At 70.1% G+C, this 55,617-nt stretch carries 50 protein-coding genes and 1 pseudogene (1 of these 51 only partly in view); 30 read left to right on the top strand and 21 right to left on the bottom strand.

The genetic code is table 11. From position 1 onward, the window contains the following. The 4 genes from ACFQ2D_RS00255 to ACFQ2D_RS00240 all read left to right on the top strand — a co-directional run. On the top strand, positions 1–2,789 hold the 3' portion of the coding sequence (locus tag ACFQ2D_RS00255; RefSeq protein ID WP_280941228.1) for a TonB-dependent receptor. 58 nt of this gene lie to the left of the window's left edge; only the last 2,789 of its 2,847 coding nucleotides appear in the window; its start codon lies off the left edge, out of view; it ends in the stop codon at positions 2,787–2,789. A 64-nt stretch (positions 2,790–2,853) separates the two neighbouring features. Next, positions 2,854–4,410 (top strand): alpha-N-arabinofuranosidase, encoded by a 1,557-nt coding sequence (locus ACFQ2D_RS00250; protein WP_386795499.1) that lies wholly within the window; start codon positions 2,854–2,856, stop codon positions 4,408–4,410. A gap of 129 nt (positions 4,411–4,539) precedes the next feature. Further along, complete coding sequence (locus tag ACFQ2D_RS00245; protein ID WP_280941229.1) at positions 4,540–5,580, top strand: Gfo/Idh/MocA family protein; 1,041 nt, start codon at positions 4,540–4,542, stop codon at positions 5,578–5,580. After that, a complete protein-coding gene (locus ACFQ2D_RS00240) occupies positions 5,577–6,734 on the top strand; it encodes an NAD-dependent epimerase/dehydratase family protein (protein ID WP_280941230.1) in 1,158 nt (385 codons plus the stop codon). Before ACFQ2D_RS00245 ends, ACFQ2D_RS00240 begins: the two co-directional genes overlap by 4 nt. A 26-nt stretch (positions 6,735–6,760) precedes the next feature. Here the strand turns inward: ACFQ2D_RS00240 and ACFQ2D_RS00235 are convergent, their stop codons facing one another. Continuing rightward, on the bottom strand, positions 6,761–7,711 hold the full coding sequence (locus tag ACFQ2D_RS00235) for a LysR family transcriptional regulator (RefSeq protein ID WP_280941231.1): 951 nt from the start codon (positions 7,709–7,711) through the stop codon (positions 6,761–6,763). Positions 7,712–7,840: 129 nt separating this feature from the next. On the opposite strand from ACFQ2D_RS00235, the gene ACFQ2D_RS00230 reads away from it, so the two are divergent. Then, a complete protein-coding gene (locus ACFQ2D_RS00230) occupies positions 7,841–8,233 on the top strand; it encodes a RidA family protein (RefSeq protein ID WP_280941232.1) in 393 nt (130 codons plus the stop codon). A 15-nt stretch (positions 8,234–8,248) separates the two neighbouring features. On the opposite strand, the gene arsC is transcribed toward ACFQ2D_RS00230, so the two are convergent. From arsC to ACFQ2D_RS00205, 5 genes are all read right to left on the bottom strand, one after another. Continuing rightward, entirely contained in the window at positions 8,249–8,617 is a 369-nt protein-coding gene (gene arsC / locus ACFQ2D_RS00225) for an arsenate reductase (glutaredoxin) (RefSeq protein WP_280941233.1), read from the bottom strand. 134 nt (positions 8,618–8,751) lie between these two features. Then, the gene (locus ACFQ2D_RS00220; RefSeq protein ID WP_280941234.1) at positions 8,752–9,507 is read right to left on the bottom strand and encodes an SDR family NAD(P)-dependent oxidoreductase; all 756 of its coding nucleotides are present in this window, start codon (positions 9,505–9,507) and stop codon (positions 8,752–8,754) included. Then, positions 9,491–10,111, bottom strand: coding sequence for a 2-hydroxychromene-2-carboxylate isomerase (locus ACFQ2D_RS00215; protein WP_280941235.1), 621 nt, complete (start codon positions 10,109–10,111; stop codon positions 9,491–9,493). Before ACFQ2D_RS00215 ends, ACFQ2D_RS00220 begins: the two co-directional genes overlap by 17 nt. Before the next feature lie 10 nt (positions 10,112–10,121). Continuing rightward, positions 10,122–10,271, bottom strand: coding sequence for a hypothetical protein (locus ACFQ2D_RS00210; protein WP_280941236.1), 150 nt, complete (start codon positions 10,269–10,271; stop codon positions 10,122–10,124). Next, positions 10,268–11,485 (bottom strand): MFS transporter, encoded by a 1,218-nt coding sequence (locus ACFQ2D_RS00205; RefSeq protein WP_280941237.1) that lies wholly within the window; start codon positions 11,483–11,485, stop codon positions 10,268–10,270. Before ACFQ2D_RS00205 ends, ACFQ2D_RS00210 begins: the two co-directional genes overlap by 4 nt. Positions 11,486–11,626: 141 nt before the next feature. On the opposite strand from ACFQ2D_RS00205, the gene ACFQ2D_RS00200 reads away from it, so the two are divergent. The 4 genes from ACFQ2D_RS00200 to ACFQ2D_RS00185 all read left to right on the top strand — a co-directional run bounded on the left by ACFQ2D_RS00200 (position 11,627) and on the right by ACFQ2D_RS00185 (position 14,349). Next, complete coding sequence (locus ACFQ2D_RS00200; RefSeq protein WP_280941238.1) at positions 11,627–12,541, top strand: LysR substrate-binding domain-containing protein; 915 nt, start codon at positions 11,627–11,629, stop codon at positions 12,539–12,541. Positions 12,542–12,747: 206 nt separating this feature from the next. Continuing rightward, a complete protein-coding gene (locus ACFQ2D_RS00195; RefSeq protein WP_280941239.1) occupies positions 12,748–13,149 on the top strand; it encodes an RcnB family protein in 402 nt (133 codons plus the stop codon). Positions 13,150–13,281: 132 nt separating this feature from the next. Further along, a complete protein-coding gene (locus ACFQ2D_RS00190; protein ID WP_280941240.1) occupies positions 13,282–13,650 on the top strand; it encodes a DUF2946 family protein in 369 nt (122 codons plus the stop codon). A 153-nt stretch (positions 13,651–13,803) separates the two neighbouring features. Next, the gene (locus ACFQ2D_RS00185; RefSeq protein WP_280941242.1) at positions 13,804–14,349 is read left to right on the top strand and encodes a copper chaperone PCu(A)C; all 546 of its coding nucleotides are present in this window, start codon (positions 13,804–13,806) and stop codon (positions 14,347–14,349) included. A 78-nt stretch (positions 14,350–14,427) separates the two neighbouring features. On the opposite strand, the gene ACFQ2D_RS00180 is transcribed toward ACFQ2D_RS00185, so the two are convergent. The 3 genes from ACFQ2D_RS00180 to ACFQ2D_RS00170 are packed head-to-tail and all read right to left on the bottom strand — an operon-like array spanning position 14,428 to position 17,814. After that, on the bottom strand, positions 14,428–15,483 hold the full coding sequence (locus ACFQ2D_RS00180) for an arabinan endo-1,5-alpha-L-arabinosidase (protein WP_280941243.1): 1,056 nt from the start codon (positions 15,481–15,483) through the stop codon (positions 14,428–14,430). Then, positions 15,480–16,445, bottom strand: a complete 966-nt coding sequence (locus tag ACFQ2D_RS00175; RefSeq protein WP_280941244.1) for a glycoside hydrolase family 43 protein — start codon at positions 16,443–16,445, stop codon at positions 15,480–15,482. The genes ACFQ2D_RS00180 and ACFQ2D_RS00175 overlap by 4 nt, the downstream gene beginning before the upstream one ends. Before the next feature lie 19 nt (positions 16,446–16,464). Continuing rightward, on the bottom strand, positions 16,465–17,814 hold the full coding sequence (locus ACFQ2D_RS00170; RefSeq protein ID WP_280941245.1) for an MFS transporter: 1,350 nt from the start codon (positions 17,812–17,814) through the stop codon (positions 16,465–16,467). A gap of 217 nt (positions 17,815–18,031) precedes the next feature. Here ACFQ2D_RS00170 and ACFQ2D_RS00165 point away from each other — a divergent pair, with 217 nt between their 5' ends. The 3 genes from ACFQ2D_RS00165 (at position 18,032) to ACFQ2D_RS00155 (ending at position 23,421) form a co-directional block, all read left to right on the top strand. Then, positions 18,032–18,934 carry a LysR family transcriptional regulator gene (locus ACFQ2D_RS00165; protein WP_280941279.1) on the top strand — a complete coding sequence of 301 codons (903 nt, stop codon included), beginning with the start codon at positions 18,032–18,034 and terminating at the stop codon, positions 18,932–18,934. Between the two features lie 268 nt (positions 18,935–19,202). Continuing rightward, positions 19,203–20,927, top strand: coding sequence for an IlvD/Edd family dehydratase (locus ACFQ2D_RS00160; RefSeq protein ID WP_280941246.1), 1,725 nt, complete (start codon positions 19,203–19,205; stop codon positions 20,925–20,927). Positions 20,928–20,988: 61 nt separating this feature from the next. After that, a complete protein-coding gene (locus tag ACFQ2D_RS00155) occupies positions 20,989–23,421 on the top strand; it encodes a glycoside hydrolase family 127 protein (protein ID WP_280941247.1) in 2,433 nt (810 codons plus the stop codon). A 10-nt stretch (positions 23,422–23,431) separates the two neighbouring features. Here ACFQ2D_RS00155 and hutG read toward each other — a convergent pair whose 3' ends face one another. Further along, positions 23,432–24,214 carry an N-formylglutamate deformylase gene (gene hutG, locus ACFQ2D_RS00150; RefSeq protein ID WP_280941248.1) on the bottom strand — a complete coding sequence of 261 codons (783 nt, stop codon included), beginning with the start codon at positions 24,212–24,214 and terminating at the stop codon, positions 23,432–23,434. 134 nt (positions 24,215–24,348) lie between these two features. On the opposite strand from hutG, the gene ACFQ2D_RS00145 reads away from it, so the two are divergent. Then, complete coding sequence (locus ACFQ2D_RS00145) at positions 24,349–25,338, top strand: glycoside hydrolase family 43 protein (protein WP_280941249.1); 990 nt, start codon at positions 24,349–24,351, stop codon at positions 25,336–25,338. A 46-nt stretch (positions 25,339–25,384) separates the two neighbouring features. Here ACFQ2D_RS00145 and gorA read toward each other — a convergent pair whose 3' ends face one another. The 4 genes from gorA to ACFQ2D_RS00125 form a co-directional block, all read right to left on the bottom strand. Next, positions 25,385–26,749, bottom strand: coding sequence for a glutathione-disulfide reductase (gene gorA, locus ACFQ2D_RS00140; protein ID WP_280941250.1), 1,365 nt, complete (start codon positions 26,747–26,749; stop codon positions 25,385–25,387). Beyond that, on the bottom strand, positions 26,746–28,002 hold the full coding sequence (locus tag ACFQ2D_RS00135) for an NAD(P)/FAD-dependent oxidoreductase (RefSeq protein ID WP_280941251.1): 1,257 nt from the start codon (positions 28,000–28,002) through the stop codon (positions 26,746–26,748). Before ACFQ2D_RS00135 ends, gorA begins: the two co-directional genes overlap by 4 nt. Positions 28,003–28,038: 36 nt before the next feature. Further along, complete coding sequence (locus ACFQ2D_RS00130) at positions 28,039–29,292, bottom strand: DUF418 domain-containing protein (RefSeq protein WP_280941252.1); 1,254 nt, start codon at positions 29,290–29,292, stop codon at positions 28,039–28,041. Positions 29,293–29,430: 138 nt separating this feature from the next. Further along, positions 29,431–29,913 carry an FKBP-type peptidyl-prolyl cis-trans isomerase gene (locus ACFQ2D_RS00125; RefSeq protein ID WP_280941253.1) on the bottom strand — a complete coding sequence of 161 codons (483 nt, stop codon included), beginning with the start codon at positions 29,911–29,913 and terminating at the stop codon, positions 29,431–29,433. A 71-nt stretch (positions 29,914–29,984) separates the two neighbouring features. Here ACFQ2D_RS00125 and ACFQ2D_RS00120 point away from each other — a divergent pair, with 71 nt between their 5' ends. The 4 genes from ACFQ2D_RS00120 to ACFQ2D_RS00105 all read left to right on the top strand — a co-directional run bounded on the left by ACFQ2D_RS00120 (position 29,985) and on the right by ACFQ2D_RS00105 (position 33,374). Continuing rightward, entirely contained in the window at positions 29,985–30,575 is a 591-nt protein-coding gene (locus ACFQ2D_RS00120) for a C40 family peptidase (protein ID WP_280941254.1), read from the top strand. A gap of 156 nt (positions 30,576–30,731) precedes the next feature. Continuing rightward, positions 30,732–31,391 (top strand): C40 family peptidase, encoded by a 660-nt coding sequence (locus ACFQ2D_RS00115; RefSeq protein ID WP_386795539.1) that lies wholly within the window; start codon positions 30,732–30,734, stop codon positions 31,389–31,391. A gap of 316 nt (positions 31,392–31,707) precedes the next feature. Continuing rightward, positions 31,708–32,523 carry a bifunctional hydroxymethylpyrimidine kinase/phosphomethylpyrimidine kinase gene (thiD, locus tag ACFQ2D_RS00110; RefSeq protein ID WP_280941256.1) on the top strand — a complete coding sequence of 272 codons (816 nt, stop codon included), beginning with the start codon at positions 31,708–31,710 and terminating at the stop codon, positions 32,521–32,523. Further along, a complete protein-coding gene (locus tag ACFQ2D_RS00105) occupies positions 32,520–33,374 on the top strand; it encodes an alpha/beta hydrolase family protein (RefSeq protein WP_280941257.1) in 855 nt (284 codons plus the stop codon). The genes thiD and ACFQ2D_RS00105 overlap by 4 nt, the downstream gene beginning before the upstream one ends. Here the strand turns inward: ACFQ2D_RS00105 and galE are convergent. Next, positions 33,362–34,375 (bottom strand): UDP-glucose 4-epimerase GalE, encoded by a 1,014-nt coding sequence (galE, locus tag ACFQ2D_RS00100; RefSeq protein WP_280941258.1) that lies wholly within the window; start codon positions 34,373–34,375, stop codon positions 33,362–33,364. The genes ACFQ2D_RS00105 and galE overlap by 13 nt on opposite strands. Positions 34,376–34,543: 168 nt before the next feature. Here galE and ACFQ2D_RS00095 point away from each other — a divergent pair, with 168 nt between their 5' ends. The 11 genes from ACFQ2D_RS00095 to ACFQ2D_RS00045 all read left to right on the top strand — a co-directional run bounded on the left by ACFQ2D_RS00095 (position 34,544) and on the right by ACFQ2D_RS00045 (position 48,804). Beyond that, positions 34,544–35,833 (top strand): nucleotide sugar dehydrogenase, encoded by a 1,290-nt coding sequence (locus tag ACFQ2D_RS00095; RefSeq protein WP_280941259.1) that lies wholly within the window; start codon positions 34,544–34,546, stop codon positions 35,831–35,833. Positions 35,834–35,853: 20 nt separating this feature from the next. After that, positions 35,854–36,861, top strand: coding sequence for an NAD-dependent epimerase (locus ACFQ2D_RS00090; protein WP_280941260.1), 1,008 nt, complete (start codon positions 35,854–35,856; stop codon positions 36,859–36,861). Between the two features lie 82 nt (positions 36,862–36,943). After that, entirely contained in the window at positions 36,944–37,561 is a 618-nt protein-coding gene (locus ACFQ2D_RS00085; protein WP_280941261.1) for an XrtA/PEP-CTERM system exopolysaccharide export protein, read from the top strand. Then, complete coding sequence (locus ACFQ2D_RS00080) at positions 37,561–39,150, top strand: XrtA system polysaccharide chain length determinant (protein ID WP_280941262.1); 1,590 nt, start codon at positions 37,561–37,563, stop codon at positions 39,148–39,150. Before ACFQ2D_RS00085 ends, ACFQ2D_RS00080 begins: the two co-directional genes overlap by 1 nt. Positions 39,151–39,186: 36 nt before the next feature. After that, positions 39,187–39,927 (top strand): polysaccharide biosynthesis protein, encoded by a 741-nt coding sequence (locus ACFQ2D_RS00075; protein WP_280941263.1) that lies wholly within the window; start codon positions 39,187–39,189, stop codon positions 39,925–39,927. 28 nt (positions 39,928–39,955) lie between these two features. Then, a complete protein-coding gene (locus ACFQ2D_RS00070) occupies positions 39,956–41,254 on the top strand; it encodes a hypothetical protein (RefSeq protein WP_280941264.1) in 1,299 nt (432 codons plus the stop codon). Positions 41,255–41,560: 306 nt separating this feature from the next. Further along, positions 41,561–43,840, top strand: a complete 2,280-nt coding sequence (locus tag ACFQ2D_RS00065) for an HzsA-related protein (RefSeq protein WP_280941265.1) — start codon at positions 41,561–41,563, stop codon at positions 43,838–43,840. A 343-nt stretch (positions 43,841–44,183) separates the two neighbouring features. After that, positions 44,184–45,653 (top strand): TIGR03013 family XrtA/PEP-CTERM system glycosyltransferase, encoded by a 1,470-nt coding sequence (locus ACFQ2D_RS00060; protein ID WP_280941266.1) that lies wholly within the window; start codon positions 44,184–44,186, stop codon positions 45,651–45,653. Positions 45,654–46,079: 426 nt separating this feature from the next. After that, complete coding sequence (locus ACFQ2D_RS00055; RefSeq protein WP_280941267.1) at positions 46,080–46,874, top strand: acyltransferase; 795 nt, start codon at positions 46,080–46,082, stop codon at positions 46,872–46,874. A gap of 128 nt (positions 46,875–47,002) precedes the next feature. Beyond that, entirely contained in the window at positions 47,003–47,254 is a 252-nt protein-coding gene (locus ACFQ2D_RS00050; protein WP_280941268.1) for an acyl carrier protein, read from the top strand. Continuing rightward, positions 47,254–48,804 (top strand): class I adenylate-forming enzyme family protein, encoded by a 1,551-nt coding sequence (locus ACFQ2D_RS00045; protein ID WP_280941269.1) that lies wholly within the window; start codon positions 47,254–47,256, stop codon positions 48,802–48,804. Before ACFQ2D_RS00050 ends, ACFQ2D_RS00045 begins: the two co-directional genes overlap by 1 nt. On the opposite strand, the gene ACFQ2D_RS00040 is transcribed toward ACFQ2D_RS00045, so the two are convergent. Together ACFQ2D_RS00040 and ACFQ2D_RS00035 are read right to left on the bottom strand one after the other, a co-directional pair. Further along, a complete protein-coding gene (locus ACFQ2D_RS00040; protein WP_280941270.1) occupies positions 48,801–50,489 on the bottom strand; it encodes an asparagine synthase-related protein in 1,689 nt (562 codons plus the stop codon). The two genes, ACFQ2D_RS00045 and ACFQ2D_RS00040, sit on opposite strands and share 4 nt — an antisense overlap. 201 nt (positions 50,490–50,690) lie before the next feature. Further along, on the bottom strand, positions 50,691–51,614 hold the full coding sequence (locus tag ACFQ2D_RS00035) for a glycosyltransferase (RefSeq protein WP_280941271.1): 924 nt from the start codon (positions 51,612–51,614) through the stop codon (positions 50,691–50,693). Here ACFQ2D_RS00035 and ACFQ2D_RS00030 point away from each other — a divergent pair. After that, complete coding sequence (locus ACFQ2D_RS00030) at positions 51,613–52,641, top strand: polysaccharide deacetylase family protein (RefSeq protein WP_386795492.1); 1,029 nt, start codon at positions 51,613–51,615, stop codon at positions 52,639–52,641. The genes ACFQ2D_RS00035 and ACFQ2D_RS00030 overlap by 2 nt on opposite strands. Before the next feature lie 14 nt (positions 52,642–52,655). Further along, positions 52,656–52,997 (top strand): annotated as a pseudogene (locus ACFQ2D_RS00025) (transposase); the annotation flags it as partial. Positions 52,998–53,353: 356 nt separating this feature from the next. Here the strand turns inward: ACFQ2D_RS00025 and ACFQ2D_RS00020 are convergent. From ACFQ2D_RS00020 to ACFQ2D_RS00005, 4 genes are all read right to left on the bottom strand, one after another. Continuing rightward, on the bottom strand, positions 53,354–53,674 hold the full coding sequence (locus ACFQ2D_RS00020) for a hypothetical protein (RefSeq protein WP_280941272.1): 321 nt from the start codon (positions 53,672–53,674) through the stop codon (positions 53,354–53,356). 59 nt (positions 53,675–53,733) lie between these two features. Further along, the gene (locus tag ACFQ2D_RS00015; protein ID WP_280941273.1) at positions 53,734–54,513 is read right to left on the bottom strand and encodes a hypothetical protein; all 780 of its coding nucleotides are present in this window, start codon (positions 54,511–54,513) and stop codon (positions 53,734–53,736) included. Between the two features lie 70 nt (positions 54,514–54,583). Then, positions 54,584–55,000, bottom strand: coding sequence for a GNAT family N-acetyltransferase (locus ACFQ2D_RS00010; RefSeq protein WP_233275210.1), 417 nt, complete (start codon positions 54,998–55,000; stop codon positions 54,584–54,586). A 101-nt stretch (positions 55,001–55,101) separates the two neighbouring features. After that, complete coding sequence (locus tag ACFQ2D_RS00005; RefSeq protein ID WP_280941274.1) at positions 55,102–55,509, bottom strand: hypothetical protein; 408 nt, start codon at positions 55,507–55,509, stop codon at positions 55,102–55,104. Between the last annotated feature and the right edge of the window lie 108 nt (positions 55,510–55,617).

Below are 55,617 nucleotides of genomic sequence, written 5' to 3'. Positions count from 1 at the left end.
CCGCCCTGCTGCTGGCGCTCGCCGCGCTGCCCGCCGCCGCACAGCAAGCCCCCTGCCCCACCCCGGCCGACCCCGACGCAACCTGCGCCGCGGCCGCCGGCAGCGCCGATGCGACCGAACTCGATCGCATCGAAGTGCGCGGCCTGCGCGCGAGCCTGATCGATGCCCTGCAGATCAAGCAGGGCTCGATGCAGATCGTCGACGCCATCGTGGCCGAAGACATCGGCAAGTTCCCCGACAACAACCTCGTCGAGGCGCTGCAGCGCGTCACCGGCGTGCAGACCACCGACCGCGGGGGCGGCGAGGTGTCCACGGTGTCCATCCGCGGCCTCAACGACGTCACCACCACCATCAATGGCCGCAACATCTTCACCGCGTCCGGCCGCTCGGTGGCGCTGGCCGACATCCCGGCCAGCCTGCTGTCGAGCGTGGAAATCTACAAGACGCGTTCTGCCAGCCTGATCGAGACCGGCATCGCCGGCCAGATCGACATCCACACCCACCGCCCCTTCGATTTCGACGGTGCCACCGCGGTCGTGGCCGCCCGCAGCATCCACCAGGAGCAGAACGGCGAGACCGATCCCAACCTCAGCGCACTGGTGGCGAACACCTGGGAGGTCGGGGGCGGTCGTTTCGGCGCATTGGCCAACGTCTCCTACGCCGTGACCCACTATCGCGACCAGAGCGTGACCGCGGGCGCGATGGTGCCCTTCTTCACCGAGGACGCCCCGGCGGGCTTCGTGCCCTTCGAGCGCATCCCGACCGTCATCGACGGCCAGGAGGTCTGGCAGCCGGGCCTCGAGGCCGGCCTGCCCTTCAGCCCCGGCTCCACCGTACCGATACGCGGCCAGCAGTACGAATACATCCTTTCGCGCGACGCGATCTTCGCCAGCGACCTGGCCGGCAAGCGCGAACGGCCCGCCGCGAGCGTCTCGCTGCAGTGGGCGCCCGACGACTCGTCCGAGTACGTGTTCGAAACGTTCTACAACGGCTACCGCGACGAGCGTTTCAATTCGCTGTTGTTCTCCTTCGTCGACTGGTGGGGTGCGCTGGGCCCCGACGCGGCCGAGAACATCCAGCTGTATCCCGGCACCAACGTCGTGCGTTCGCGCGCCGGCGTCGGCGCTCCCTACAATTTCACCAGCGGCGACCTGCTGACCGGCCGCACCGACAGCTGGCTCTATGCCCTGGGCGGGCGCTGGGACGTAGGCGAGCGACTGAAGCTGCGCTCGGAGCTGACCTACCAGGAAAGCGAATACGACGAGGACTTCTTCGCCATGCGCGCCGACCGCGTCACCCATGCGGTCTGGGCCGATTTCAACAGCGGTGGCGGCAAGCCCGCGTTCGGCTTCGACGACAACCCGGCCACGCCGGACGTCGACGAGAGCGACCCGGCCGATCCGGCGCAGTGGAACCTCGCCGAGCTCTACGACAATGCGCTGTACCGGCGCGGCGACGCGGTCACGTTCACCTTCGACGGCGATTACGCCGCCGAATGGGGGCCGGTCCACAAGCTCGCCTTCGGCCTGCGGCACGACGACCGCAGCGCCAGCGAGGGCCACCGCACCTCCGCCCCCGCGCTGTGCGACCGCAGCCTGCCGGCTTGCTCGCTGGTGGGCAACGGCAACCTGCAGTCGGTCAACCGCGGCTTCTTCGACGGCGAGTCCGACGTTCCGTCCTCGTGGGTGGTCGCCAATGGCCACCACATCCGCGACAACGCCGACGCCTACCGGGCGCTCTACGGACTGCCCCTCGGCGCGCAGCTGTCCATGGCGGAGGACTTCCGCGTGGAGGAGGCCACCACCGCAGCGTATGTCCAGGGCGACTTCGCCTTCGACCTCGGCGAGCAGACGCTCGACGGCCAGGTCGGGCTGCGCTACGTGAATGTCGACACCGACATGGTCTTCGGCGAGGGCAGCGCCTCGGCCAGCGCATCCAAGCTGCTGCCCAGCCTGATGCTGCGCTACGCCTTCACCCCCGGCCTGATGCTGCGGGCGGCCTACGGCGAGACCCTGCGCCGTCCGGCATTCAACCAGCTCAATCCCAACATCATCTACGTCGAGGACGTCACCAATATCGGGTACGGCACCGCCACCGGCGGCAATCCCGGCCTGGAGCCGACCGAGTCGAAGAACTACGACCTCGGCCTGGAGTGGTATTTCCAGCCGGGCAGCGCCGTCTACGCCACCCTGTTCCGCCGCGAGATCGAGGGCATGGTCACCGACTTCCGCCGACGGGTGACCTTCGAGAACTACGACTACATCCTCACCCAGCCCGACAACGCCTCCAGCGGCGAGCTCGAGGGCGTGGAACTGGGCGTGGTCTGGTTCCCCGCGAACCTGCCCGGGCTGCTGCAGGGCCTCGGCGTGCAGGCCAGCTACACCGCGCTCGACTCCAGCCAGGACATCCCGGTGACCAACACCGCGGGCGAGGTCGTGGACACGGTGACCACGCCGATGTTCGGCATCTCCGACAGCTCCTACAGCGTCGTGCTCGCCTACGAGCGCAGCCGCTTCGGCGCCCGCCTGTCGTACGTCTGGCGCGACGACTTCCTGCACCACTACGAGGCCGCGCAGTTCGCCAATCCGCTGGGCGTGTATTTCAATGCGGAGAAGAGCCTGGACTTCCAGCTCAGCTACGATGCCAGCGAGAACCTGTCGCTGACCTTCGACGCCACCAACCTCACCAACGAGCTGTACCAGAGCTACTACCAGTACCCGGCCACGCACAATTTCGGCTCCGCGCTGTACAGCCGGACGTTCGCGGTCGGCATGCGCTACCGTTTCTGATCCCGGCCGCCGCGGCGACCGCCCGGCGGCGTTCCATTCCGCACCCACCGAGGTAAGAAGACCGATGCTCAAGACACCCCTGCGCGCGCTGGCGCTCGCCACCGGCCTGTTCATGGCCGGCACGACCGTGGCCCAGGACCGGGTCGCCGCCACGGCAACGCTGCGCGCCGACCAGCCCGGGCCGGAAGTCAGCCGCTACCTCTTCGGCCAGTTCGCCGAGCACCTGGGCTACGGCATCTACGGCGGCATCTGGGTGGGCGAGGACTCGAAGATCCCCAACACCAGGGGCTACCGCAACGACGTGGTCGCGGCGCTGAAGGAGCTCAAGGTCCCCGTGGTGCGCTGGCCTGGCGGCTGCTTCGCAGACGAGTACTACTGGCGCGACGGCATCGGTCCGCGCGAGAAGCGCCGGGTCAAGATCAATACCCACTGGGGCGGGGTGACCGAACCCAACAGCTTCGGCATCCACGAGTTCATGGACTTCGCCGAGCTGCTGGGCACCGATGCCTACGTCTCCGGCAACACCGGCAGCGGATCGCCGCGCGAGATGGCCGAATGGGTCGAGTACATGACCTACGAGAAGGGCTCCTCGCTGGCCGAGGAACGCCGCGCCAACGGACGCGACAAGCCCTGGAAGGTGCCGTTCTTCGGCATCGGCAACGAGATGTGGGGCTGTGGCGGCAACATGACGCCCGAACACGCGGCCAACCTGCACCGCCAGTACCAGACCTTCGTGAAGGTGCCGGCCGGGACCGCGATCACCAAGGTCGCGGCCGGCGCCAACGGCGACGACTACAACTGGACCGAGGTGATGATGAAGATCGCCGGCAAGCACATGGATGCGCTGTCGGTGCACTACTACACGGTGCCGGGCGGGTGGCCGCCGCGCGCCTCCTCGTTCGAATTCGACGAGGCTGGCTGGATCGAAACCTTGTCCAGCGCGCTCAAGGTGGACGAGCTGCTGCGCAAGCACATCGAGGTCATGGACCGGCACGATCCGGAGAACAAGGTCGCCCTGTACCTGGATGAGTGGGGCACCTGGTACGCGGGACTGGAAGGCGTGAACCCGGGTTTCCTGCACCAGCAGAACACCCTGCGCGACGCGCTGGTGGCCTCGATCCACTTCGACGTGATGAGCCGCTATGCCGAGCGGGTGAAGATGGCCAACATCGCGCAGATGGTGAACGTGCTGCAGGCCATGATCCTGACCCAGGACGAGAAGATGGTGCTCACGCCCACCTACCACGCCTTCGAGATGTACAAGCCCTGGCAGGACGCGACCCACCTGCCGCTCGATCTCGAGACCCCGCAGTACCGGCTCGGCGAGACCTCGGTACCGGCGGTCCACGGTTCGGCGGTGCGCGGGAAGGACGGGCACGTGTACGTGGCCCTGACCAACCTCGACCCCAACCGCGCCGCCGATGTCTCGGCCAGCCTGTCGGGCGTGCAGGCCGGCACCGTCACCGGCCGCGTGCTGACCGCCGACGCGATCACCGCGCACAACACCTTCGACCAGCCCGAGCGGGTCGAACCGGCGCAGTTCGACGGGGCCTCGCTCGACGGCGACCGCCTGAAGGTGGCGCTGCCGGCGAAGTCGATCGTGGTGCTGCGGCTGCACTGATCCGGTCCGCAAGGCGGCCACCGGAAGGGCGCTTCGGCGCCCTTCCTCTTTCCGGCTTCCGGCACCAGAGTCCGGATCCACGCCCACTTCGCGTTATCCACCCCGGAAGAGAACAGGGGAAGCGGGCGTTTGACTAGCATCCAATCCGGCCGGCCGTTGCGGCTGGGCATCGTCGGTTGCGGCGCGATCACGCGCGAGGCGCATCTGCCGGTGGTCGGCACCGATCCGCGGGTCGAGGTGGCCATGCTCTGCGACCGCGACCCGGCCAACGCCGTCCAGGCGGCGCGCGAGGCCGGCATCGACGCGGAGATCGTCACCGACGTCGCCCAGCTGGCCGGCAAGGTCGATGCCGCCATCGTCGCCGTACCCGCCCGCTTCCACGCCCCGGTCTCGATCCAGCTGATGGAGCTTGGCATCGACGTGCTGTGCGAGAAGCCGCTGGCGATCAGCGCCGACGACGGCCGCCGCATGGTCGAGGTCGCCCGCGCGAATGCGCGCGTGCTGGCCGTCGCGCTGATGATGCGCTTCTTCCCGCACAACCTGTGGCTGCGCGACCTGGTCGAGGATGGCGAGATCGGCGAGGTACGCGAGGTGATCGTCGAGGACGGCGCCCCGCTCGACTGGCCCATGGCCAGCAACTCCTACTTCGACCGCCGCTGCACCGGTGGCGGCGTGCTGTTCGACAACGGCGTGCACCTGCTCGACCGCGTGCTGTGGCTGTTCGGCGACCTCGACGAGATCGCCTACGAGGACGACGCCTTCGGCGGCTTCGAGAGCAACGCGCGCCTCACCGGCACCCTGAGCATCGGCGGGCGCCCGGTGCCCACGCGCATGGAGTTCAGCTGGTCGCACCGGCTGCGCCGCAGCATCCGCGTGGTGGGCGAGCGCGGCACGCTCGAAGCCGCGACCTCCGACCCGCGCATCCTCACCCTGTACCGCGAATCGCGCCGCGGCCCGATGGAGATGCAGATCGTGTGCGCGAAGTCCTGGGACCGGCTGGGCCACTACCGCGCCCAGCTCGACGATTTCATCGGCGCGGTGCGCGAGCGGCGCATGCCCTTCGTCAGCGCTGAATCCTCGCTGCGCGCGCTTCAGGTGATCGAAACCGCCTATGCCCGGCGCACGCCGATGGAGCAGCCTTGGCTGGCCCGGATCGGAGCACGCGCATGAGGCCCGCGAAGGTCCTGGTCACCGGCGCCACTGGCTTCATCGGCTCGCGCCTGTGCGAGCTGCTCTCGCTCGAATACCGCATTCCCTACCGCGCCCTGGTGCGCGATTACTCGCGCGCCGCGCGCATCGCCCGGCTCGACCCGGAGCTGGCCGGCGGCGACATGTCCGACCCCGGGAGCCTGGCGCGCGCGGTAGAAGGCTGCGATGCGGTGGTCAACCTCGCCCATGGCGACGACCAGGGCGCGAGGAAGCAGACCATGCAACTGGTCGAGGCCTGCACGCGCGCCGGCGTGCGCCGCCTGGTCCACGTCAGTTCGATGGCCGTGCATGGCCCCGCCCCGGGAACCGAAGTCCTGACCGAGGCCAACGCGCCGGTCCGGCGCTGGGGCGAGGCCTATTCCGACGCCAAGGCCGCCGCCGAGGCCGTGGTGGCCGCGGCCGGCAGGCGCGGCGCGATCGAGACCGTGGTCCTGCGTCCGACCATCGTCTACGGCCCCTACAGTTTCTTCGTCACCCCCATCGTGCAGGACGCACGCAACGGCTTCGTCAGCCTGGTGGACGGCGGCAGCGGCATCTGCAACGCGGTCTACGTGGACGATGTCTGCGAGGCGATCCTGGCTGCGCTCGAGCGCGACGACGCCAACGGCGGCGCCTTCCTGATCAACGGCGACGACCGGATGACCTGGCGCGGCTTCATCACCACGTTTGCGGGCATGGTCGAGGGCGAGAAGCGCATCTTCGACCACACGCTGGAGCAGATCGAGGCGCACCGCCGCGCCACCACGCCGCGCGCGCGCGACAGCGTCGCCGCCGCGGTCCGCTTGGCCGCCTCACCCGCCTTCCACGCCCAGCTCGCGACCATTCCGCCGGTCGGCCGCATGATCCGCGGCACCAAGGAGCTGCTGTCGGGCGCGATCGGTCCCGAGCGCAAGCTGATGATCAAGTCGCGGTTCCAGGGCCGGCGGTTCGCCGCGCCGGTGGATGTCGCGCCCTCGCCGCGCATGCCCAGCGAGGGCCGCGTGGTGCGCGAGGCCTATCGTTGCTGGGTCTCGAACGGGCTGGCGAAAAGCCGGCTCGGCTGGGCACCCGCGCATCCGTTCGCGCTCGGCGCGCAGCGCACCGCGGACTGGATGCGATTCGCGCGGCTGATCTGAGCCGGCTGGCCGGCGCGCGGGCCCGCTCAGCGCGGGCGACGCGCCTCCGGCGGCGAAGGCGGCAGGATCCACGGGGACTGCTGCGCCAGCAGCGCGGCGATCCAGTCGATGAACACGCGCAGCTTGCGGCTGACGTGCCGGCTGGCCGGATAGGCCGCATGCAGCGGCATCGGGTCGAGCTGCCAGTCCTCCAGCAGCGGCAGCAGTTCGCCGCGCAGCGGCGGGCCGCGCGCCATGTAGCGCGGCAACCACAGCAGGCCCATGCCGGCCACGCCCGCGGCGAGGTAGGCGTTGCCATCGTCCACCGCCAGCACGTGCCGGGCCTGCACCTGCACCTGCTCGTCGCCGCGGCGCAGCGCATAGCCCGGCGGCGCTCCGGGCCGCGAACCGCGATAGCCGACGACATGGTGCGTACCCTGCTCAAGCGCCAGGGGATGCGGCGGATTGCCGTGGCGCTCCAGGTAGGCCGGCGCCGCGTACACCCCCAGCGGCAGGTCGGCCACGTGCCGCGCCCTCAGCGAAGCACCGCCGTCCAGCGCGCCACCGCGCACGACGCAATCCACGTTCTCGTCGACCAGGTCCACCTTGCGGTCGCTGGCGCCCAGGTCGAGCTGGATCTCTGGGTAGCGCGCATGGAAGCCGGGCAGCGCCGGCACCAGCACCAGGCTGGCCAGCGGCGCGGGCACGTCCACCCGCAGGCGCCCGCGTGGCGACGCCGAGGCGGTCGAGAGGCTGGTCTCCGCATCGTCCAGTTCGGCGAGCAGCCGCACCACGCGCTCGTAGTACGCGGCGCCATCGTGCGTGACCGCGACCTTGCGCGTGGTGCGGTGGAGCAGCTTCACCCGCAGGTGCGCCTCGAGCTGCTGCACCAGCTGGGTGACCCGCGTGCGGCTCGACTGCAGCGTCTCGGCGGCGCGGGTGAAGCTGCCGGTCTCCACCACGCGCGCGAACGCCTGCATCGCGTCGAAACGGTCCATGCGGGGGTCCGGTACGGAGATTGTCGCGATTCTACAAACAGTGTTCCCCGGATCGTCGTGTTTATCGGCGTCGCCGCGCTGCCTAGAGTGGCCTCACACACGGGCCACCCGCCCAAAAGGAGATCGACCATGCAGCAGCGCGACACCGTGTTCCCCGCCGGGCGACACGCCCTCTACGAACAGCACCGCTACTCGGCCGCGGTGCGCAGCAACGGTTTCCTGTTCGTGTCCGGGCAGGTGGGCAGCCGCAACGACGGCACGCCGGAGCCGGAGTTCGAGGTACAGGTGCGGCGCGCCTTCGCCAACCTCGAGGCCACCCTGCGGGCCGCGGGCGCCGGCTTCGACGACATCATCGAGGTGACCAGCTTCCACACCGATCCGCAGCGCCAGTTCGACACCGTGCTGGCGGTCAAGGACGAGGTGTTCCCGCAGGCGCCCTACCCGGCCTGGACCGCCGTGGGCGTCAACTGGCTGGCCGGGTTCGACTTCGAGATCAAGGTGGTCGCGCGGCTCCCCGGCTGACGCCGGACATGATCCTCAGGCGCCCTGGCGGTCCGGCAGGATCTCCAGCACCCGCTCCGGCGGCCTGCACAGGCGTACGCCCAGCGGCGTGGCCACGATCGGGCGGTTGATCAGGACCGGATGCGCGCGCATCGCATCGAGCAGTTCATCGTCGCTGCGCGCCGGATCGTCCACCCCGAGTTCGGCGCACAGCGCCTCCTTGCCGCGCAGCAGGCCGCGCACGCCCTCGCCCGAGGCCTGCGCCAGTTCGCGCAGGCGCTCGCGCGTGGGCGGCTGTTGCAGGTATTCGATGACGTCCGGTTCCACGCCGCTGTCGCGGATCAGCGCCAATGCCTTGCGCGAATTGCTGCAGCGGGGGTTGTGGTAGATCGTGATGCCGCTCATGCCTGGACTCCTGGCTGGTCCCGTCCCCGCCCCTGGGCCGCGCCGAAGCGACAGGCGGGAACAGGCGCGCCCTGTTTCGATGCGTGTTCCGTCACAGGGTAACCGCACGCGTCGACGCCCGCGCCCGCCTGCCGCTAGAGCCCGCCGGTGACCTCCAGCACGCTGCCGGTGGCATACGACGCCTCGTCGGACAGCAGCCAGGCCACTGCGGCCGCGATCTCTTCAGGCTGGCCCGGCCGTCCGAGCGGTACGCGCTGCGCGACGCGCCAGGCTCGGCCGGGCTCGCCGGCGCGGGCGTGGATGGAGGTGTCGATGGTCCCCGGCGATACCGCGTTGACGCGGATGGCGGCCGGCGCGAGTTCGCGGGCGAGGCCGCGGGTCAGCGTGTCGATCGCGGCCTTGGTGGCGGCATAGGCCACGTACTCGCCTGGCGATCCGGTCCTCGCGGCGATCGAAGAGATATTGACGATGGCGCGGGGCGTGCCCTCGGACCATCGCAGCGCCGCCTCCCGGCACAGCCTGGCCGGCGCGACCAGGTTGGTCGCCACCACGCGCGACAGCGTGGCGTCGTCCAGCAACCGGATCGATCCGATCGCGCCGGTGACGCCCGCGTTGTTGACCAGCGCGGTCACGCGGCCCAGCGACTGCGCCGCGTCGAAGATGCGGGCGGGCGCCTCGGCATCGGCCACGTCGATACGCAGCGCCGCGCAGGGCGGCGCGCCGCCCGCCAGCGCCGACCGCAGCACCGCGGCCTCCCCGTCCGACGACGAATGCGTGAACAGGATGGCGTAGCCGTCGCGATGCAGCCGCTCCACGATCGCGCGGCCGATGCCGCGGCTGCCGCCGGTCACGATGGCGACCCGCGGCGCCTGCTCAGGAGGCGCCGGCATCGTCGCCTCCTCTTGCCGCCCATGCCACCGCTTCCTCGAGCCGGTCGTCCCCCCAGAACATCTCGCCCCCCACCAGCAGCATCGGTGCGCCGAAGATGCCGCGCGCCAGCGCCTGGTCGGTGCGTGCCCGCAGGGCGGACTTGTTGCCGGCGTCCGTGGCGGCGGCGATCAGCCGATCGGCCGGCAGCCCGAGGTCGCCCAGCAGTTCCCGCATCGCGCCGTCCTCGTCGATCTCCCGGTCGAGCGCGAAGGCCGCGTGCATCGCGCGGCGGCAGAATGCGCCCATCCAGGCCTGGCCGACGCCCAGCGTGGCAATGCGCATGGGCAGCAGCGCGCGCCGCGGAAATACCGAGGGCCGCCGGAACGGCAGGCCGTGCAGCCGGCAGCGGCGCTCCATGTCGCGCCAGACATAGCGTCCCTTGGCCGGATGCTCGAACAGCGGCGCCTCGCCCCGGCCCATCGCCCTGAACACCGGCCCGAGCAGGAACGGTCGCCAGTGCACGACCACGTCCTGCGCCGCGGCCAGCGCCTCGACCCGCATCACCGCCGGGTAGCAGTAGTTGCTGGCAAAGTCGAACCAGAATTCCAGCGCGGCCGTGCTCATCCCGCCTCCCTCACATGCACAGGCCCGACAGCCAGGCACCCAGCCACAGCGACATGTCGCGTGGCGCCAGCCAGCCGCGGAACGCGACCGCGCACAGCGCCACGACCAGGCAGGCGGCCAGCGCCTGCAGCGCGCGCAGCCGTGGCGCCCGGATCCTCACCGCGCCACCGCCGTCGCATAGACCACGCGCCGGTCGTCGATCGGCCAGTGCAGCGCGGCCGCCGCCAGTCCCAGGGCCACCGCGCCCAGCCAGACCGCGTCGTAGGAGCCGGTTGCCTCGTAGAAGAGCCCGCCCATCCACACGCCGAGGAACGAACCGAGCTGGTGGCCCATGAAGACGAAGCCGAACAGCGTGGCGAGATAGCGCATGCCGAACGCACGCGCCAGCACGCCGGTAGTCAGCGGCACCGTTCCCAGCCAGAGCAGGCCCATCACCGCGGCGAAGACGTACACGCCGGCCATGCTGGGCGGCAGCGCCACGAACGCCGCGATGGCCAGCGCGCGTACCAGGTAGATCGCGGCAAGCAGGCGCTTCTGCCGCAGGCGCCCGCCCAGCACGCCGCAGGCCCAGGTGCCGACGATGTTGGCCAGGGCGATGGTCGCCAACGCCGCAACGCCGGCGCGCGGACCAAGGCCACGGTCGATCAACCAGGCCGGCAGGTGGGTGGCGATGAAGGCCAGCTGGAAACCGCAGGCCAGGAAGCCGGCGTTGAGCATCCAGAAGCCGCGATGCGAGCGCACCACCTGCAGCGTGGCCCGCAGCGACTGCGGCTCCTCGCCCTGGTCATGCCGGGTGGCTGGCGCGTCCCGCAGGGGCAGCGCCAGCGGCAGCGCGGCTGCGGCCAGCACCGCCAGTCCCAGCAGTGCGGACTGCCAGCCGAAGGCGGCGATCAGTTCCTGCACGGCCGGCACCATCAGGAACTGGCCGAGGCCGCCGATGGCACCGCTGATGCCGATCGCCCAGGGCCGTCGCGCCTCCGGCACCAGCCTCCCCACCGCGGCATAGATCACTCCGAACGCGGTGCCGGCCAACGCGATGCCGACGAGCACGCCGGCAGACAGGACGAATGCGGCCGGGCTGCCCGCCCAGGCCATGCCGCACAGGCCCAGCGCGTAGCACAGCAGGCCCGTTGCCACGACGCGCACCGTGCCATGGCGATCGGCCACCAGCCCGGCGAGCGGCTGCACCAGGCCCCAGGTGAGGTTCTGCATCGCCAGCGCCAGCGCGAACAGCTCGCGCGACCAGCCCCGCTCCAGGGTGACCGGCAGCAGGAACAGCCCCTGCACGTGGCGCGCACCCAGCGCCAGGCCCATGACGATGCCGCCGGCCAGCACGATGGTCCACGGGCGCGGCAGCCAGTGCGTGCCGGCCATGGATGCGTCCGGGGAATCCGCCGGCCTGTCCTCCTGCATCGCTCCGCTCCCGCCTGCCGCTTGTTTCGTGCACTATCGGCTGCAAAGACAGAGCCGTTCAAGCGAGTTTTTCGACTGCCAGCATTCACCACAGGAATGCCAATGGAGCTGTCCCGGCTGCCTTCGCTGGACCTGCTGCGCGGCTTCGTCGCGGTCGGCCGGCGCCTGAGTATCACCCTCGCCGCGCAGGACCTGTATCTCACCCAGTCCGCGGTCAGCCGACAGGTCCAGGCGCTGGAGCGACAGCTTGGCACGCGCCTGCTCACCCGCGGCCATCGCGCGATCGGCTTCACCCCGGAGGGCGAAGCGCTGTTCCGCAGCGCCGACGCCGCCATCCGCCAGTTGCAGGACGCGGCCGCCGAAGCGGCCGCGCGCGGCGCGGTACGCACGGTGACGGTGAGTACGACGATCGGCTTCACCGCACTGTGGTTGATGCCGCGACTCGGCGGGTTCCAGGCACGCCAGCCGCGGCTGGACGTGCGCATCTCTGCGCACAACCAGGTCATGGACCTGCGCCAGGGCGGAATCGACCTGGCGGTGCGCTATACCACCGCATCGCAGGCGCCATCCGGCGCGACCCTGCTGTTCGAGGAGACCGTGGTTCCCGTGGCCAGCCCGGCGCTGCGGATCGGCCGCCTGCGCGGCGGGCGCCTGCCGGCCTCGGTAACCCTGCTGGAGTTCGAGGAACGCTACCCATGGCTGCGCTGGCAGCACTGGCTGGCAAGCGGCACCCGCCAGGACACGTCGACCCGCAGGATCCTGCATTTCAACCAGTACGACCTCGTGATCCAGGCGGCCCTGGCCGGCCAGGGCGTCGCGCTGGGGCGGCGGGAACTGGTCCTGCCGATGCTGCGCGACGGGCGTCTGGTGGAACTGGCGCCGCCGCGGCCGGGGGAGACCGGCGGCTACGGCTACTGGCTGGTACAGGCGGAGCGGATGCCTCGCCCGGACGTCGGACAGGTCGCCGACTGGATCCGGGCCGAGGCCGCGCTGCAGCGGGCGAATGGCGGCCGATGATCCGCTCCACGTTCCGCGGTCCGATCGATGGCGGCCCGCCGATGCCGGCGCGGCGCCTTGCGTCCGGCCACCGCACCGGCATGCCGAAGTTGAAGGTCGCCTGTCGCATCCCTTGCGCGTGCGTTAACGGAGGACCCTGTTTTCTCCCGCGGTTCACTCCTGCGCCATTACGGTCCTCGCCAAGCCCACCAACGGGAGACCGCCTGATGAAACCCCTGCTGCTTGCCGGCGCGCTGATGCTGGCGATCCCGGGCGCGGCCGTGGCCGATCCGCCCTGGAAGCCGGGCCACCATGGCCCGGGCAAACACCACAACGCGCGCCATTACGAGAAGGACCGTCGCAAGGCCGAGCGCGAATACTGGAAGGATCGCCAGAAGGCGGAACGCCAGTACCAGCGCGACCTCGCCCGCGCCGAGCGCCGCTGGGCACGCGGGCAGTACTTGCCGCGCAGCTACCTGGCCGACACCTACTACGTGCGCGACTACCGCGCCTACGGCCTCGCCGCGCCGCCGGCCGGCTATACCTGGGTACGCCCGGACCCGCGCGACGACAGCTACTACATGGTGCAGCTGGCGACGGGCCTGATCGAACAGATCTTCGGCCCGTAATCCCGGACCGATCGAAAGGGCGGCCTGCGGGCCGCCTTTTTCATGCCCGGCTCCGCGCGGCACCCGGCAAGGCAGGCTTCGGCGCCGGCCTATACTGGCCGCATGACGCGCTCGTCGCCCCTGCTGCGGTGCATGCTGCTCCTCGCCTCCGTCGCGATGCTGCTGGCGGCCGCCGCGCCCGCGGTGAGCCGCATCCTGTCGCCAACGGAGCGCGCCGCCCCGATGCTGGTGGAGATGTGCACCACCGGCGGGCTGCGCCTGCTGGCTTTGGATAGAGCGCCCGAGGGAGCGCGCGATCCGGTCCCTGCGCCGCAGCCGGCGATGGACGAGGCCTGTGGTTACTGCACGTTGCCACCGCCCCTCCCCGGCGCAGTGGCGGCCTCGCCTGCACGACCCGGCTGGCATGCCGCGTCCGCGGTCCCTGTCCATGCCGCTCACGCGACCAGGACCTGGCGCAACCTGCACGGACTTGGTGCGCAGGGCCCGCCGGTCTCGACCTGATCGCCGGGCGACAGGCCATGCGCCTCGCGTCGGCCCACCCTTCCTCCAATGCGGCAATGCCGCTCATCGGCCGGCCCTGCGCCGGCGAGTGTCCCTGCCGGAACCACGGCGCGCCTGGCGCGCGCACCGGCTGACAGTTCGACGGAGAACCCCATGACGCCCAAGACACGCTGGACACTGGCGATCGCCCTGCTGGTCGCGCTGACCGGATGCGGACGCCACGACACCGACGCGCACGCGGCACAGGCAACGACGCAACCGCCGCCCGCTCCCGCCGCCAAGGCGCAGCCGGCCACGGCCGGCATGACCCTCGAGCAGGCCTGGGCCCGTGCCGTGCCGCCCAATGCGCCGGTAGCGGGCGGTTACCTCCGCCTGCGCAACGACAGCGGCAGCCACGACCGCCTGCTGCAAGTCCGCAGCGCCGCGGCCACCCGCGTCGAGATCCACGAAGTCCGCCACGAGGACGGCATGGCGCGCATGCGCCAGTTGCCGGACGGATTGCCGGTGGCCGCGGGCGACACGCTCGAGATGCGGCCCGGTGGCTACCACCTCATGTTCATCGGGCCCGGCGACGCATTCAGCGAAGGCAACCGCATCCCGGCGACGCTCGTGTTCGAACGGGCTGGCGAAGTCGCCGCGGAGTTCGAAGTGCAGCCGGTCGGATCGGCAGGCCCCGACCCCGGACACCAGCACCATTGACCGGCCGCGGGCTGGTCCCGCAGGCCGATATCGCATGCATCGCCACGCGCCGTCCGGCACGCCACGTCGTACGACCGCTCAGCGCAGCGGTGCCGGATCCACCACCGGCCAGTCGTCGTCGTCCCAGCGCATCGGCAGCACCTTGAGCTTGGGCAGCCCCCCGTCTTCCACGTCGTAGGCGTGGAAGACGAGGTAGTCGCGGCCGTCGAAGGTATAGGCGCTGTTGTGGCCGGGGCCGGGCCAGCGCGCGGTCCCGCGCAATACTTCGGTCGCGCCGCCCTGGTCCATGCGCCTGCCCTCGCGATCGACATAGGGGCCGGCCAGCGCGCGCGCGCGGCCGACCATGATCCGGTAGTCGCTCCTGGCGCCGCGGCAGCAGTGGTCCCAGGACACGAACAGGTAGTACCAGCCGTTGCGCTTGAACACGAACGGCGCCTCGATCGCCCCCGGCTCGGGTTCGGCATCGTCGACCAGGATCGAGCGCGCCCGCTTGGCCAGGGTATGCCACTGCTGCGGCTCGGCCGGGCGCAGCCGGTCCTCGCGCAGCTTCACCAGTTTCAGCCCACCCCAGAACGATCCGAACGCCAGCCAGGGCGTGCCGTCCTCGTCTTCGACCAGGTTCGCGTCGATGGCGTTCCACATGTCGCGGTGCGGGACCGAGCGCAGCACGATGCCGTGGTCCTGCCAGCCGAACGCAGGATCGTCCGGATCGAGCGTGGCGCTGGTCGCCACGCCGATGGCGGAAGTGTTCTTCCCCCCGCTCGAGATCGAGTAATAGAGGTAGTAGCGGCCGTCGTGGCGCGAGATGTCCGGCGCCCAGACATGTCCGTTGAACTCCGGCACGATCGTATAGGCCCAGGCGGGGATCTGCGCGAACACCGGCGCTTCCGCCTTCCAGGTCGCCAGGTCCTTCGAGCTGTAGACCGTGATGCCCGGACCGGTGACGAACAGGTACCAGGTGTCGCCTTCCTGGATCATCACCGGGTCGTGCGCCAGCACGTCGGCCCAGTAGCCCTCGCGTGGCGGCGCGACCGGCGGGTTCTCCATCATGTCGTCGCTGGCCGGCGCGTCCTGGGCCGCCACCGGCAGCGTGAGCAGGCCGGCGAGCAGCAGCGCCGTCCATCGGGCGATCACCGCGTGGCCTCCGGAATCTCCACTTCGCGCTGGGGCCTGCCGAACACCGGCATGCCGTCCGCATCCCACCGCAGCGGCTGGATGCAGGTGTGCCGGTCGGGATTCCACAGCGGGTCGCCTTCGATTCGGGTGTAGTTGCGTGCGTGGTAGACCAGCAGGTCGGTGACGCCATCCGGCGCCAGCGTGAAACTGTTGTGGCCCGGCCCGAACACTTCCCGCTCCGCATCCGAGACGAACACCGGCGCCGGCGACTTGTGCCAGCTGGCGGGATCGAGCAGGTCCGCGTCGGCGTCGGCCCACAGCAGGCCCATCGCATAGCGTTCGTCGGTGGCGCTGGCCGAATAGGTGACGAACACACGCCCGTGGCGGATCAGCACCGACGGCCCCTCGTTGACCAGGAAGCCCTGCACTTCCCAGTCGAACTCGGGCCGCGTGAGCATCACCGGCTCGCCCTCGATGTACAGGCCATCGCGCAACGGCGCCAGGTAGAGGTTGGAGTTGCCGGGGATGTCGGGGTGCTTCTGCGCCCAGAGGTAGTACTGCACGCCGCGGTGCGCGAAGCTGGTGGCGTCCAGGCAGAACGCATCGATGCCGCTGTCGACCTGGCCTGCAAGCTCCCACTCGCCCTGCATCGGATCGACGGCACGGCAGCGCAGCGCGTACATGCGGTGCTGGAACAGGTCGTCCCTGATCTCGCGCGAGGGCGCCACGGCGAAGTAGACGAACCAGGTGCCGTCGATGCGGTGCAGCTCGGGCGCCCATACCAGCGAGCACGTCGGGCCTTCCGGCGTCGCGGCCCACAGCGTGCGCTCGCCGGCGTCGACCAGCCCCGCCAGGGTCGGCGAACGGCGCAGGACGATGCGGTCGTACTCGGGCACCGAGGCGGTGAAGTGGTATTGGCCGTCGTACAGCGAGATATGCGGATCGGCGCGGTTGAGGATGAAGGGGTTGCTGATCTTCATGGAGTGTCCTGCTGCTGGTCTACGCGGCGGGCGCGTCGACCAGGATCTTCTGCTTGATCTGCGCGTAGTAGCCGTCGGTGATGCGGTAGAAGAACATCACGCCGCCCATCAGCGCATGGAACAGGCCGGGGATGATGGTGAGCATCAGGGCGATGCCGTTGAGCGACTGCGGGCTCTGCGCCTGGTCGGCCACGTAGCCGAACCAGGCCAGCAGCACGCCCACGATCGCACCGGCCACGCCCATGCCGGCCTTCTGGCAGAACGAGATGCCGCCCATCGCCAGTCCCGCCACGCGCCGGCCGCTCTTGGCATGGCCGTAGTCCACCGCCTCCACGATCGCCGACCAGAACACCGGCGCGTGCAGGTCCACCACGAAGCAGATCAGGAAATACAGGACGAACGCGCGGACAACGTCGCCCGGCTGCACCAGCAGGTACATCGCCACGCTCAGCACGCCGACCAGCAGCTGGCTCCAGCGGAACATCGCGACCTTGCACCAGCGCTTGGTGATCCACGTCGAAGCCACCATCGCCAGGATCGCGGCGACGACGCCGGTCGCGAGGAAGGCCGACAGCAGCCGCGCATCGCCCCCGAGGTAGTACTTGGCGTAGTAGGCCGCCACCGAACCGCGCACCACGTAGCCGATGGTGCCGATCACGCAGACCGCGCACAACAGCAGCCACTGGTCGTTGCGCAGCAGCAGCCGCGCCTGCTGCAGCAGCGGCGTGCGGTCCACCCGGTGGCGAATGCGCTCGGTGGTGGTGAAGAAGCAGAACAGGAACAGCACGGTCGCCATCAGCCCCATCAGCCCCATCGCCCAGCGGTAGCCCTCGGTGAGGTCGCCGCGGCCCCAGGACTCGGCCAGCACCGGCACCAGGATCGTGACCAGGAACGCGGCCACCTTGGCGAAGAACAGCCGGTAGCCGTTGGCCGACAGGCGCTCCTTCGGATCGGCGGTCAGCACGCCGATCAGCGAAATGTAGGGGATGGTGACCACGGTGAAGAACAGCGTGACCAGCAGGTAGGTGGCATACGCCCACGCCAGCTTCGTTCCGTAATCCGCGTCGGGCGTGGTGAATACCAGGAACACCGAGATGCCGAACGGCACGGCGAACACCAGGAAGTACGGGCGGTAGCGGCCCCAGCGCGTCTCGATGCGGTCGGTGACCAGGCCCATCAGCGGGTCGGTGACCGCATCGAACATGCGCACCACGATCAGCAGCAGCGCGACGTCGGTCGGCCGGAGCCCGAACACGTCGGTGTAGAAGAAGGTGATGATCAGCATCATCGAGGAGATGACGACGTTCACCGCCATGTCGCCGGCGCCGAAGCCGATCTTCTCGAGTACCGGCAACTTCTGGTCCTGCATCGCCCCTCCGCGGATGCGTGATCCTGCCCGCTGCTGCGGCGCAGCCCGCGGGTCGTGGCCGGCGCTCTGCGGCGCCTGGGGCCGGGCTCATTCTGGTCGGGGCATGGATATGCAACAAATAGGAAAATCGTGATAATCCATATGGATCACGTTATAGGACCCCGCCGTGCCCAACCCGCCCTGGTTCGTCCGCGCGCGCCTGAAGACGCGCCAGCTGATGCTGCTGATCGCCATCGAGGAACAGGGCAACATCCATCGCGCGGCGGAGTCGCTGAACATGTCGCAGCCGGCGGCCTCCAAGCTGCTCAAGGACCTCGAGGACCTGATCGGGGTGCCGCTGTTCGACCGGCTGCCGCGCGGCATGCGCGCCACCTGGTACGGCGAGAGCATGATCCGCCACGCCCGCATCGCGCTGGCCAGCCTGGGCGAGGCGGGGGCTGAGATCGAGGCGCTCAAGGCCGGGCATGCCGGCAACGTCAGCATCGGCGCGATCGCCGGGCCGGCGATGACCCTGCTGCCGCCGACGCTGGCGCGGCTGCATCGCGAGTATCCCGACCTGCGCGTGTCGGTGCTGGTGGAAAGCAGCGACGTGCTGCTCGAGCAGCTGGCGCAGAACCGCATTGACCTGATGATCGGGCGCCTGTTCCCGCGCCACGACACGCGCAACCTGCAGTACGAGCCGCTGGCCGAGGAGGACGTGTGCGCGGTCGCGCGCGCCGACCATCCGCTGCTCGCGGGGGGCCGGCCCTCGCTGGCCGAGCTGGCCAAGGCGAGCTGGGTCGTCCCGCCCGAAGGCAGCGTGCTGCGCCACCGCTTCGAGCTGATGTTCCAGAACGCGGGGCTGCAGCCACCGCGCCAGGTGATCGGCACCGCCGCGCTGGTGCTGGTGCCGCGCCTGCTGGAAGGCAGCGACCACCTGGCGGTGGTGCCGGTGGACGTGGCGCGCCATTACGCCGGCTACGGCATGGTGCGGCAGCTGCCGGTGGAGCTGTCGTGCCGGATGGACTCGTTCGGCTTCATCACCCGCACCGACTGGCTGCTCTCGCCGGGGGCGCGCACCGTGCTGGCGTCGCTGCGCGACGTGGCCGGCGAGGTCTACGGCGCCGCGTCCGCGGGCTGACCCGGAGGCGCAGCGCTGGGTCCAGGTACGTGGCGACCCGAGGGTGCCCTCATTCCGGGCGAGGAAAGGGCTCCCCGCTCCCGCAACGCGTCGCCGGGCGGCTCCCGGCGCGACGTCTGGGGCGCAGCGGCATACAGGGACGGGTATCGATACCCCCGCAATTGTTATTTTTCGCGCATGTATCGCGTCGGTAGCATCGTTCCCGCATCGCCGTGACCGCCTGCGGGCGCGGCCGGACATTCCTTACACGGGCAGGATCGCCGACCGCATGAGCGCACCCAACAAGCCGGCACGCCGCAGCCAGCAGTGGTTCGGGCGCGACGGCAAGCAGGGCTTCTACTACCGCAGCTGGCTCAAGGGCCTGGGGCTGCCGCACGAGATGTTCGACGGCCGGCCGGTGATCGGCATCTGCAACACCTGGTCGGAGCTCACGCCCTGCAACAGCTCCTTCCGCGAGCTGGCCGAGCACGTCAAGCGCGGTGTGTACGAGGCCGGCGGCCTGCCGCTGGAGTTCCCGGTGATGTCGCTGGGCGAGACCCAGATCCGCCCGACCGCGATGCTGTTCCGCAACCTCGCCTCGATGGACGTGGAGGAATCGATCCGCGCCAATCCCATCGACGGCGTGGTGCTGCTGATGGGCTGCGACAAGACCACCCCCTCGCTGCTGATGGGCGCGGCCAGCGTGGACCTGCCGACGATCGGCGTGTCCGGCGGGCCTTCCCTGTCGGGCAACTGGCGCGGCAAGCCGGTGGGCTCGGGCACCGGCGTGATCGAGATGTCGGAGATGGTGCGCGCCGGCACCCTCAGCCAGGAGGAATTCAACGAGGCCGAGGCCTGCATGCAGCGCTCCAAGGGCAGCTGCATGACCATGGGCACGGCCTCGACGATGGCCTGCATGGTCGAGGCGATGGGCATGTCGCTGCCGGAAAACGCGGCCATTCCCGCGGTCGACGCGCGCCGCTTCCGGCTGGCGCACCTGTCGGGCCGCCGCGCGGTGGAAATGGTGCGCGAGGACCTGCGCATGTCGAAGGTGCTCACCCGCCAGGCCTTCGCCAACGCGATCCGCGCCAACGCGGCGATCGGCGGTTCGACCAACGCGGTGATCCACCTGCTGGCCATCGCCGGGCGCCTGGGCGTGCAGCTCACGCTCGACGACTGGGACGCGATCGGCTCGCGCCTGCCGTGCCTGGTCAACCTCAAGCCGTCGGGCCAGTACCTGATGGAGGATTTCTACTACGCCGGAGGGCTGCCGGCGGCGCTGCGCGAGATTTCCGCGCACCTCGACCTGGACGCGATGACGGTCAACGGCCGCACGCTGGGCGAGAACATCGCCGACGCGCCGTGCTGGAACCAAGACGTGATCCGGCCGCTGGCCGAGCCGCTTCGCCCCGAGGCCGGCATCGCCGTGCTGCGCGGCAACCTGGCGCCCGACGGCGCGGTGATCAAGCCATCGGCCGCCTCGCCGCACCTGCTGCGCCACCGCGGCCGCGCGGTGGTGTTCGAGGACATCGACGATTTCAAGGCGCGCATCGACGACGAGGCGCTGGAGGTCGACGCCGACAGCATCCTGGTGCTGAAGAACTGCGGCCCGCGCGGCTATCCGGGCATGGCCGAGGTCGGCAACATGCCGCTGCCGCCGAAGCTGCTGCGCCAGGGCGTCACCGACCTGGTGCGCATCTCCGACGCGCGCATGAGCGGCACCGCCTACGGCACCGTGGTGCTGCACGTCTCGCCCGAGGCGGCCGCAGGCGGGCCGCTGGCGCTGGTGCGCGAAGGCGACATCATCGAGCTGGACGTGGAAGCCCGCCGCCTGCACCTGGACGTGGCCGACGAGGAGCTGGCCCGGCGCCGCGCCGACTGGACGCCGCCGCCCGCGCCCGCGCGCGGCTGGAGCAAGCTCTACGTCGACCACGTGCAGCAGGCGCACCTGGGCGCCGACCTGGATTTCCTGGTGGGCGGCAGCGGCGACACCGTCGCCGGGGATTCGCACTGAGGCTTCGCGCTTCGCGCGCGTCCCGGTTGCTGCCGCCGGCCTGCCTGCGCGGGAGCCGCTGATGCACGAGCCGATCCAATCGCCGCAGCGCCGTCGCCTGCTCGCCGCCGCCGGCGCGGGACTGATGCTGCCGGCAGCCGGCGCCCTGCCCGGCTTCGCATCGGCAAGCCCTGGGGTCGCCGCCGTTCCCTTCCCGCTTGCGGACATACGCCTCTCCGATGGACCGTTCGCGCACGCGAACGCGCTCAACCGCCGCTACCTGGCCGCGCTCGACGTCGACCGCCTGCTCGCGCCGTATCGCATCGAGGCCGGCCTGCCCTCGCCCGCGCCGAAATATCCGAACTGGGAATCGATGGGCCTGGATGGCCATACCGCAGGCCACTACCTCTCGGCGCTCGCGCAACAGGCGGCGCAGGGCGACGACGAGCTGCGCCGGCGCCTGGACGCGATGGTGCAGGCGCTGGCCGAGGTGCAGGAAGCCAACGGCGATGGTTACCTGGGCGGCGTGCCCAACGGGCGCCGGCTGTGGGACCGCGTCGCCTCGGGTGCGTTCGAGGCCGAGGCCTTCTCGCTCGATGGCGCCTGGGTGCCGTTCTACAACCTGCACAAGATGTTCGCCGGCCTGCGCGATGCGCACCTGGTGGCCGGGAACGCGCGGGCGCGCGAGCTGCTGGTGCGCTTCGCCGACTGGTGCGGGGGACTCGTCGCCGGGCTCGACGACGACAGGCTGCAGCGCATCCTCGACACCGAACACGGCGGCATGAACGAGGTGCTGGCCGACGTGTCCGCCATCACCGGCGACCGGCGCTACCTGGCGCTGGCGCGGCGCTTCTGCCACCGCGCCATCCTCGATCCGCTGCTGCGCCGCGAGGACCGGCTCGATGGCCTGCACGCCAACACCCAGATTCCCAAGGTGATCGGCTTCGCGCGCATCGGCGAGCTCGACGACGAGCCGGCCTGGATCGATGCTGCCCGCTTTTTCTGGGAGACCGTGGCCCTGCGCCGCAGCGTCGCCTTCGGCGGCAACAGCGCACGCGAGCATTTCCATCCGGCCGATGATTTTTCGCCGATGCTGGCCTCGCGCGAGGGGCCGGAAACCTGCAACAGCTACAACATGCTCCGCCTGGCGGCGCTGCTGCATCGCCTGCGGCCCGATCCGCGCTACCCGGAGTTCCAGGAGCGCGTGCTGTTCAACCACATCCTCTCCACCCAGCATCCCGGGCATGGCGGCCTGGTCTACTTCACCCCGATCCGGCCGCGCCACTACCGCGTCTACTCGCAGCCGGAGCAGTGCTTCTGGTGCTGCGTGGGCACCGGCATGGAGAACCACGGCCGGCACGGCGCCTTCGTCTATGCGAAGGGCGAGGATGCGCTGGCGGTGAACCTGTATGTCGCATCGACCCTGCACTGGCGCGAGCGCGGCCTGGTGCTGCGGCAGGACACGGGATTTCCGGACGAAGCGGGCAGCCGCCTGCGCCTGCAGCTTGAGCGCCCGCAGGCATTCGCACTGCAGCTGCGCCACCCGCAATGGCTGCAGGGTCCCCTAGTGGTGCGCGTCAATGGCCGGCGCTGGCCGCTGGATTCGACGGCGGGCGGCATGGCGGTGGTCGCGCGGGACTGGCGGGACGGCGACGAGGTCGCCGTCGAGCTGCCGATGGCCACGCGGATCGAGAACCTGCCGGACGGCTCGGACTGGGTCGCGGTGATGCACGGGCCACTGACGCTGGCCGCGCGCACCGGCGCGGACGCCATCGAAGGCCTGGTGGCCGACGACGGCCGCGGCAGCCACATCGCGCCCGGGCCGTACCTGCCGCTGGACGGTGCGCCGATGCTGGTCGGCGAGCGCGCCGACCTGGCCAGGCACATCCGTCCCGTACCCGGCGAGCCGCTGGCCTTCGACGCGTCGGCGCTGATCCGTCCCGGTGCGTTCCGCACGCTGCGACTGGAGCCCCTCTTCCGCGTGCACGACGCGCGCTACATGGTCTACTGGCGCACCACCACGCCGGCGGAATATCCGGCCGTGGTGGCGGCGATCAAGGCGAGCGAGCGCGAACGCCAGGCGCTGGAGGCGCGCACGCTCGACCAGGTGCAGCCGGGCGAACAGCAGCCCGAGGTCGACCACGCCTACGAAGGGCGCGAGTCGAACACGGGCATGCTGATGGGCCGCGCCTGGCGCGATGCCGGCGCCTGGTTCGGCTACCGGTTGCGGGCCCACCGCGAAGCTGCCGGCGATGCGCCGCTCGCGCTGGCGCTCGAACTGTTCGGCGGCGACTGGAACGTCGCGATGGACGTCGAGGTCGCGGACCGCAGGCTGGCGACGGTGGACATCTCCGGGACGGGCACCGACGAATTCCGCCTGCGGCAGGTGGCGCTTCCGCCCGACCTGTCCGCGCTGGCGCGACGCGACGGTATCGCGGTTCGTTTCGTCGCGCGCGGCGGCCGCCGGACGCCACGACTGTTCGGTTTGCGCCTGCTGGAGGCGACGGGTGACTAGGCCATGGCGCTCAGTCGCCGGCCAGCGCTTCGCGCAGCAGCGCGCGGATCAACGGCTGGACCTGCGCGGCCTTCGTCGCGTCCCAGGCGAACGACGCCTCGTCCATGTACACGCGCTGGCTGATCTCCAGCTGCACCGCCTCGATGCCACGCGCGGGATCGGCGTAGTGGCGGGTGATGTGGCCGCCGCGGAAGCGCCCGTTGTGCACCCAGTCGTAGCGCGATTGCGCCGCCAGCGCCGCTTCCAGCCGCCGCCGCAGGCGCTCGCCCGCGCTGGCGCCGCCCGCGGTCCCGAGGTTGAGGTCGGGCAGGCGTCCTTCGAACAGGAACGGCAGCTCGCCGCGGATCGAATGGCCTTCCCACAGCACCACCCGGCCGTGCGCCGCATGCAGGCGTTCGAGTTCGCCGCGCAGCGCCTCGTGGTAGGGCCGCCAGTAGCGTTCCACCCGCGCGCGCACCTCGTCCTCGTCCGGCGCCTGACCGTCGAGATAGACCGGCCCGCCGTCGAAGCGCACCAGCGGGCACAGTCCGGTGGTGTTCTGGCCCGGGTACAGCGAGACGTCGTCCTCGCCGCGGTTGAGGTCGATCACGTAGCGCGAATGGCGCGGCACCAGCACCGAGGCGCCAAGTGCGCGCGCGAAGTCGTACAGGCGCGCGATGTGCCAGTCGGTGTCGGGCACGCGCCGCGCATCCGGCGTCAGCCGCGCGGCGATGCCGTCCGGCACCAGGGTGCCGTCGTGCGGCAGGCTGACCAGCAGCGGTGCGGTGCCGCGATGCAGGGTGTAGATGTCCATGACCCGGATTGTACGGGCGTGCGCCAGGCGCGGTCGCGGGACCCGCGCCACGAGGCGCAGTTCACGCGTGCCGACCTCCAACATGCCCCCCTCTTCGCGCCCAGTCCCTGGCGCTCCCTCGACCGGACTTTCCAATGAAACAGCTGTTGCTGATCCCCTGCCTCCTGCTGGCCGCCTGTTCCACCACCGCTCCGGCGCCCGGTGCCGCCGCCGCCAATCCGCTGTTCACCGATCGCCATACCGCCGACCCGGCGCCGCTGGTCGTAGGCGACACGCTCTACCTCTACGTCGGCCACGACATGGCCCGCGGCGACGAGATGTTCAACATCGTCGAATGGCGGGTGTATTCGACCACCGACATGGCCCGCTGGACCGACCACGGCGCGGTCATGAAGCCGACCGACTTCAAGTGGGCCAGCCGCGACGCCTGGGCCTCCCAGGCGATCGAGAAGGACGGGAAGTTCTACTTCTACACCACCGTCGAGCACGACCAGACCCGGCCGGGCAAGGCCATCGGCGTGGCGGTATCGGACAGCCCCACCGGCCCGTTCGTCGACGCGCGCGGCAGCGCCCTGGTGAGCAACGACATGACGCCGCAGGGCCCGCACACCTGGGACGACATCGACCCGACCGTGTTCATCGACGACGACGGCACGGCCTGGCTGATGTGGGGCAACGCCAACTTCTACTACGCGCGGCTCAAGCCGAACATGGTCGAACTCGATGGTCCGATCCTGCAGGCCGAACTGCCCAAGTACGTCGAAGGGCCGTGGGTACACAAGCGCGGCGACACCTACTACCTGACCTACGCCTCGATGGACAAGTCGGTGTCGGAGGACGAACTGGTCTCCTACGCCACCGCGCCGGCGATCACCGGCCCCTGGAAGTATCGCGGCGAGATCAGCGGCCCAGCGGAGAACAGCTTCACCATCCATCCGGGGATCGTGGAGTTCAAGGGCCAGTGGTATTTCTTCTACCACAACGGCGTGCTGACGGTGGGCGACCAGGGCGGCGCGCTCGGCCGCCGCGCGGTGGCGGTCGAACACCTGTACTACGACGCCGACGGCGGCATCGTGCCGATCGAGCACACCCGCGAGGGCGTGTCGGTGCCGCGCAGGCATTGAGACTCGGCGAACGGTCGCCGCCGGAGCCGGCGGCGGCACGCTGCACTCAGCGCATCAGCACCACTTCCTCGGCGCTGGTGGGATGGATCGCGACGGTATCGTGCAGGTCGGCCAGGGTGATGCCGCGCTTGAGCGCCACCGCGAAGCCCTGCAGGATCTCGTCGGCGCCCTCGCCCAGCAGGTGGATGCCGGCCACGCGCCGCTCCTCGCCCACGCACACCAGCTTGAACAGGCTGTGCTGCGGGCGATCGACCAGCGCCTGGCGCATCGGCCGGAACACGCTGCGGTATACGTGCACCGCGCCATCGCCATGCTGCTCGCGCGCCTGCGCCTCGGTCAGGCCCACGCCGGCCACGGGCGGATGCGAGAACACCACGGTGGGGATGTTGTCGTAGTCCAGGCGCGCCCCGGGCTGTCCGCCGAACACGCGATCCATGGCGCGACGCGCGGCGGCGATCGCCACCGGCGTCAGCGTCATCTTGCCGGTCACGTCGCCGACCGCGGCGATGTGCGGCACGCTGCTGCGCTGGCACGCATCCACCACGATGTCGCCGCGCGCATCCAGTTCCACGCCCGCCTCTTCCAGGCCGATGCCGCGGCTGTTGGCCACGCGCCCGGTGGCGAGGAACACGTGCGCGTACGCGTCGCTGGCGTTCCCGGCCGCGTCGCGCAGGCGCAGCGCGCCGGCCTCACCCTCGATCGCCGCGAGATCGAATCCGAAACGCAGGCCGATGCCCTGCTGGCGGTAGTTCTCCTGCAGGCGTTCCGCCAGTTCCGCATCGGCGTGGCTGAGCAGGCGCTGGCTGCGCGCATGGATGTCGACGCGGCAGCCCAGGGCCTGCAGCACGCCGGCCAGCTCCACGGCGATATAGCCACCGCCGACCAGGGCCACGCGGCCCGGCGGCGCGTGCAGGGCAAAGAAATCGTCGGAGACTTCCGCCAGTGCCGCGCCCGGCACGTCCGGCCGCTGCGGATGCGAACCGGTGGCGACCAGGATGTTGGCCGCGCGCAGGCGCGTGCCGTTCCCGCATTCCACCGTGTGCGCATCGAGCAGCCGGCCGCGCGAGGGCAGCAGCACGATGCCGTCACCGTCCAGGCGCCGGCGGTAGCTGGCGTGGATGCCGTGGATGTAGCGCTGGCGGCTGGCGACCAGGGTCGGCCAGTCCAGCGAGGCCGAGGCCGGCACGTCGAAACCGAGTTGCGAGGCCAGCGCGACGTGGTCGGCCAGCTCCGCGGCCAGCCACATCGCCTTTTTCGGCACGCAGCCGACGTTGACGCAGGTGCCGCCGAGTTCGCCCGGCTCGAGCAGGGCCACGCGCGCGCCATGCGCCGCGGCGCGGAAGGCGCCGGCCAGGCCCCCGCTGCCGCCGCCCAGCACCACCAGGTCGAAATCGAGATCCTGCCGGCTCATGCGAATCGCTCCGGGGAATACGGCACGGGGTCGAGGTGCGGCGGCTCGCCGGTCATCAACTCGGCCAGCAGGCGGCCGGTGGCAGGACTCATGCTCACGCCGAGCATGCCGTGGCCTGTCGCCAGCCACAGGTGCGGCTGCCCGGGCGCGCGCCCGATGATCGGCAGGTCGTCCCAGGACAGCGGCCGCCAGCCGTACCACTCCTCGCGCACCGCCTCCCCCACCGGCTGGCGCAGGTACTCGGCGGCGCCGCGCGCCAGCGCGTCGAGGCGGCGCCGGTTGAGCGTGGCGTCGTGGCCGGAGAACTCCATCGTGCTGCCCAGCCGGAAGCCGTCCTCCCACACCGTCACGCAGACTTTGCGCTCGAACAGCGTCATCGGCCGGCGAGGCACCAGCGCCGGACGCGAAAAGGTGATCGAGTAGCCCTTGCCCGGCTGCATCGCCTTGCGCAGCCAGCGCAACCGCAGCGACCGCGCCAGCAGCGGCGACCACGCCCCCGTCGCCAGCACGACCTCGCGCGCAAGGCGCTCGCCACGCGTGGTCTGCACGCGCATGCCATTGCCGTCGGGGCCGGCCGCCGAGGCCTGGCACCCGGTCTCGATCGTGCCGCCGGCCGCCAGCACCGCCTGCGCCAGTCCGGCGACATAGCGGTCCGGGCGCAGCTGCGCATCGCCGGGGTAATGCACCGCACCGACCACGCCGTCGAGCAGCGCCGGCTCCTGCGCGAGGTAGTCCCGGCCATCGATCACCTGCGATTCGATGCCCATCTCCGCCAGCGCCGGCAGCTGGCGCACATAGGCTTCCATCTGCGCCGCATCGCGGAACACGCAGTCGGCACCGGGTTCGGCGAATTCGCAGTCGATGCCGTGACCCGCGATCCAGTCGGGGAATGCGTCGCGCGAGGCGTTGAGGATGGCGGCGCGCGGCCGCGCCGACGCGTTCCAGTCGCGCGGATTGCAGCGCGCGGCGAAGCGCAGCATCCATTCCCAGAGCACCGGATCCAGGCGCGGGCGCACGTAGAACGGCGCGTCCGGCGTCAGCATCCAGCGCAGCGCCTTGGCCACGGTGCCCGGCGCATGGAGCGGGCCGGCGTGGCTGGGCGTAAGCGTGCCGCAGTTGCCGTGCGAACTGCCGCCGCCGACCCGGCCGGCGTCGATCACGCGGACGCTGCGGCCGCGTTCGAGCAGGCACAGCGCGGTGGCCAGGCCGGACACGCCGGCGCCGATGACGAGGATGTCGCTGCGTTCGGGCATCCGTGGAGTGTAACGGCCGCGCTGCGGCCGGCGGGCTCAGGCCAGCCGCATCGGCGGGCGCGCGCCGTAGGTGAACCAGCGCCACAGCCATTCCATGGGCCCGAAGCGATGGCGCGCCAGCCACCAGTGGCTGGCCAGCACCTGCAGCGCAAACACCACGAATACCAGCGCCACCTGGCCGGCGCGCCCGATCTGGCCGCCGAGTCCGAAACCGTAGCCATAGAACAGCGTGGAGGCGATGAGCGACTGCAGCAGGTAATTGGTCAGCGCCATGCGCCCGGCCGGCGCCAGACAGCCCAGCACGCGCGACAGGCCCGGAACCCCCAGGCCGAGCACCAGCAGCGCGAAGTAGCCCAGCGCCAGCGGCAGGCTGCCGAGCATCATCAGCCCGTTCGCCAGCAGCATCGGCCCCATCTCGCGCATGCCGTCGAAGCTGGTGCCCACCGACATCGCCATCAGCGCGAATACCGTGCCCACCGGCAGCGCGCACAGCGCCAGCCGCAGGTAGAAGCCGCGCTGCGAGGCGATGTCGTGCACGCGTCCGGACCGCACCAGCCAGGCGCCGAGCATGAACACGCCCAGCGCCATCGGCACCGTCATCACCAGGCCCTGCATGGCCACGCTGGCGAAGTCGCGCGCCCGCTGCGCCACCACGTCCAGGTAGCTGCCGTGGGCATACGCCTGGACGGCCCGGGCCGCGTCGGTTTCCATCTGCGCGGCCATCGCCGTCATTTCGCCGAGCTCATCGGCCGGCACCAGCGACAGCAGGCCGCCGCTGAACACGATCATCAGCGCCATGACGCCGTACAGCCCGATGCCGAGTACCAGGCGCGCGCGGCTGGAGATCTCGCCGAAGGCCAGCAGCAGCAGGCCGGTGATCGCGTAGGCATGGAGGATGTCGCCCGGCCACAGCAGCACGGCGTGCAGCACGCCGAAGCCCAGCAGCACCAGGCATCGCCACAGGTAGCGGCCGCGGAAGGCCGGGCCGTGGCCGCCGCGGCTGGACATCACCGCGAAGCCCATCCCGAACAGCAGCGAGAACAGCACCCAGAACTTGCCCGCGACGAAGGCGTGCACCGCCCAGGCGGCGGCATGGTCGATCCCGGTGGCCGAGGGATCGATGCCGGAACCCATTTCCTGCATCGGCCGGCCGAACCATTCGATGTTCATCAGGAAGATGCCCAGCAGCGCGAAGCCACGAACCACGTCCATGGCCTGGATGCGCTGGCCGGCATCGATGGGCGCGAAGGCGGGCGGCCCGCCAGGGCCGCGTTCGTGCAGCTGCGTCATTGGCGTCCCCTGTGCGTCGCACGCAAGGATCGCCGGAAACGGCCGCCGCCGCCAAGGACGGATACGCCTGGCCGAAGCGTCGCGGCGTCCAGCCGCTGGAAGCCGCTGCGCGAGGAGCGTCGCGCAGCGGCGGCAAGGTCAGTGCTGGTGGCCGCCTTCGCCGTGCACGTGGCCGTGCTCGATCTCGACCGGCTCGGCCTCGCGCACGTCCACGATCTCGATGTCGAAGTGCAGGTCCTTGCCGGCCATCGGGTGGTTGAGGTCGACATCGACCACGCTCATGCCCACCTTCTCCACGGTCACCGCGCGCGGGCCGAAGTTGGTGTTGAGCACCACCTGCTGGCCCGGCGCCAGCCGCTGCGCGCCGAAGTGCTTCTTGGGCACGCGCTGGGTGAGCCCGTCGCGGCGCTCGCCGTAGGCCTCGGCCGCCGGCACGTCCACGCCGAAGGACTCGCCGGCCTCGCGACCGTCGAGGGCCTTCTCCAGGCCCGGGATGATGTTGCCGTGGCCGACCAGGATCGCCAGCGGCTCGCCGCGCTCCTTCGACGACTCCAGCGCCGGCTGGCCGACTTCGGAGACGGTGTAGTGGAAACGGACGACGCGGTCTTTCTCGATCTTCATGGCGGCTCGCTGCGGGGCGCGGCGGTCGCCGCGGCTTGTCTGGAGGAAACCGCCCGGGCAGGATGCCGCGCATGACACCGCCACGCGAACGCTTCCTGCCGTCGGGCGACGGAGCCGGCCATTATCCGGACTCGGGCACGGCAACGCCAATCGGGGCCGGGCTCGCGCTGGTCGCCGCCGCCCTGCTGCTCGCCGCCTGCGGCGGCGGGGACGTCCGCCCCACCCCTCGCCCGGCCGCAACCGTGCCCGCGCGCGACTGGCCGGCGACCACGCCGGCCGATCCGGCCGCCGCCAATGCGGTGCTCATGCGCGCGATCAGCCTGGTCGGCACGCCCTACCGGTATGGCGGCAACACCCCGGAGGGCGGCTTCGACTGCAGCGGCCTGGTCAATTACGTGTTCCGGGACATGCTCGACCTGCGCCTGCCGCGCACCTCGCGTGAGCTGGCCAGCTACCAGGGGCCCAGGATCGAGCCCCACCGGCTGGCCACGGCCGACCTGGTCTTCTTCGGAAGCGGGAACCAGGTCACGCATGTGGGCATCTACGTGGGCGAGGGACGTTTTGTCCATGCCCCCAGCACGGGAGGCACCGTACGCCTCGATCATCTGGACGGAAGCTACTGGCGACGCCACTACAGCGGGGCCCGGCGCGTCCTGCAATGAACGGGGCGTTGCAATTTGTGAGCGGAATCACCCACTTGGACAGGTTTGTCTAACCCGCATTTAACATCACAACATCTTCACTCGGGCAAACTCCGCCGCTGTTCCGTTCCAAGTGAAGCCCGCGTGACGACAGCCAGCGCCCCGTCCGGCCGCACCATCCATCGCTCCCTTCCGGCCGGACCGGGCAAGATCGCAGCCCTCTGCGGTTGCCTGCTCGCCGCCAGCGCCCTCCCCGTCTTTGCCGGTCCCGGCCTTGCCGGCGACTCGGCCGACGCCCCGGGTCCCGCGTCCTCGGTCACTACCAACCTGGTCGCCGGCGCCATGCGGCCCGCCAGCCAGGACGTGCTGTTCGCCAGCGACGTCAACCAGCTGATCGCCGCCCAGGCGGCCCTGGCCCCCGCGGCGTCCGCGCCGAAGGAAGAGGGTCGGGTGCAGACCCTGGTCAAGCGCGGCTTGGCCCTGCTGGGGACCCCCTACCGCTGGGGCGGCAGCTCGCCGGAGGCCGGTTTCGACTGCAGCGGGCTGGTCGGCTACGTGTTCCGCACCGCCCTGGGCATCGACCTCCCGCGCGTCTCGCGCGAGATGGCGCAGGACGGCGAGAAGGTCGATCGCGGTTCCCTGGTGCCGGGCGACCTGGTGTTCTTCGGCCGTCGCGGCAAGCGTGTCGACCACGTCGGCATCTACATCGGCGAAGGCCGCTTCCTGCATGCCCCGCGTACCGGCCGCGACGTGACGGTTTCCCAGCTCGACACCGGCTACTGGGCCGGCAAGTTCCTGCAGGCGCGCCGCGTGGCGGGACTGGGCACCGAGAGCTGAGCCCCGCCGCCCCGATGTCTTCGGAAGGCCGCCTCCGGGCGGCCTTTTTGCTGGCGGGTGGGCGGCGAACGCGCCGAAGGCGCGCTGGGGCCACGCGGCGACCTGTCGCCCCCACCCCAACCCTCCCCCGCGGCGCGGGGGAGGGAGCAAATATTCGCGACCGTCGCCGCTCTGCCTTCTCCCTCCCCCGCAAGCGGGGGAAGGGAGTGAACACGGGCCCTCGCGGCACTGCCGTCTCCCTCCTTGGCCCGCGGAGGCGGCAGGGGACCCGGTCGCAAGGAGCGCGCGCCTTCGCGTCACGGGGCACAATGGGGCGATGTCAGATTCCCCCGTGTCCGCTCTTACCATCGCCGGTTCCGATTCGGGCGGCGGTGCCGGTATCCAGGCCGATCTCAAGGCGTTCGCCGCGCATGGCGTGCATGGCCTCTCCGCGATCGCTGCGCTCACCGCACAGCACACGCGCGGCGTCACCGCCGTGCACGTGCCGCCGGTCGACTTCCTGCGTGCGCAGATCGACGCCTGCTTCGAGGATTTCCACGTCGGTGCGGTCAAGCTCGGGATGCTGGCCACCGCCGAGGTGATCCGTGCCGTCGCCGACGCGCTGGACGCGTACGGACCGGTCCCGCTCGTCGTCGATCCGGTGATGGTCGCCACCTCCGGCGCCCGCCTGCTGGCCGAGGATGCACTGGAGGCACTACGCACTCGGCTGCTGCCGAAAGCCACCGTGCTCACCCCCAATATCCCCGAGGCCGAGCTGCTGTCCGGGCTGCGCATCGCCAGCCCCGCCGACGCGGAGCAGGCCCTGGCGCGGCTGCTGGCCACCGGATCGAAGGCGGTGCTGCTCAAGGGCGCCCACCTGGACGAGGGCGCGCTGGTGGTCGACCGCTATCGCGAGGCCACCGGCACCGGCACCACCACGTTCACCCACCCCCGCCTGCCGATCGAAGGCCACGGCACCGGATGCACCCTGGCCTCGGCCATCGCCGCCAACCTGTGCCTGGGCCTGACACCGGCGCAGGCGACTGCGGCAGCCGTGGACTACGTGGGACGCGCCCTGCGGCAGGGCTACCGGCCCGGGCGCGGCGAGGTGCGCGTGCTCGACCACATCGGCGCCCGGGGGCCGGAGGCGTGAACCCGCCCCCCGTCGCCAGCGAGCACGCTGTGCGCGCGGCCGACGGCCATGGCTGGCACCTGCTGGCATGCATCCCGCCGGCACCAAGGCGCAGCCTGCTCTGGCTGCCTGCCCTGGGCGTGGCGGCGCGCCACTACCTTCCCTTCGCCCAGGCGCTGGCCGCGCGCGGGGTCGCGGTGTTCGTGCACGAGTGGCGGGGTCACGGCAGCAGCACCCTGCGCGCGGGCCACGGGGTGGACTGGGGCTATCGCGAACTGCTGGTGCAGGACATCCCGGCGAGCCAGGCCGCGGTCGAGCGGATCCTGTCCGGAAGCCCGCCCCGCATCGTCGGCGGCCACAGCCTCGGCGGCCAGCTCGCCTGCTGCCGCCTGGCGCTGGCGCCGGGCGCGGCCGACGCGCTGTGGCTGGTCGCCAGCGGTGCGCCGTACTGGCGCGCGTTCCCCATGCCGCACCGCGCCTGGCTGCCGCTGGCGTACCGGTTCCTGCCGTGGCTGGCGCGGATCAACGGTGCCCTGCCCGGCCGCCGCATCGGCTTCGGTGGCAACGAGGCCGTGCAGGTGATCGACGACTGGGCCCGCACCGCCATCGGTGGGCGCTACGCGGCGGAGGGACTGGCCACCGACCTCGAGGCGGCCCTGGCCGGCGTGGTCAGGCCGGTCCACGCGCTGCTGCTGGCGCAGGACTGGCTGGCGCCGCGCGGGTCGCTGGATTTCCTGCTGGGCAAGATGCCCAGGGCCGCCGCACGCGTGGAGTGCCTCGACGCCGTTGCCGCCGGCACGCGGCCCGACCACTACGCCTGGATGCGGGAACCGGCCGGCGTCGCCGACCGGCTCTGCGCTCAGCTGGCGTAGCCGTCGGGGTTCATCGACTGCCAGCGCCAGGCGTCGCGGCACATCGCGTCCACGTCCAGCTCGGCGCGCCAGCCCAGCAGCGCATGCGCGCGCGCCGGATCGGCGTACACCTCGGCGACATCGCCCGGACGGCGGGCGACGATGGCATGCGGGATGCTGCGGCCGCTGGCGCGCTCGAACGCCTGCACCAGCTGCAGCACGCTCACCCCGGAGCCGGTGCCGAGGTTGACGGTGAACCCGGTGCCGGTGCGCGCCAGCGCGTCCAGCGCGTCGGCATGGGCGCGGGCCAGGTCGACCACGTGGATGTAGTCGCGGACGCCGCTGCCGTCGATCGTCGGCCAGTCGCCGCCGAACACGCTCAGGCGCTCGCGCCGGCCCACCGCGACCTGGCAGATGTAGGGCATCAGGTTGTTCGGGACGCCGCTCGGATCCTCGCCGATCAGTCCCGACGCATGCGCCCCGACCGGGTTGAAGTAGCGCAGGATGCCCGCCTGGAAACCCGGATCGGCGACGCACAGGTCGCCGATCAGCTGTTCCATCACCAGCTTGGTGCGGCCGTAGGGGTTGGTCACGCTGAGCGGCGCGTCCTCGTCCACCGGCACCCGTTCCGGGTCGCCGTAGACCGTGGCCGAGGAACTGAACACCAACCGCGACACCTGCGCATGCCGCATCGCCTGCAGCAGGTTGAGGGTCCCGGCGATGTTGTTGTCGAAGTAGTCGAGCGGGCGTTCGCAGGACTCGCCCACCGCCTTGAGCGCGGCGAAGTGGATGACCGCGTCGAAGCCGCCGCCGGCAAGCAGGCCGAAGGTGGCGTCGCGGTCGCGCAGGTCCACCCGGCAGAAGTCGAACGTCCGGCCCGTAATGGCCTGCAGCCGGTCGAGCACCTTCTCCGAACTGTTGCTCAGGTTGTCGGCGATCACCAGGTCGTGGCCGCGCGCGGCCAGTTCGACGCAGGTGTGGCTGCCGATGTAGCCGGTACCGCCGAAGACGAGGATGCGCATGCTGCAAGGTCCGGTGTGTGCCGGCGGCATTATCCGACACCTCGGCGCCGCGCGCGCTGGCCGCATGCGGGCGCATTCGACGTTCTGCCAAGTCGCGCCCCGTGCGTCCGGCCACCCGGCCGCGCCTAGAATGCAACCCTCACCTTTTCTGGACAGACGGCCCGACCGATGACCGCTCCGCTTCCCGAACGCAACGACATCCGCATCGCCGTGATCGGGCTGGGCTACGTCGGCCTGCCGCTCGCCGCCGCCTTTGGCCGCACCTATCCCACCGTGGGCTTCGACATCGACGCCGCGCGCGTCGAGCAGCTGCGCCGCCACCACGACCAGACGCTGGAGATGTCGGAAGAGGAGCTGCGCGCCTCGACCCACCTGGAGTGCACGGCCGACGCCGAGGCGCTGCGTCGCTGCAACGTGTTCATCGTCACCGTGCCCACGCCCATCGACGAGTACAAGCGCCCGGATCTGCGGCCGCTGGAATCGGCCAGCCGCACCGTCGGCAGGGCGATCTCGCGCGGCGGCGTGGCGATCTTCGAGTCCACCGTGTACCCGGGCGCGACCGAGGAAGTGTGCGTGCCGATCATCGAGCGCGAGTCGGGCCTGCGCTTCAACGAGGACTTCCACGCCGGCTACAGCCCCGAGCGGATCAACCCCGGCGACAAGGAACACCGCCTCGAAACCATCCTCAAGGTGACCTCGGGCTCCACCCCGGCCGCGGCCGACTTCGTCGACGCGCTCTACGCCAGCGTGATCACCGCCGGCACCCACAAGGCGTCCAGCATCCGCGTGGCCGAGGCCGCCAAGGTCATCGAGAACACCCAGCGCGACGTCAACATCGCGCTGATCAACGAGCTGGCGCTGATCTTCGGCCGGCTCGGCATCGACACCCACGAGGTACTCGAGGCGGCCGGCACCAAGTGGAACTTCCTGCCCTTCCGCCCCGGCCTGGTCGGCGGCCACTGCATCGGCGTGGACCCCTACTACCTCACCCACAAGGCGCAGCAGATCGGCTACCACCCCGAGGTGATCCTGGCCGGGCGCCGCATCAACGACAGCATGGGCGGCCATGTCGCCCAGCGCGTGGTCAAGCTGATGCAGCAGCGCGGCCTGCACACCGCAGGCGCGCGCGTGCTGATCCTCGGGCTGGCGTTCAAGGAGAACTGCCCGGACCTGCGCAACACGCGCGTCACCGACATCATCGACGAGCTGCGCACCTACAACGTGGCGGTCGACGTGCACGATCCCTGGGTCTCGCCCGCGCAGGCGCAGCACGAGTACGGGATCTCGCCGGTGGCCGAGCCGGCACAGGGCCAGTACGACGCGGTGATCCTGGCGGTCTCGCACCGCCAGTTCGTGGCCCTGGGCGCCGACGGCGTGCGCGCCTTCGGCAAGCCCGGCTCGGTGGTGTTCGACGTCAAGCGCGCCCTGCCGCGCGACGCCGTCGACGGCTGCCTCTGATCCCGCGGCGGGCCCTGCGCATGCGCGTCCTCGTCACCGGCGCCGCCGGCTTCATCGGCTCCCACCTCAGCCACCGCCTGGTCGAACGCGGGGACGAGGTGCTGGGCTTCGACAACCTCAACAACTACTACGACCCGGCGCTCAAGCAGGCGCGCCTGGACCGGCTGCTGCCGAGGCCCGGCTTCTCCTTCGTCAAGGGTGCGCTGGAAGACCGCGGCACGCTCGAGCGCGCCTTCGCCAACTTCCGTCCGCAGCGGGTGGTCAACCTGGCCGCCCAGGCCGGCGTGCGCTATTCGCTGGAGAACCCGCACGCCTACATCGACAGCAACATCGTCGGCTTCACCAACATCCTCGAGGCCTGCCGCCACGGCGGCGTCGAGCACCTGGTCTACGCCTCGTCGAGTTCGGTGTACGGCGCCAACCGCAAGCTGCCGTTCGCGGTCGAGGACAGCGTGGACCACCCGGTCAGCCTGTACGCGGCGACCAAGAAGGCCAACGAGCTGATGGCGCACACCTACAGCCACCTGTTCGGCCTGCCGACCACGGGCCTGCGCTTCTTCACCGTGTACGGGCCCTGGGGCCGGCCGGACATGGCGCTGTTCCTGTTCACGAAGAACATCCTGGAAGGCCGCCCGATCGACGTCTTCAACCACGGCCACCACACCCGCGACTTCACCTACGTCGACGACATCGTCGAGGGCGTGATCCGCACCCTGGACCGGGTGCCTGGACCCGATCCGGCCTACGACCCGCTGCAGCCCAACCCCGGCTCGTCGAGCGCGCCCTATCGCGTCTACAACATCGGCAACCACCAGCCGGTGCAGCTGTTGCGCTACATCGAGGTGCTGGAGGAGTGCCTCGGCCGCAAGGCCGAAAGGAACCTGCTGCCGATGCAGCCTGGCGACGTGCCCGACACCGAGGCCGACGTCGAGGCGTTGCGGCGCGACACCGGCTACGCGCCGGCCACGACCATCGAGACCGGCGTCGCGCGCTTCGTGGAGTGGTACCGCAACTACCACGGAGTCTGAACCCGCCCGGCGGCGCCGTGACCGGCGTTCGGGCAAAACCCCGTTACTGGTGGCATCGGATTTTCATACGGGGATTCCCAAGATGCGCGTGTCGAGGCAACTGATCGTGATGCTGCTGGCCATCCTGCTGGCCGCCTGCGCCAGCGGCGGCGGCCTGGGCGTGGCTCCTCCCGCGCAGGACCAGGCGGCGGTCGAGGACTACTCCATCGGCGTGGACGACATCGTCCAGGTCAGCGTGTGGCGCAACCCGGAGCTGGGCATCACCGTGCCGGTCCGCCCGGACGGCAAGATCTCGGTTCCGCTGATCGGCGACGTCGTCGCCGGCAACCGCACGCCGGCCGAGGTGGCGGCCGACATCGAGGACAAGCTCTCGGCCTTCGTCCGCGACCCGCAGGTGGCGGTGATCCTGACCGACCTGCGCAGCCACGAGTACCTCTCGCGCGTGCGCGTGACCGGCGCGGTGCGCCAGCCGGTCTCGATCCCCTACCGCCAGGGCATGACCGTGCTCGACGCGGTGCTCGCGGCCGGCGGCGTCAACGAGTTCGCCGCCCCGGACCGCTCCAGCCTGTACCGCAAGACCGGCGAGGAGACCACGAGCTACGCGGTGCGCCTGGACAAGATCATCAACCGCGGCGACCTCAGCACCAACTTCAAGGTCGCCCCGGGCGACGTGATCACCGTGCCGGAGCGCGCATTCTGATGCAGCAGAACATCCTGCCCGCGCCGCAGCGCGCGGTCGCCGCCGCGAGGCCCGCGGGGCCGGTCGTCTCGCCCATCGAATACGTCAAGCTGGTCCTGAAGGAAGGCCGCCGCCGCATCGTCGCCCTGTGCGCGATCTTCGCGCTGGTGGCGCTGCTGACCTTCGTGATCGGCCTGTTCGTCGCCGGCCGCAACTACGAGGTTTCGGTCACCATCCTGGCCCAGGAAAGCGACATCATCCAGCCGCTGCTGGAGGGCCGCGCGGTCCCGACCGGCGTCACCGACCGTGCCGGCATGGCCCGCCAGATCATCTACGGTCGCCGCGTGCTGACCCAGGTGATCGAGGAAGGCGGCTTCAACGCGGCGAACATGAGTCCGCTGCAGAAGGACCGACTGATGGAGGAAGTCCAGGGCCGCATCCTGGTCAACAGCCCGCGCGCCGACCTGGTCCAGATCACCTACAGCGACACCGATCCGGAGCGTGCGCACCGCGTGACCGAGATGCTCGGCGCGCTGTTCATCAGCGAGACCCTGGCCACCAAGAGCCGCGAGAGCCGTGAGGCCTACGAGTTCATCGAGAAGCAGGTGCAGGAGTACCACCGCAAGCTCACCGACGCGGAGAACAACCTGCAGGAGTACCGCTCGCGCAACGCCGACGCCCAGCCCGGCAGCGCCACCGACGTGAACTCGCGCATCTCGGCCCTGCGCACCCAGGTCGAGCAGACCCGGATGGCCCTGCTCGAGCAGCAATCGCGCGAGGCCTCGATCGCCTCGCAGCTGTCGGGCGAGTCCGCGGTCACCTCGGTGCAGACCCGCGAGACGCTGTACCGCACCCGCCTGATCGAACTGCAGGCCGAGCTCGACCGCCTGCTGCTGACCTTCACCGACCGCCATCCGGACGTGCTGCGCGTGCGCCACCAGATGGAGGACGTGCAGCGCCAGCTGGCGCAGGAGCGCGACCGCGCCGCCAGCGGACAGTCGCGGACCGGTTCGGAGGACTCCCAGCTCAATCCGCTCTACCAGGAACTGCGCAGCCAGCTGGCCCAGACCCGCCGTGAAGTCGCCGCCACCGCCTCGCGCATGGGCGTGGCCGAAAGCCTGCTGCAGGGCGAACTGGACCGCAGCCGCCGCATCGCCGCCTCCGAAAGCGTGCTGGCCGAGCTGACCCGCGACTACGAGGTCAACCGCGAGATCTACCAGGACCTGCTGCGCCGGCGCGAGAACGCCCGCGTGTCGATGGGCCTGGACCAGGAGAACCGCGGCCTGACCCTGCGCGTGCAGGACCCGGCGACGATGCCGCTGCGCCCGACCGGCCTGCGCTTCGTGCATATCGCCTCGGCCGGCCTGCTGGCCGCGATCGCGATCCCCCTGGGCCTGCTGTGGCTGCTGGTCCGCTTCGACCCGCGCGTGCGCAGCCCGCAGCTGATCGAGGCCCGGAGCCGCTACCCGCTGCTGGCGACGATCCCGGCCTACCCCTCGCCGCGCGAGCGCCGCCGCCAGGTGGCCCGCATGTCGGTGGGCGGCGCGATGGTGGTGGCGGTGCTGCTGCTGTACGCGCTCACCTACGCCTACAAGATGTCCCACGGCTGAGCCGCCGTGACACCCCGTCCCATGGAGCAGACGTTAGTGAATGCACGCCCAGATGCGCTCGACCATCCCGCCGGGGACCATGCGGGAGGACGTTCGATCGCCCGCGCCGGCGATGCCCTGCAGCCGCTGTCGCCGGTCGTGCTCGAAGAGCGCAAGCTGATCCACCGCAACGATTCGGTGCGCGCCCAGGCCGACGCCTTCCGCAGCCTGCGCACCAAGCTGCTGGCGCTGGGGCAGGACCGCAACCTGGTCATCCTGGTGGCGCCGGTGCAGCCGGGCTGCGGCGGCAGCTTCGTCGCGCGCAACCTCGCGGCGGCATTCGCCTTCGACGAGAGCAAGACCGTGCTGCTGGTCGATTGCGACGCCCTGCATCCGGTGCAACACGCCTCCCTCGGCGTGGACGTGGCCGGTGGCGGGGTCATGGACTACCTCGACGGCAGCGTCGCCGACCTGTCGGCGATCCAGTACGACACCGGGCTGCCGCGCCTGACCCTGGTCCCGAGCGGCCGTCCGCGCGAGACCGCCGGCGAGTACTTCAGCTCCAGCCGCATGCGCATGATGGTCGACTCGCTGCGCGGCACCGACGCCGGGCGCTACGTGATCATCGACAGCCCGCCGATCCTCAATTCGCCCGACGCGCGCATCCTGTCCGACCTGGCCGACCTGATCGTCGTGGTCGCCGGCTACGGTCAGGCCGCGGTCGAGCGCATCGACGAGGCGGCCGCCAGCTTCGACCCGGACAAGCTCGCCGGCGTCGTGTTCAACAACATCTACTGAAGGCAGCGGCATGAACCGGGGCGCCAGCATGAAGATCCACAGGAAGTGCCTGCCCGCCGCCTGCGCCGCCGCCGTCGCGGCCGTGTCGCTGCAGGCGCAGGCGGTCCGCGTCGACTACGTGGTCGACATGGGCATCGAGCGCAACGACAACGTGATCATGGATCCGGTCGACCCGGCCACCTCGAGCGCCGTGCGCACCGGCTTCGGCCTGGTGCTGGCCGAGGAAACCTCGGCGGTGCAGGCCAACCTCGCCGGCCGCATGGAGTACTGGGACTACTTCGAGGGTCCCCAGTCCAACGCCTTCGAAGCCAGCCTGGTCGGGCGCGTGAACTGGTTCTTCGTGCCCGAGACGCTGAGCTTCACCGTCGAGGACAGCCTCGAGATGCGGCCGATCGACCGCTTCGCCCCCGATGCGCCCAACAATCGCCAGCGGGTGAACGTGCTCTCGCTCGGCCCCAACCTGCACTTCAACTGGAGCCAGGCGGTGCGCGGCCGCGCCGAGCTGCGCTGGATCGACAGCAGCGCCGAGCAGGAGGACGAGTTCGAGTCCGAGCGCCTGAGCGCCTCGCTGCACGCCATCCGCACGCTCGACCCGACCAGCACGCTGACCCTCAGCGCGCGCGGGCAGGACGTCGATTTCGACAATCCGGTCTCCCGCGACTACCGCCGTTACGACGGCTACCTGCGCTACAACAAGACGCTGAGCCGCACGAGCCTCGCGCTGGACGCGGGCTACACCTGGGTGGACTACGCCGATGGCACGTCGCGCTCGCAGCCGATGGTCCGCGCCGGCGCCGAGTGGCGGCTGAGTCCCCGCAACGCCTTCTCGCTCGGACTGGCCCACCAGCTCACCGATTCCTCGGACTCGGCGCTCCTGGGGATCGAGGCGGCGGTCGAGGTGCCGGACCGCCTCTCCAGCAGTGGCTCGGCGGTCAACTCATCCATGTACGAGAACGACCGGGCGGACCTGACCTGGGCCTATCGCCATGAGCGGATCAACTTCACCGCGGGTCCCTACTACGAGCGCATCGACTACGTCGATACCGGCGTATTCGACGAGACCCGGCGCGGCGTGGTCACCCAGCTCGGCTACCAGCTGCGGCCCACCCTGCACCTGAACGTGTTCGCCGACGCCGCGCGCTCGACCTTCACCGGGCAGGACCTGCGCACCGAGGACCGCCGCTACGGCGCGGGCCTGGAAAAGAACTGGTCGCGCCACTGGAGCAGCCGGCTCGACTACCTGCACTACCGCCGCTCCGACGACGGCCTGTACGGCAGCGCCCGGCAGAACGTCCTGTACCTCACGGTCACCTACCGCAACCGGTAGCCTCGGCGCAGGCCCGGACCTGCGTCGCATTCCTGGCGTGATCGGATCGGGCCGATTTCACCGTCCTGAGGGTTTCCGCGCCCATCGCTTGACCACCACCGGCGTTCAGCTTTTATTTTGCTGAACGAAGGATCGCGCCCCTATGATCGCTCGTCTTCTCAGGGGGAAGGACGGGGAGATCGGGGGCGACAGCCACGTCAGCCGACGTGGGTCGCGCCGGCAGGACAACGCCGGCTGGCGCAGGGACGCCGCACAGATCCTTTCGTTCGTGCAGCCCATACCCTTTTCGCCAGGTGGCAGTTCCCCATGAGACGCTTTTTCCGGACGTCCGTCCTGCCGGCGCTTGCCGGCCTCGCGCTGGCGCTCGCCGGCTGCTCCCAGGTGCCCCAGCAGGCGCCCTCCTCCCGGGACCTGGACAAAGCCGCGGCCGCGACGGCGACCGCCACGGCGGCGACCCAGCCGCGCCAGGCCGCCGCCGCGCACGGCGTGGCCAAGGCCATTTCCAACCCGATCCTGTTCGTCACCCAGGTCCCCACGCAGAACGGCGACCCCTTCGCCAGTCGCCTGTCGACCTTCGCCAACCACATGCCCAGCATGGGATCGGCGCTGCGCGGCGGCGACCTGATGATCCGCTACCCCGACGGCACCCTGCGCAACCTCACCCGTGAGGCCGGCTACGGCATGGACGGCCTGCAGGGCGCCAACGCCATCGCGGTGCGCGAGCCGACCGTGCACTGGAGCGGGACCAGGGCCATCTTCAGCATGGTCCGCGGCGCACCGGCCCAGCGCTACGGCAGTACGGACGGCAAGTGGCAGCTGTACGAGGTTACCGGGCTGGGCCGCGGCGAGACCGCGCGCATTACCAGGGTGGCCGGACAGCCGTCGAACTACAACAACGTCTCGCCGCTCTACACCAGCGACGGCGACATCCTGTTCACCTCGGACAGCCCGCGCCGCGGCGAGTCCCACCTGTACCCCAACCTCGACGAGTACGAAAGCACGCCCACGGTGACGGGCATCTTCCGGCTCGACGTCGCCAGCGGCCAGGTGCGCCTGCTCAACCACGTGCCCAGCGGCGCCTTCAGCCCGACCATCGACAGCTACGGCCGCGTGATCTACACCCGCTGGGACCACCTGCAGCACGACCAGCAGCAGGACGGAGCGCTTGCCGGCGCCTACAGCTACGACCCGTTCAACTATGCCAGCGAGGCGGCCAACGCGAGCCGCGCCGGCACCGTGCGCGACACGTTCCCGGAACGGCGCGAGCAGAGCACGTCGGCCTACGGACGCGTCAACCGGTTCATGTACAACCTGTTCACGCCGTGGCAGATGAACCAGGACGGCACGGACGAACTCACGCTCAACCACATCGGTCGCCACGAACTGTTCGGCGACTACGGTTACGTGGTGAAGTCGTTCATGGACGACAACGCGCTCTCGGACAACGTCAACCAGGCCAACTTCGCCAACCGCAAGCACATCCGCATGGATGGCGGCATCTTCCATATCCGCGAGAATCCGGTCGAACCGGGCATCTACTACGGCATCAGCGCGCGCGAGTTCGGCGAGGGCACGACCAACCAGATCGTCCGCATCACCGGCGCGCCCACGCTCAACGCCGAGCAGATGGTGATCACCGACGCCACCCCGCCCCCGGGTAGCGCCGGTCGCTTCCGCAACCCGCTGCCGCTCACCACCGGGGACATGGTCGCCAGCCACACCGTCGACGCCGCGTTCTCCGGCTCGTCGCGGCTGCGCCTGCACCAGCTCAACCGCAACGGCTCGGGCCTGTTCGTGGCCGGGACCGCGCTGACCCCGGGCATCCGCAAGACGGTGTCCTGGTGGACCGACGCCGCCTCGCCGCGCGAGTACAGCGGCGAGCTGTGGGAACTCGAGCCCGTGGAAGTCGTGGCCCGCACGCCCCCGCCCGCCACCGCGCACCCGGCGATCGCCTCGCCCGAACGCGCCGTGCTCAACGGCGAGGGCGTCGACGAGGCCGCGCTGCGCGCCTGGCTGCGCAGCAACGAGCTGGCCCTGATCGTCACCCGCAACCAGACCAGCCGCGATCGCAGCGACACGCAGCAGCCCTACAACCTGCGCGTGCCGGGCGGCGTGCGCAAGACCCGCGGCAACGGCCGGGTCTACGACATCGCCCACTACCAGATCGTGCAGGCCAACCTGGTCCGGGGCTACGGCAGCGGCATCCGCGGCCGGCGTCCGGTGGCGCAGCCGATGAGCGTGTCCGCCAACCTGCCCAACAGCGCCGGCCCGGCCGGCAGCGTCAGGATCGCCGCGGACGGCTCCACCGCCGCCTTCGTGCCCGCGAACCGGGCGCTGAGCTGGCAGACGGTGGATCCCAACGGCGAGCCGGTCGTGCGCGAGCGCGTCTGGGTCACCCTGCAGGCCGGCGAGATCCGCACCTGCGCCGGTTGCCACGGTGAGAACACCCGCAACCAGGCCGGCGAACCCACGCCCACCAACCAGCCCCAGGCCCTGCGCGAACTGATGCGCCACTGGAAGCAGGCGTACGGCACCAGCGCCCGCCGGCGTACCGGTTCGGCTCCGCTGTCCCCCGGTAACGGCTGACTCCGGAGCGGGTCCCGGGAAGGAGCCGCAGCCGCCGGAAGGCGCCCGCACGGCCACCGCAACCGCGGTGGCCGTGTCGTGTGCGGCTCTGCCATGGCCACCCGTCGACCGGCACCACCCCGCACCAATCCGGCGCCGGCCGGACCATGGGGTTCCGCCGGCGCTGTCCCCTCTCCGCCGGTCATTGCGTCTCTTAGTGGCAGGAATCGCCGGACGCACCGGGCGGCCGCGACGCGGCGGCCCCCTGGTCGACCCCGGCCCATGACGGACAGGCAGATCGCCAGCCGGCACGCACCGGATGCGGCACAGGCCCGGCAGGGCGCCGCCAGGGGACCAGAAGCGTATGAGCAAGGCTGAATTCACCGAACTCCTGCAGGCGCCTGCCGCGCGCCGCGCCGCGCGCCTGATGCCGCGCTTCATGCGACGCACCGCCTCGCGCTGGCTGGCCCTGGTGGTGGCCCTGGAGGTGGTGCTGCTGATGGGCGCGGTCTTCCTGGCGGTCTACCTGCGCTTCATCAGCGCGCCCGATCCGCTCGCCTATTACGCCCCGCTGTGGCTGCAGGGCGTGCGCGCCCTGCTGTTCGCGACCATGGTCGTACTGGGCATGACCACGATGGGCCTGTACCAGCCGCACCTGCGCGAAAGCTGGAGCGGCTCCCTGGTCCGGCAGGCGGTGGGCTTCATGTTCGGCACCTGCGCGCTGCTGGTCATCTACTACGCCTTCCCGCCGCTGGAGCTGGGCCGCGGCATCCTGACCATGGCCCTGCTGTTCGGCTTCGTGCTGGTCACCGGCCTGCGCGCCATGTCCGACCGCCTGGTCGACATGGAAGCGCTCAAGCAGCGCGTGCTGGTGCTGGGTTCGGGCGACCGCGCCGCCCTGATCGAACAGCGCCTGCGCCGCCAGGCCGACCGGCGCCGGTTCCGGGTGGTGGGCTATGTGCGCTGCGGCAACGAGTCCAGCGCGGTGGGCGCGGACAAGCTGGTGTCGATCGACACCCCGCTGGCCGAATGGGCCCTGGTCCATCGCATCGACGAGATCGTGTTCGGACCGGACGACCGCCGCGGCGGCCTGCCGATGCAGGACCTGCTGCAGTGCAAGCAGATCGGCGTACAGGTCACCGACCTGGCCTCGTTCTTCGAACGCGAAGCCGGCAAGATCAAGATCTCGCTCACCGACCCGTCCTGGCTGGTGTTCTCCGGCGGCTTCGACAGTTCGGTCGGTCGCCAGCTCAGCAAGCGGGCGATGGACGTGATCGCGTCGCTGGCCGTGCTCGCCCTCACCTGGCCGCTGCTGCTGCTGGTGGCGCTGGCGATCCGCATCGAATCCGGCCCCGGCCAGCCGATCCTGTACCGCCAGGAGCGCGTAGGCCTGCTCGGGTCGGTGTTCTCGCTGGTCAAGTTCCGCAGCATGCGCACCGACGCCGAGCAGGACGGCAAGGCGCGCTGGGCCGGCAAGAACGACGACCGCGTGACCCGCGTGGGCCGCATCATCCGCCGCACCCGCCTGGACGAGCTGCCGCAGCTGTGGAACATCCTGCGCGGCGACATGAGCATCGTCGGGCCGCGCCCCGAGCGCCCCGAGTTCGTGTCCGAGCTCGACTCCGAACTGCGCTACTACAGCCTGCGCCACTGCGTGCGTCCGGGCCTGGCCGGCTGGGCGCAGCTGCGCTACGCCTATGGCGCCTCCAAGCAGGACGCGGAGGAGAAGCTCAAGTACGACCTGTACTACGTGAAGAACCACAACCTGATGTTCGACGTGCTGATCCTGATCCAGACCTTCGAGGTCGTGGTGTTCGGGCGCGGAGTACGCTGAGGCGCCACGCCCACCGGTCGCCGGCTGCGGAACGCCGTCGGCAGCAGTCGCGACGCCCCGCCCCGCGGGGCGTTTTCTTTGGCGCCCATGGAAGGCCGACCGGTGCGGCCTTCGCTGCCGCACTTCCAGTCCTTCCGGCTATCGTCCTGGTGTTCGCGGCGCGCCCAGTCACGCCGGCTCCCGTGCCGTCCCAGGTTGAAAACTGACCCTCCCGGTCAGTGCGTGATGACGTGCACCGTCCTTCCTGCCCGCCATCCGCCGAAATTCGCGGCAAATGGCGGGGCCAACGCTGGAACGCTTCGTGCATGGCGCAGGCGACACGCTATGCTCCACGGACAGGGGACCCCGCCGACAATGCCGATTCCGAAGATCCGGCCCACCGCCGTCAGGCACTGGGCCGCCCGTTCCGCGCACCCGGCCGCCCGGATGCTGCGCAGCGTCCGCCATCGGCTGCTCCACTTCACGCTCCCCGCGCCGCGGCTGCTGATCAAGCCCTACCTGGCGATCTTCCTCGCCCTGCGCACGGTGGTGTACTTCATCCGCCGCGTGTTCATCGCCGAGCCCTTCCTCAAGGCGTACTGCACGCGCTTCGGCCGCGGCATCACCACTGGCATCTTCGTGCCGTGGGTGCATGGCCGCGGCGAACTGGTGATCGGCAACCACGTGCACATCAGCGGCAAGCTCAACATCACCTTCGCCGCGCGCTACGTGGAAACCCCGCGCCTGAGCTTCGGCGACCACTGCGACATCGCCCACGACGCCAGCTTCGTGGTCGGCCGTGAAATCCGGCTCGGCGCGCACGTGCAGGTCGGCCGTTCGGTGTCGTTCCGCGACGCCAGCGGCCACCACGCCGATCCGGCGCTGCGGCTGGCCGGCGCGCCGCCGGATCCGGCCGACGTCAAGCCGATCATCATCCACGACAATGTCTGGATCGGTACCCAGGTGATGGTGATGCCCGGCACCGAGATCGGCGAAGGCAGCATCGTGTCCGCGAACTCGGTGGTGTCGGGCCAGGTCGCGCCCTACACCATCGTGGCCGGCAATCCGGCCCGCCGCATCGGCACCCTGGTCCCGCTGCCAGGGCGCGAGCACCTGGCCCCCGCCGCGCCGGCCCCGCGCGCCGCACGGCCCGCGCCGCCGGTCGAGGAACTCGAGGTGCCCATCCCCGTTCCGATGCCGCTGCCGGTGCACGTGGTGCACGTCGCCGGCCAGACCGCCTGAACGCACCCGGTCGCGCCACCGGGCTTGCGAAAACCGCCTTCTGGCAAAATATCCCGCCTGCCCTCGCGACCGCCGGGCGCCCGCCCGCGCAGGGACCTGAACGCGCGACCCTGGAGTATTCCGAAGTAATGGACGAGATCGAGTCCCGTATCCGCACGTTCCTCGGGGAGCAGTTCCCGGTCCCGGCCGAACTGCCCGCGGACGAAAGCCTGCTCGATGGCGGCATCATCGATTCGATCGGCGTGCTGACCCTGGTCACCTGGCTGGAGCAGGAATTCGGCTTCGCGGTCGAGGACGACGAGGTGCTGCCGGAGAACCTCGACAGCGTCGCCAACCTGGTCGCCTACGTCGGCGGCAAGCTCGCCGCCGCGGCCGGCTGATGCGCTACGAGGCGCACCTGCGCGCGCGCGCCGGCGAGCGCCCCGACCACACCGCCATCGTCTGCGCCGGCCGCCGCGTTTCCTACGCGACGCTGGCCGACACTGCCGAGCGTTTCGCCACGGCGCTGGTCGCCGGCGGCTTCGGCAATGGCGATCGCTGCGTGCTGTTCCTGGAGAACCGCGTGGAAACCGCGGCCGGCGTGTTCGGCACGCTGCGCGCCGGCGGCGTCTTCAGCGTCATCAATCCCACCACCAAGGCCGACAAGCTGGCCTATGTGCTGAACAACTGCGAGGCGTCGGTGCTGGTCACCCAGGCCAGCCTGCTGCCGGTGGCGCGCGCCGCGCTGGCGCAGTCGCCGTCGGTGACGCGCGTGGTGGTGGTGGACGACAACCCCGCGCCGACCGCCGGCGAAATCGACTGGGAGGCCTTCGTCGCCGCGCCTTCGACGCTGCCCGACGCCCCGCGCGGCATCGACATCGACCTGGCGATGCTGGTCTACACCTCGGGCTCCACCGGCGAGCCCAAGGGCGTCATGATGACGCACAGGAACATCGAGCACGCCGCCACCTCGATCACCACCTACCTGCGCATGGCGCCGGAGGACGTGGTGCTGAGCGTGCTGCCGCTGGCGTTCGACTACGGCCTGTACCAGCTGCTGATGTGCGTGAAGCTGGGCGCGACCCTGGTGCTGGAGAAGTCCTTCGCCTTCCCGCAGAAGATCCTGCCGCTGCTGGAGAGCGAGCGCGTCACCGGCTTCCCGCTGGTGCCGACCATGGCCGCGCTGATCGTGCAGCTGCGCAACTTCAGGCCCGAATGGGCGGCCTCGGTGAAGTTCCTCACCAATACCGCCGCCGCCCTGCCGCCGGCGCATATCGCCCGCCTGCGCGAGCTGTTCCCGCAGGCGCGGGTGTACTCGATGTACGGCATGACCGAGTCCAAGCGCTGCACCTGGCTGCCGCCGGAGCAGCTCGACCGCCGCCCCGACAGCGTCGGCATCGCCATTCCCTTCACCGAGGTCTGGGTGGCCGGCGACGACGGCCAGCCGCTGCCCGCGAATACCGTGGGCGAACTGGTGGTGCGCGGCGGGCATGTGATGCAGGGCTACTGGCGCAACCCCGAAGCGACCGGCAAGGCGCTCAGGCCCGGCCGCTATCCCTGGGAGAAGGTGCTGCACACCGGCGACCTCTTCCGCATGGACGACGAAGGCTTCCTGTACTTCGTCGGTCGTAAGGACGACATCATCAAGTCGCGCGGCGAGAAGGTCAGCCCCAAGGAAGTGGAGAACGTGCTTTACGCCCTGCCCGGCGTGCGCGAGGCCGCGCTGGTGGGCGTGCCCGATGAAGTGCTGGGCCGCGCGCTCAAGGCGCTGCTGGTGGTGGAGGACGGCGTGCAACTGACCCCGCGCGACGTCATCGCCCACTGCGCCGCGCGCCTGGAGGACTTCATGGTGCCGCGGCTGATCGAGTTCCGCGACTCCCTGCCCAAGACCGATACCGGCAAGATCCGGCGCGCGACCCTGCAGGCCGAAGCCGACGCATCCGCAGGCTAGTCCAGGCGCTCGCTGCGGATCGCCAGCCGCAGCCACAGCTCCAGGTTGAGCAACACCCAGTACAGCTCCAGGTCCGCCGCCGTGGCCTGGCCCTGGTCCAGCCGCGCGAGGATCGCATCCAGCCCGCGCCGGTCGAGCAGCTCGGCGCAGGCGCAATCGTCGGTGTCGAACAGCGCGCGGTAGCGCAGCAGGCCGCCGGCGCCGGCGATGAAGTCCTGCAGCGGCACCGGCAGGCCGCACTTCTTCCGCTCGACGATCTCGCGCGGAACGACGTCCCGGGCCACCTGCCGGAACAACGCCTTCGACCGGAAGCCACGCAGCTTGCGGTCGGCGCGCACGCCGTTGGCCAGCTCGAGGATCTCCCGCGCCAGGTAGGGATAGCCGATGCCGACGCCGGCCGACCAGGCCATGGCGGTTTGCGCGGCGCAGTCGCTCGAGGGCGCGGTCATGCAGCCCATGAAGAACGCCCGTTCCAGCGGCGGGAGGTCGCGTGCGGTGGCCATCAGCGCACGCCAGGAGGCGCGCGGATCCTGCGCGTCCGGCGCAAGCAGCTCCCGCGCCGCGGCGGCTGGATAGTGGGCGTCGTCGGCGATCAGCTCGTCCACCCCGGTGCCGAGCGCGATCGCCAGCTTGCGCCCCAGATCGCCGCGCAGCGGCAGCCGTGCCGCGAATCCCGGCAGCAGCCGCTTCACGGCGAGGAACTTGCGGATCGAGACGTGCCAGGAGCCGCCGAAGATCGTGTCCGCGCCATCGCCGCTGAGCAGGCGCTCGATCCCATCCCCGGCCGCGTGCGCGAACAGCATGCTGCGCCCGACGTAGTTGGGGTGGTCGATCGGCAGCCCGAGCTCCGCCACGACCTGCGGAAGCCGCGCCGCGTACGCCTCGCGCTCCATGTGGACCACGTGCAACTCGCGGCCCAGGCCGCTCGCCGCCCGGCGCGCGGCCTCCAGGTCCGCCTGCGCCCTGCCGGGGAACGACACCGTGTACAGGGCCAGGTCGCGCTCCGGGCGGGCATGCGCCAGCCAGGACGAGTCGAGGCCGCCCGAGAACATCACCCCTGCGCGCTGCCCGGCCGACTCCCGGTCCAGGCTGTCGTACAGGCGCGGCGCCAGGCCGGAAAGAAACGGCCCGGCGCCGCCCTGGCGGAAGCTCGCCTGCAGCGCGTAGTAGCGCCGATGCGCGGCCTCGCCGTCGCGCCAGACGATCGCATGGCCCGGCAGCGGGGCCAGGACGCCGTCGAACAGGGTCGCCGGTCCGTTGACGTGCCGGAACAACAGGTATTCCGGCAGCGCGTCCTGGTTCACCCGGGGCACATAGGCCGGGCAATCCGGGCGCAGCCGCGCCAGGGACGAAAGCGCGGTCGGCCCGTTGGCCGAAGGGACGACGTAGAGCGGCAGGGCGCCCACGACGTCGCGCGCCACGATGCACTCCGGGCCGTGCCTGCCCGGACGCAGCGCAAAGCACAGCACGTTACCGGGCAGGCGCCCGAGCGCGGAGCAGCCCTCGGCGAGGATCGCCCCGGCCACCGCGTCCAGGCGCGGCATCGCCAACGGGCTGAGGAAACACACCTCGCCATCCGGCGTGGAATGCAGCTGCTGCTGCAGTCCCTGCTGGCGAAGGCACAGACGCCCGCCGTCGAAGGCGACGAGGAAGCCGAAGGGAGCGGTCTGGCGTCCTGCTGACACAGTCGATCCTTCCCGGCAGGGCCGGGTGCACCGGGCCGGCACGGGACGCGGGCGCGCCGGCGGGCTTGGGTAGTGGAGAGATCTTCCACGCAAGAGCCGTGCCGCATAGCGGCCTCCGGAAAGGCGCTGCGACAGCCTGTTCAGCAAGCGGGAATGGCCTGGCACCTCACGGCGCCGCACGCCGACGCATGCAGGGCAGGCTCAGGCAGTGGCGCTGCGCTTCGGCAACACGGCGCGCATCATGCGCTTGGCCGCCAGCACTGGCAACCGCCGCATCCGTGCCTGCAGGGCCGCATCCGGCTCCAGGCGCCTGGCCTTGCGCGCCAGCGCCCAGGCGTCGGCATAGCGCTGGCGCCAGATGCAGCTCTCCGCGTTCTTGAGATAGGCCGTTGCCAGCGCCTGGCGGCGCGCGGGCTCCGGCACCACCCCTTCCGCCCGCTCGGCCGCGCGCTCCATCACCGCGATGTAGTCGTCCTCGGTCGAGGCCAGCGCCGACAGCCCGTCATGCCCGCGCAGCGCCCGCGCCAGCGGCTCGGGCACCACGCCGATGCCCCAGCGCGCCGCCACGCGCAGGTGGAAGTCCAGGTCCTCGGCCGTGCGCAGCGCGGTGTCGAACCCGCCAACGTCCTCGTACACCTCGCGCCGCATCAGTGCCGACAGCGGCGCCAGCGCCGGATCGCGCAGCACCCACTGCAGCGCCGGGCCGTCCTCCGGGATCTGCCGGCGCCGCTCGAACACGTCGATCAGCCCGCCATCCGCGTCCACGCGGTACACGTCGCACAGCACCATGCCGATGCCGGGGTTGGCCTCCAGGAAGGCCACCTGCCGCTCGGTCTTCTCCGGCAGCCACACATCGTCGCTGTCCAGCAGCGCCAGGTAGCGCCCGCGCGCCGCCGCCAGGCCGGTGTTGCGCGCCGCCGACACCCCCGCGTTGGCCTGAGCCAGCAGCGTGATCCGTTCTGCATAGCGTTGGGCAAGGAATTCGCCGGTGCCATCGGTGGAGCCGTCGTCGACGACGATGATCTCCTCCACGGGCCGCGTCTGCGCCAGCACCGAATCGATCGCCCGCGCGACCATGTCGCGCCGGTTCCACGTGGGAATGATGACGGAGGTTTCAGGACGCATGTCGGGCATCGCGGATCTGGTCAAGCGCGCACTCTATCGCAGCGGCCTGCTGGGCCTGTACCACCGCCTGCGCAACCGCCGCGCGCTCACCGTGATCATGTTCCACCGCGTGCTGACCGAGCACGACCCGCGCTGGGCCACCTGCGATCCCGACTACACGCTCGAGGCCGGCCTGCTGGAGCGCTGCCTGGCCTTCTTCCGCCGCCATTACAACGTGGTGTCCGCGGACCAGGTGCTGGCCGCGCGCCGCGACGGCACGCCGTTGCCCGACCGCGCCCTGCTGATCACCTTCGACGACGGCTGGGCCGACAACCACGCCCACGCCCTGCCCCGCCTGCAGGCGGCCGGCATGCCCGCCCTGCTGTTTACCGTGGCCGACGTGGTGGACCGCAACGAACCCTTCTTCCAGGAACGGCTGATCGCCGCCTTCCGCCGCGACACCGTGCGCGTGCCCGCCCTGCTGCAGGCACTGGCCGACGCCGGCCACCCGCTGCAGCCCGCCCCCGCCGACACCATCGATGGCCTGCGCAAGGTGATCGCCGCAATCGAGGCGCTGGACACCGACGCGCGCAATCGCCTGCTCGCCCCCTTCGCCGCCGCCATGGACGACGGCGTGCGGCAGATGGTCACCCGCGACGAACTACGGGAACTGCACGCCGGCGGCATGGCCATCGGCGTGCACGGCAAGACCCACACCCCGATGACCCGCGCCGACGACCTCGACGCCGAACTCGCTACCGCGCGGCAGCTGGTCGGGCAGCACCTGGGCAGCGACGTGCCGCCGGCGACGATGTCGTATCCGCATGGGCGCTATGACGCGAAGGTGCTGGAGCGCACCAGGGCGGCCGGCTATGAGCTCGCGTTCACCAGCGATCCGGTGATGAATCCCGTCGACGGGCGACCCGGCTGGCTGCTGGGGCGGCTGGGGTTCGAACAGTCGGGGATCGTGGACCGCGAGGCGCGGTTCCGGCCGGACTGGCTGGGACTGTACCTGTTCCGGGCCCCGGTGAAGCAGTTGGCGGCCTGACGCCTTATGTCTTGCTTACCCCCGTCCAGCACTCCAGCGGTGGCAGACAGCGCCTGGGCCAGGTCAGCTGCCGCGGCGACAGCTACCTGCGCACGCTGCTGATCCAGGGTGCAAGAAGCAGCCTGCAGCGGGCCAAGGCCACCGCAGCGGACAAGGCCAGTCCCGAACAGATCTGGATCCGCGATCTCGCCAGCCGCCTGCCCTTCGGCAAGGTGCTGGTGGCGATCGCCAACAAGCACGCGCGACAGCTGTGGGCGATGCTGGCGCGCGACGAGGACTACGACGCCGACGCCTGGCTGCGGCACCCGATGGTGCAGCGGCCGGCAAGCAGCAAGGAACAGGCCGCGATCGCCTGACCCGGCGACGCGACCCCACGAGGTTCAACGCCAGAGCGGACAGGTAGCAAGCGGTCAGACCGCCCCGGAGAGAGCCTGACTAACAAGGTGGCGCCAGCACATGACACGGCTGATCCCCGTGCATGGGCCAAACCGGTGAATGAGAGAGGCCTCCGGGTGCGGTTTTTACCTTGGTCCGGATCGGCAGCTCCGATCCAACAAGACCGATTACGGAAATGCAGTCTGGCAACGCTTCGATCACCATCACTCTGGCGAGTGGCAAGCAGCAAAACGACAAACCGGCAACAGCAAACGCCTGAAGCTCAAGGCAAGAGCATCATGCACTCGGGGTTGACGGGAAGCTCCTTACGGAATTGTTAGGGCTCATTGCCGGTGCCTCCAGGCTTGCGAGAGCGACGCAGCTCAAGAGCCACTTTGAGCGGAACATCAGGTTGCTTGCGCCAATTGTGGCGCTTGGCTGAAGCTACAGCAGACTCCACTGCCTCTGGGTCCGCAGGTGCGCTGCCGGACAAGGCCGAAAGCTCTTGATGCACTGCCTTGCGATGAGACTGATTGACCCACTGCTTGCGTTTGGCGATCGCGTCGCGGGCGCCCCACTGACTTTCGGCAACAACGTTACGCCGATCGTTCTCAAGGCTTAGAGCCTTCTTTTCCTGCGGCGTGCGTGGACGTTTCATATGAGCCCTAACACCAGAATTAAGCCGTGCCGCGAAGCGGCATCGGCTTGAATGAATTGTTAGGTGCCATCACTACGCTCTCGCAGGTCGAGCTCGTGGGCGTCGCCGATGCGATAGAGAAGCTCAAGCCCATAATTCACGCTGTTCGCCGCGTAGATGGAAACTTGTTCCGTGCCTACCCGTAGAGGGGCGCCGAGCTTTACCTTCAGACATGGACACGCGGCCTTGAATCGCCTATCGCATCTCCCGTTACGATGTGCGATGACGTTTCGAGCTTGTTGCAGTTCAAATATCGCTTTCGAAGTATCTTCAGGCACTGGTCCCGACAGTCCCATTGGGGAAAGGAGCGACTCGAAGCGTCCGACCCCCTGCCTGGAACTTGAGGAGGTCTCCTGTTCCAGAAGATCAACAATCAACGCAGCCTGCTCCGCACGCGTCAAAGAAGCAACTTCGGTAGCCTGTAGCCTGACTCGATTGAAGGGGGGGTTGAGCAGCACTGACGGTCTGTGGCGAACCCAGTTGATCGCGACTTCTTTGACAAGATGCTCCAGCCAGCTCCAAAGCCCAACAACGACCAAGGAGTGAAGCACTGGGAAGTCATCCCTAATTTCAGACTCAGACAACGACGCGTCTTCTTCAGCTAACCTCAGCCTCTCTTGATCTGGCGCCTGCTTGCCAGTGGCGCGCGCTACGGCCTTCATTAGCCTTGGCCCGGCAGTCAATCCATGGATGCCTTTGCGGCTGATGGATGCGACCTGCATTAGATTCTGATGGGATTGAAGCGCCTCCTCATAATGGCGAGTCACCCAATCTGGCAACTCTCCCTTCTTCGCACGCATTTGAGCCATCATTGACACCTAACGCCTGAATTAAGCCGACCCGCGAAGCGGGTTCGGCTTGAATGAACTGTTAGGCCTTGCCCAGCTCAAGCGCCAGATGATGGCAATTGAACTGCAAGCCCTTACGAAGATACAACCGGTGTGCCGCGTGCCGGGCGTACCCTGTGTCCAAATGCAAGCCCTGACACCCGTTTGCTTTGGCGTGAGCAATCAGCCAATCCATGAGCGTGCCGGCAAAGCCCCGCGAAGTTGCCTCGGGCAGGGTAGTCAGGTCGTCTATGTAGAGAACCTTGCCCCATGCCAAGAACTCGGCAAGCCGGAAACCGGCGGCGCTCTGAACCGAACCCTCATACTCCAACGCTACGATTTGGTAGGACTGGATCTGCTGCCGGCGTACTTGACATAGAAATTCCTGCTCCTGAAGGTGCGACCGGAGAGCGCTGAATGCTGGAAAGCAGGACAGAATCTCCTCATCCGAATTGGCCACGAATATGTTGCTTGTCACACGAAATCCTTCATGCAAGGCCTAACACTTGAGTTAAGCCGCGCCACGAAGTGGCGTCGGCTTGAATGAATGGTTAGGCGCGATCACGAGGCAAGTTGAGCCACGATTGCGCCCAATGACAACACCAACGCCGCTACCGCAAGCAAGAAACTCTTCCGGCTAGAGGAATGCTGCTCGCGGTACTCTGACAGGATGGCCGCCAGATATGGGTAGTTGATGCAATGTCGCTCGTCGCCCACCTTGAACGCGAATAGATGAACGAGCGCGCCGTTGTCCTGCTTGTAGCGAAACTTATGGTCTAGGTGGTAGTAAAGGCGCCCAAAGAGCACGTGAGCATCGTTGTCTAGACGTCGCGCAATGGCTCGAACATCAATTGGTACGTAGATCTTTGAAGAGTCCCTGTCGTCAGCGAGCGATACCTTACTGAAGGCGCTCGCATACTCACTGTAGATGCTCTCAAGAATCTCACGGTCCGTGCTGAGCTTTGTCATAGCGCCTAACGCCAGAGTTAAGCCGACCCGTAGCGGGGCGGCGGATAGGTGCTAGCGTAGCGTAAAAGCACCTAGCCGGTGCCCCGCTACGGGTTCGGCTTGAACGAC

This window comes from Luteimonas composti, from assembly GCF_042678665.1.
GTDB classification, from domain to species: domain Bacteria; phylum Pseudomonadota; class Gammaproteobacteria; order Xanthomonadales; family Xanthomonadaceae; genus Luteimonas; species Luteimonas composti.
Note: the sequence above shows the minus strand (reverse complement) of the source record. Positions and strands in the feature narration are given on the sequence as shown.

What these genes read in the sequence shown, in the direction of transcription:
- ACFQ2D_RS00170 (WP_280941245.1), bottom strand. Translation starts at nt 17,814, where the DNA reads ATGCAGGACCAGAAGTTGCCGGTACTCGAGAAGATCGGCTTCGGCGCC.
- ACFQ2D_RS00035 (WP_280941271.1), bottom strand. Translation starts at nt 51,614, where the DNA reads ATGCGTCCTGAAACCTCCGTCATCATTCCCACGTGGAACCGGCGCGAC.
- ACFQ2D_RS00235 (WP_280941231.1), bottom strand. Translation starts at nt 7,711, where the DNA reads ATGGACCGTTTCGACGCGATGCAGGCGTTCGCGCGCGTGGTGGAGACC.
- galE (WP_280941258.1), bottom strand. Translation starts at nt 34,375, where the DNA reads ATGCGCATCCTCGTCTTCGGCGGTACCGGCTACATCGGCAGCCACACC.
- ACFQ2D_RS00145 (WP_280941249.1), top strand. Translation starts at nt 24,349, where the DNA reads ATGAAACAGCTGTTGCTGATCCCCTGCCTCCTGCTGGCCGCCTGTTCC.
- ACFQ2D_RS00220 (WP_280941234.1), bottom strand. Translation starts at nt 9,507, where the DNA reads ATGCCGGCGCCTCCTGAGCAGGCGCCGCGGGTCGCCATCGTGACCGGC.
- ACFQ2D_RS00230 (WP_280941232.1), top strand. Translation starts at nt 7,841, where the DNA reads ATGCAGCAGCGCGACACCGTGTTCCCCGCCGGGCGACACGCCCTCTAC.
- ACFQ2D_RS00050 (WP_280941268.1), top strand. Translation starts at nt 47,003, where the DNA reads ATGGACGAGATCGAGTCCCGTATCCGCACGTTCCTCGGGGAGCAGTTC.
- ACFQ2D_RS00095 (WP_280941259.1), top strand. Translation starts at nt 34,544, where the DNA reads ATGACCGCTCCGCTTCCCGAACGCAACGACATCCGCATCGCCGTGATC.
- ACFQ2D_RS00250 (WP_386795499.1), top strand. Translation starts at nt 2,854, where the DNA reads ATGCTCAAGACACCCCTGCGCGCGCTGGCGCTCGCCACCGGCCTGTTC.
- ACFQ2D_RS00190 (WP_280941240.1), top strand. Translation starts at nt 13,282, where the DNA reads ATGCTGCTCCTCGCCTCCGTCGCGATGCTGCTGGCGGCCGCCGCGCCC.
- ACFQ2D_RS00085 (WP_280941261.1), top strand. Translation starts at nt 36,944, where the DNA reads ATGCGCGTGTCGAGGCAACTGATCGTGATGCTGCTGGCCATCCTGCTG.
- arsC (WP_280941233.1), bottom strand. Translation starts at nt 8,617, where the DNA reads ATGAGCGGCATCACGATCTACCACAACCCCCGCTGCAGCAATTCGCGC.
- ACFQ2D_RS00015 (WP_280941273.1), bottom strand. Translation starts at nt 54,513, where the DNA reads ATGCGTGCGAAGAAGGGAGAGTTGCCAGATTGGGTGACTCGCCATTAT.
- ACFQ2D_RS00165 (WP_280941279.1), top strand. Translation starts at nt 18,032, where the DNA reads ATGCTGCTGATCGCCATCGAGGAACAGGGCAACATCCATCGCGCGGCG.
- ACFQ2D_RS00055 (WP_280941267.1), top strand. Translation starts at nt 46,080, where the DNA reads ATGCTGCGCAGCGTCCGCCATCGGCTGCTCCACTTCACGCTCCCCGCG.
- ACFQ2D_RS00175 (WP_280941244.1), bottom strand. Translation starts at nt 16,445, where the DNA reads ATGAAGATCAGCAACCCCTTCATCCTCAACCGCGCCGATCCGCATATC.
- ACFQ2D_RS00005 (WP_280941274.1), bottom strand. Translation starts at nt 55,509, where the DNA reads ATGACAAAGCTCAGCACGGACCGTGAGATTCTTGAGAGCATCTACAGT.
- ACFQ2D_RS00185 (WP_280941242.1), top strand. Translation starts at nt 13,804, where the DNA reads ATGACGCCCAAGACACGCTGGACACTGGCGATCGCCCTGCTGGTCGCG.
- ACFQ2D_RS00030 (WP_386795492.1), top strand. Translation starts at nt 51,613, where the DNA reads ATGTCGGGCATCGCGGATCTGGTCAAGCGCGCACTCTATCGCAGCGGC.
- ACFQ2D_RS00020 (WP_280941272.1), bottom strand. Translation starts at nt 53,674, where the DNA reads ATGAAACGTCCACGCACGCCGCAGGAAAAGAAGGCTCTAAGCCTTGAG.
- ACFQ2D_RS00135 (WP_280941251.1), bottom strand. Translation starts at nt 28,002, where the DNA reads ATGCCCGAACGCAGCGACATCCTCGTCATCGGCGCCGGCGTGTCCGGC.
- ACFQ2D_RS00070 (WP_280941264.1), top strand. Translation starts at nt 39,956, where the DNA reads ATGAAGATCCACAGGAAGTGCCTGCCCGCCGCCTGCGCCGCCGCCGTC.
- gorA (WP_280941250.1), bottom strand. Translation starts at nt 26,749, where the DNA reads ATGAGCCGGCAGGATCTCGATTTCGACCTGGTGGTGCTGGGCGGCGGC.
- thiD (WP_280941256.1), top strand. Translation starts at nt 31,708, where the DNA reads ATGTCAGATTCCCCCGTGTCCGCTCTTACCATCGCCGGTTCCGATTCG.
- ACFQ2D_RS00155 (WP_280941247.1), top strand. Translation starts at nt 20,989, where the DNA reads ATGCACGAGCCGATCCAATCGCCGCAGCGCCGTCGCCTGCTCGCCGCC.
- ACFQ2D_RS00045 (WP_280941269.1), top strand. Translation starts at nt 47,254, where the DNA reads ATGCGCTACGAGGCGCACCTGCGCGCGCGCGCCGGCGAGCGCCCCGAC.
- ACFQ2D_RS00125 (WP_280941253.1), bottom strand. Translation starts at nt 29,913, where the DNA reads ATGAAGATCGAGAAAGACCGCGTCGTCCGTTTCCACTACACCGTCTCC.
- ACFQ2D_RS00065 (WP_280941265.1), top strand. Translation starts at nt 41,561, where the DNA reads ATGAGACGCTTTTTCCGGACGTCCGTCCTGCCGGCGCTTGCCGGCCTC.
- ACFQ2D_RS00080 (WP_280941262.1), top strand. Translation starts at nt 37,561, where the DNA reads ATGCAGCAGAACATCCTGCCCGCGCCGCAGCGCGCGGTCGCCGCCGCG.
- ACFQ2D_RS00120 (WP_280941254.1), top strand. Translation starts at nt 29,985, where the DNA reads ATGACACCGCCACGCGAACGCTTCCTGCCGTCGGGCGACGGAGCCGGC.
- ACFQ2D_RS00240 (WP_280941230.1), top strand. Translation starts at nt 5,577, where the DNA reads ATGAGGCCCGCGAAGGTCCTGGTCACCGGCGCCACTGGCTTCATCGGC.
- ACFQ2D_RS00130 (WP_280941252.1), bottom strand. Translation starts at nt 29,292, where the DNA reads ATGACGCAGCTGCACGAACGCGGCCCTGGCGGGCCGCCCGCCTTCGCG.
- hutG (WP_280941248.1), bottom strand. Translation starts at nt 24,214, where the DNA reads ATGGACATCTACACCCTGCATCGCGGCACCGCACCGCTGCTGGTCAGC.
- ACFQ2D_RS00205 (WP_280941237.1), bottom strand. Translation starts at nt 11,485, where the DNA reads ATGGCCGGCACGCACTGGCTGCCGCGCCCGTGGACCATCGTGCTGGCC.
- ACFQ2D_RS00090 (WP_280941260.1), top strand. Translation starts at nt 35,854, where the DNA reads ATGCGCGTCCTCGTCACCGGCGCCGCCGGCTTCATCGGCTCCCACCTC.
- ACFQ2D_RS00195 (WP_280941239.1), top strand. Translation starts at nt 12,748, where the DNA reads ATGAAACCCCTGCTGCTTGCCGGCGCGCTGATGCTGGCGATCCCGGGC.
- ACFQ2D_RS00215 (WP_280941235.1), bottom strand. Translation starts at nt 10,111, where the DNA reads ATGAGCACGGCCGCGCTGGAATTCTGGTTCGACTTTGCCAGCAACTAC.
- ACFQ2D_RS00200 (WP_280941238.1), top strand. Translation starts at nt 11,627, where the DNA reads ATGGAGCTGTCCCGGCTGCCTTCGCTGGACCTGCTGCGCGGCTTCGTC.
- ACFQ2D_RS00160 (WP_280941246.1), top strand. Translation starts at nt 19,203, where the DNA reads ATGAGCGCACCCAACAAGCCGGCACGCCGCAGCCAGCAGTGGTTCGGG.
- ACFQ2D_RS00060 (WP_280941266.1), top strand. Translation starts at nt 44,184, where the DNA reads ATGAGCAAGGCTGAATTCACCGAACTCCTGCAGGCGCCTGCCGCGCGC.